Below are 55705 nucleotides of genomic sequence, written 5' to 3'. Positions count from 1 at the left end.
TACGCCGGTCTGCACGGGGACGGCGCGGAAGTCGTCCACGGCAGCAACCACCCGCTGACCTTCGCCGGCGCGCGCTCCGTGGTCGTTCCCGCCGGCGGCGTCGCCCTCAGCGACCCGCTGCCGGGCCGGGTCCCGGCCGGGGCCGACCTGGCGATCAGCGTCCACACGCCGGACGCGGCGGGCCCGGCGACCGGCCACTGGATGGCCATGCAGACCTCCTACGCCACCCAGGGCGACCACACCGCGGAGGAGGGCGCCCGGTCCTGGACGGAGACGACCGGGTCCTGGGCCTACCTCGACGCCGTCTCCGTACGCCCGCCCACCGGCGCCGCGGCGGTCGTCGCCCTCGGCGACTCCATCACCGACGGCTGGCAGTCCACCACCGACCTCGACCGCCGGTGGCCCGACTACCTCGCCCGCCGCCTGCGCACCGCCCACACCCAGGTCAAGGGCGTCGCGAACGAGGGGATCTCCGGCAACAAGGTCCTCGCCGACGGCGCCGGCCAGAGCGCCCTGAACCGGCTGCGGCGCGACGTCCTGTCCCAGCCGGGCGTGCGCACCGTCTTCCTCTTCGAGGGCGTCAACGACATCAAGGCGCACACCGGGGTCACCGCCCAGGACCTGATCGCCGGCTACCGCGAGATCGCCCGGCGGGTCCACGCGGCGGGCAAGTGCGTCGTCGCCGCGACCGTCGCTCCCTTCAAGGGCTGGTCCGAGTGGGACCCGGCGGCGGAGGCGGTACGCCAGGAGGTCAACACCTACCTGCGTGGCAGCGGGGACTTCGACGCGGTCACCGACTTCGACCACATCCTGCGCAGCCCCTACGACCACGAGCGGATGCTGCCCTTCTTCGACGGCGGCGACCACATCCACCCCAACGACAAGGGCATGCAGGCGATGGCCGACGCCGTCGACCTCTCGCGCCTCGACTGCACCGGACAGAGGTGAGGACGCCGGCTCAGCCTGATGCCTGGTGCTCGGGCGTGACGAGCCCCTGCCGGTAGGCGATCGCCACCGCCTCCGTACGGCTCGCCGCGCCCAGCTTGGCCAGGATGTTGGAGACGTGCACGCTCGCCGTCTTGCCGGTGATGAACAGCTCCTCGCCGATCTGCCGGTTGCTGCGGCCCCGGGCCAGCAGCCGCAGCACGTCCTGCTCGCGGGCCGTGAGCGGCGAACTGCGCTCCCCGTCCGCCGGGCCGGCGGCGAGCCGGCCGCGGCGTATCAGCCCGTCCAGACGCTCCAGCAGGGGCGCCGCCCCGAGCCGCTCCGCCACCGCGCGCGCCGCGGTCGCCTCGGCGGCCGCCTGCTGCCGCTGGTCGGCCGCCAACAGGGCCTCCGCGTAGCGCACTTGGCAGCGCAGCCGTTCGTACACGTCCCCGTAGTCGAACGCGGCCACCGCCTTCTCCCACGCCGCCGCGTCGAGCCCGGACACCGCCCGCGTCCACTCCGCCTCGGCGCGGGCCAGCCACGCCCGGCCCTCGGGGCCCTGCGGCGGGGCGTCCGCGTCGCGCCGGGCCACCTCGCGGGCCAGCGTGAGCATCTCGTCGGCGCTCTCCCGCCATGGGGCGGGCTCGCCGCCCGCCGACCGCAGCTCCACCGCGGCGTCGGCCACCGCCGACAGCGCCAGCGCCGCCAGCCGGACGGTCACGTCGGGGCGGGTGCCCGTCTCGTCGGTCAGCGCCCCGACCGTGGCCCGCACCCGCTCCACCGCCTCCCGCGGATCGCCTCGCAGCACCGCCGCCTCGGTCAGCACGATGCCGGCGACCAGCGTGGCCATCCAGTCGAAGGGCCCCTCCAGCAGGGACCGGGCCCGCTCGGCGGCCTCCAGATCACCGCGCGCCAGCGCCACGTACAGGGCCGGGGCCATCGCGTAACCGCCCGCTGCGGGGAGCACCGCCGCGTCGGCGGCCGCGGCCCGCAGGCACTCGTCCCAGTGGCCCAGCGTGTACAGCACCACCAGATGCAGGTACCGCATCTCCAGCGGGTACGGCGAGGACAGCAGTCCGGCCCGGCGGGCGCGCTCCAGGCCCTCGGTGACCCAGCGCAGGCACTCCTCCAGGTCGCCCGCCTCGAAGCTGCCGATGGCGAGGTTGAACAGGGCCCGCATCTCCACGGGCGCGTTGCCCGCGACGCGGGCCAGTTCCCGGGCCTCCGCCAGCTGCGCGCGCCCCGCCGCCCCGCCGCGGCCGCCGGGGCCCAGGACGGCCAGGGAGACGAGGAGGTCGGCCTGCGCGTCCTTGACCCGCAACTGCTCGGCGACGCCCAGCGCATGCCGCGCCACCCGGAGCGCGGCCTCGTTCTCGCCGATGTGGCGGGCGGCGATGACGTGCGTGGCGGCGGCCCACACCCAGGTGCGGCTCGGCGGTTCGGCGGGGATCAACGACAGCGCTTCGCTGCTGTAGGCGAAGGCGGCCGTGAGACTGTCGACGCTCATGAGGTTGCCGGCCAGGGTGTAGCGGACCCGGGCGGCGAGTTCGGCGTCCGCGTCAGCGCCGATCCCCGCGAGGGCGGCCCGGGTGAGGGAGACGGCCCGGTGCGTCTCACCGGCGTGCGCGGCCGCCGCCGAGGCCCGCAGGGTGAGCGTCACCCGGTCGACGCCCTCGCCGGAGGGGCGGGCCGCCGGGTCCACCGACGCCCACAGGTCGAGCGCGGTCTCGAGGTGCCGTAGCTCCTCGGCGGGGGCGCCCACCCGCTGGGCGTGGTCGGCGGCCTCCAGCGAGGCGGCGAGCGCCTCGGCCAGGTCGTGGCTCTCGCGGTAGTGGTGGGCTCGCTCGGCCGCGGTCTCGCCCGAGCGGCCGCGGCCCGCGAGCAGCCGGGCGAAGGCGCCGTGCAGCCGGGCCCGCTCGCCGGGCAGCAGATCCGCGTAGACGGCCTCGCGTGCCAGTGCGTGCCGGAAGGCGTAGGTGTCCCGGTCGCCGGGGACGAGGAGCTGGTGCCCGGCGGCCTCGCGCAGTGCCGACTCCAGCTCGTCCTCGGGCAGCCCGGCGGCGTCCCGCAGCAGGTCGTGTTCGACGCGGCGGCCGGCGACGGCGGCCGTGCGCAGCACCTGCTGGGCGGTGTCGGACAGTTGCTCGACGCGGATGAGCAGCACGTCGGCCAGGCCGCTCGGCACTCCGCCGGCCTCCGAGCCGGTGGCGGCGACCAGTTCCTCGGCGTAGAAGGCGTTGCCCTCGGCGCGCTCGACGATGCGGCGGACCGTGGCCTCCGGCAGCGGCCGGGGCCGCAGCGCCCGCACCAGGCGGGTGACCTCGGCGTCCGCCAGGGGCCGCACTTCGAGCCGCTCCACGGCCGGGAGCCGTACCAGTTCGGCCAGGAGGGGCCGCAGCGGATGACGGCGGTGCAGGTCGTCGGAGCGGTAGGAGGCGAGGACGGCGAGCCGGTGGGCGGGGGCGCCGCCCGCGGGGCGCTGCAGGACACCCCGGCTGAGCAGGAAGCGCAGCAGGTCGCGGGAGGACTGGTCCGCCCAGTGCAGGTCCTCCAGGACCAGCAGCACCGGTGCGCGGTCGGCGAGGTCGGCCAGCAGCTGGGCCATGCCCTCGAACAGCCGCAGCCGGCCGCCCGCGTCGCGCACCGCCTCCGGCCCCGATCCGAGCAGCCGGTCCACCACGGGATGCGCCGCGAGCACCGGCGCGAACCGCTCGTCGGCGGCGAGCATCCCGAGGACCTCGGTGAACGGCAGATAGGGCAGGCCCACGTCACCGAGGTCGACGCAGTGCCCGGTCAGCACGGTCGTGCCGGCGCCCGCGGCCCGCCGGGCGACCTCGTCCAGCAGCCGGGTCTTGCCCACTCCGGCGTCCCCGGCCACGAGCACGGCTCCCGCCTCGCCCCGCCGGGCCCGCGCGAGGACGTCGTCGAGCCGGGCGAGATCCTCGTCGCGCCCGATCAGCGGAGTGGCGAAGCCGGTTTCAGTCACACGCCCATCCTGGCACCCGCCACTGACAGCGGGCGTGCGATATGGGGAGGGCGACGAGCCGCGGGCACCCTCCGCTCGCCGCCCCGGGGTTCCGCCGAGGGTTCATCCCCTCAAGGTCCGCGCCCAGTCCTCCGGTACCCGCCCCGCGGGCCCGGGCGCCGGCTGCTCCACCGGATGGTTCGCCGGGGGCGCCAGTTCGGGTCCCGACTCGTAGAGCTGGGAGCTCTCGAAGTCCCAGAACCACTCCTCGCCCGGCTCGAAACTGCGGATCACCGGGTGTCCGGTGGCCTTGTAGTGCGCGGTGGCGTGCTTGGCGGGGGAGTCGTCGCAGCAGCCGATGTGCCCGCACTGCGCGCAGCGCCGCAGATGGAACCACCAGCCGCCCGCCTCCTCGCACTCCACGCAGCCGGTGCCGCTCGGCGGGACGCCGGGGTCGATACCGTCGCCGCTGCTCATGCGCTCTCCTCGGGTGTCTCGTCGGCCGCGGCCGTCAACGGAAGCAGGACCTGGAAGCGGGTGTCGCCGGGTTCGGACACCACCTGGAGCGTGCCGTGGTGTTTGTTCACGACGATCCGCCAGGAGATGTCCAGCCCGAGCCCGGTGCCCTCGCCCACCGGCTTGGTGGTGAAGAACGGGTCGAAGATGCGGTCGCGGATCTCCCGCGGCACACCCGGTCCGGTGTCCTTGAACTCCACCAGCAGCTGGTCTTTGTCCAGGGCCGTCCGCACGGTCAACGTGCCGTCCCCGCCGGTGTCGTTGATGGCGGAGACCGCGTTGTCGATCAGGTTGGTCCACACCTGGTTGAGCTCCGCCGGGTAGGCCGGGATCTTCGGCAGGGTCCGGTCGTAGTCCTTGACGACCTTGATCCGTTCGCCGATCTTCCCCGAGAGCATCAGCAGGGTGCTGTCGAGGAGTTCGTGGACGTCGGCGACCTGGTAGGGCGCCCGGTCCAGCTGCGAGTACTGCTTGGCGGCGTCGACGAGGTGCGAGATGCGGGCCGTGGAGTCGTTGATCTCGTCCATCAACAGCTCGGTCTCGACGGTGTAGTTGAGCCAGCCGATCGCGTTCGGCAGGATCTCCTCGTCGACGGCCGCCGCGACCTGCTCCAGCCAGTCCACGTCCAGTCCGGCCTGCACGAAGGTGGGCGCGAGCCGCCAGCCTTCCTGGATGCCGTGGTCGTCGAGCCAGTCGGCGAGGGCGTCCTCCCGGTCCGAGGCCTCCAGCGGGCTGAGCACCGGCGCCTTGGCGACGCGTTCGGCGGTGCGCTCCTGGATGTCGATCAGGTTCGCCATGTCCTCAGGCGTGTAGGCGCTCTGGGAGATCACGGCGAGCTTGTGCCGCATCTTGCCGACCCGCTCGCGCAGGGTCGCCGTGGCCCGTACCGCCGCGGCCGCGGGGTTGTTGAGCTCGTGCGTGAGACCGGCCGACAACGAGCCGAGCGCCAGCAGCCGTTCGCGCTGGCCGACGGCGCGCTGGGTGTTCTTCGAACCCCAGAACAGGCCCTCCAGCAGATGGACGGCCATCGGGAAGTTCTCCGCCATGAAGAGCGCGAACTTCTCCGCGGGCAGCACGAAGAAACGCGAGGGCTCCGTCACCCGCATGGAGTTGGCGTAGACCTGCCGCACCCGGTCGCCGAGGTAGGCCTGCATCGCGCCCGCGTAGGCGCCGCGCTGGGAGGTGCGGGTGACCTCCACGTCGTCGCCGCCGACCCGCCGCGACAGCACGACGGTGCCCTCGATCATCACGTAGAAGCAGGTGGCGGCATCGCCCTCGGTGTAGACGGGCCCCGGTTCGAACCCCTCCACCCGGCCCGCGCTGCACAGCTGCCCCAGCTGCTCGGGGGACAGCTTCTCGAACAGGAACAGCGATCCGATCTCCTGCGGGCTGCAGGGCAGTGCCCGCCCGCTCACGACTGCTCCAGGTACCGGTGGACGAGCATCACGGCCATGGCTCCCTCTCCGACGGCGGACGCGACGCGCTTCGCGGACTCGGCGCGCGCGTCGCCCGCCACGAACACGCCCGGGACGTTGGTCTCCAGGTGGTACGGCGGCCGGTCCAGTTCCCAGTCGGCCGGTGGCCGGCCGTCCGGGGTGAGGTCGGGTCCGGCCAGGATGAAGCCGTGCTCGTCGCGCAGGACCGTGCCGTCCAGCCAGCCGGTCAGCGGGGCCGCGCCGATGAACACGAACATCCACTGCGCGTCGACGAGTTCGGTCTCGCCGGTGTCGACGTCGCGCAGGGTGAGCTGTTCGAGGTGGTCGGTGCCGTGCGCGGTCTCGACGACCGTGCGGGCGCGCACCGAGATGTTCGGCGCCTCGTTGATCTGCTGGATGAGGTAGTGCGACATCGAGGCCGCCAGGTCCGGTCCGCGCACCAGCAGTGTCACCGACTTGGCGCGCTTGGACAGGTGCATCGCCGCCTGTCCGGCCGAGTTGGCGCCGCCGACGATGTACACGTCCTGTCCCTGGCAGGAGTCGGCCTCGGTCAGTGCCGAGCCGTAGAACACCCCGCATCCGGTGAGGTCGTCGCAGCCCGGCGCCGTCAGTTGCCGGTAGGAGACGCCGGTCGCGAGGATCACGCTGTGCGCGGCGACCGCGGAGCCGTCGGAGAACCGCACCGTGCGGGCGGCCCCGTTGACCTCCAGTCCGCTGACCTCGCGCGCGGTGAGGATCTCGGCGCCGAACTTCGAGGCCTGGCGTCGCGCCCGATCGGTGAGCTGCGCTCCCGACACGCCGTCGGGGAAGCCGAGATAGTTCTCGATCCGGGAGCTCTGCCCGGCCTGTCCGCCGGTGGCCGACCGCTCCACGAGAACGGTCCGCAGTCCCTCGGAGGCGCCGTACACCGCGGCACCGAGCCCGGCGGGGCCGCCGCCGATGACGACGAGGTCGTAGAAGTCGGCGGCCGGCGTCGTCGCGAGCCCCACCTGGGCCGCGAGTTCGGGGGCCTCCGGCTCCACCAGCGGTGTGCCGTCGGGCGTGATGACCAGCGGCAGCCGCTGCCCGTCCACTCCGGCGGCCGCCAGCAGCCGCCTGCCCTCCGGCTCGTCGGCGGAGTACCAGCGGTAGGGGACCTGGTTGCGGGCCAGGAACTCCCGGACGTCCGACGAGCGCGCCGACCAGCGGTGTCCCACCACCTTGGTGCTGGGCACCGGCCGGAAGTCACTGCACCGCCAGGCCTCCAGCAGGTCGTCCAGCACCGGGTAGAGCTTCTCCTCCGGCGGGTCCCACGGCTTGAGCAGGTAGTGGTCCAGGTCGACGACGTTGATCGCGTCGATCGCCGCGTTCGTGTCCGCGTAGGCGGTCAGCAGGACGCGGCGGGCGCCCGGATAGACGTCGAGGGCCTGTTCCAGGAACTCGATGCCGTTCATCTGCGGCATCCGGTAGTCGGCCAGGATGACGGCCACCAGGTCACCGCGCAGCTTCAGCTCGCGCAGCGCCTCGAGCGCGGACTCGCCGGACTCGGCGCGCACGATGCGGTACGACTCGCCGTAACGGCGCCGCAGATCACGGGCGACGGCTCGGGAGACTCCCGGGTCGTCGTCCACGGTCATGATCACGGTCCGTGCGGCGTCGGACGCCTGTGCCATACCTCTCCCACCCCGAGCGGATCGGACCGACGGTACGGCGGACGCCGTCCGAAGGAAGCGGTCGCCGCGTCGGCTTCCGCCCATCGTATGTTCGATCGTCCCGCTTCGCTCCGCCATGTGGCGGACGGCGGGACGATCAGCCGCGCCTCGGCCCCAGCACGCAGAACTCGTTGCCCTCGGGGTCGGCGAGCACCACCCACGGCTCGTCGCCCGTCTGCCCGACGTCGGCGTGCCGCGCGCCCAGCGCCAGCAGCCGGGCCACCTCGGCCTCCTGGTCCTCGGGACGGAAGTCGAGGTGGAGGCGGTTCTTGACGGTCTTCGGGTCGGTGGAGCGCCCGAACAGCAGCCCCGGCAGCCGGTCCATCGCGGGCCGGATCTCGTACTCGTCCGGCGACTCGTCGACCACGACCCAGCCCAGCGCCTCGGCCCACCAGCGGCCGAGGGCCACGGGATCGGCGGCGTCCACGATCACCTGTTCCCATTCCAAGATCACGGGCACAGTGTAGTGAAGACTGGCTCCGACCGACGTGAGCACGACACTGGGAGGCAACCGCATGACGCGTCCGATCACCGCCGGGGTCGACGGAACCGAGGAGAGCCTCGCCGCGCTGGAGTGGGCGGCCCGGGAGGCCGTCCGCCGGAACCTCGCCCTGCGGGTGGTGCAGGCCTGGCGGTTCCAGCCGTACGAGGCGATCGACGCCGGCGACCGGGAGACGCAGGCCGGATGGGTGAAGGGCGCGGTGGCCGACGCGGCCCGGGCCGTCGAGGCCCGGCACTCCGGCCTGGAGGTGATCACCGACGTGCTGGAGGGGGACACCGTCGACACGCTGGTCGGCGCCGGGTCGGAGGCCGAGATGCTGGTCCTCGGCTCACGCGGGCACGGGCCGGTCGTCGGCTTCCTCCTCGGCTCCGTGGGACAGCAGGTGATCGCCGAAACGAGACGGCCGGTGGTGCTGGTGCGCGCCGGGGACCAGCCCTCGGCCGAGGCGGCGGGGCGGGAGATCGTCGTCGGCCAGCAGGGGGACCCCGAGGACAGCGCCGACACGCTGCGGTTCGCCTTCGAGACGGCGCACGCCCGCGGGGCCTCGGTGCGCGCGGTGCGGGCCTGGACGCTGCCGCCGGTGTTCGCCTACAGCCCCGGTTCGATGCAGATCCTGGACCAGGCCGGCGGACTGGAGCCGTTCGAGAAGAAGGCCCTGTCGGCGGCTCTGCAGCCGTGGCGGGAGCGCTACCCGGACGTGGCCGTGGTGGAACACGTGGAGATGGGCAGCGCCGGGCAGGTGCTGCTGTCGGTGGCGGCGCGCGCCCAGCTGATGGTCGTCGGGCGCCGGGCGCACCGTACGGCCGTGGGCGCCCGGATCGGCTCGGTGGCGCACGGGGTGCTGCACCACGCGGAGTGCCCGGTGGCCGTCGTCCCGCACGCCTGACCTCACTCGGCGGTCGTGGGCTGCAGCGTCTCGCGGGCCTTGGGCAGGATGTTCGTGATGTAGTCCTCGACCGCCGTGTCCAGCCCGATGTCCTGCTGCGCCCGCTCGGACAGGTACCAGCGGTGCTCCAGCAGCTCGTGGTAGATCTCCGCCGCGTCCATGGAACCGCGCAGTTCGAGCGGCACGGCGCGCACGGTGGGCCGGAAGACGTCTCGCACCCAGCGGTGGGCCAGCACCTCGGGGCGGGCGGCGAGAGGGTCGCCCGGGGCGTAGTCGTCCTGGGTGGCCATCCAGCTCTCCAGGTCGTTCAGCAGCCGCCGGGCCTGGTTCTCCTCGGCGTCCAGGCCGGTCAGGCGCAGCAGCTGACGCTGGTGGTGGCCGGCGTCGACGACCTTGGGCACGAACGTGACCGTGTCGCCGTTCGAGGAGTGCTCGATCTGCATCTCGGCCACGTCGAAGCCGAGCTCGTTCAGCCGGCGGATCCGGCGCTCGATGTAGTGGTACTTGCCCGCCGGATACACGGAGGTGCGGGTCAGCTCCTCCCACAGCCCGCGGTAGCGGGCGCAGATCTCCATGCCGAACTCGATCGGGTCCACCGAGGGGTGCAGCGCGCCGGACGCCTCCAGGTCCAGCAGCTCGCCGCTGATGTTGACCCGGGCGAGGTCGAGGTCGTACTCGCGCTGCCCGGTGCTCAGCTGGGGGTGCAGGTCGCCGGTCTCGGCGTCGACGAGGTAGGCGGCGTAGGCGCCGGCGTCCCGGCGGAAGAGGGTGTTGGACAGGGAGCAGTCGCCCCAGGCGAAGCCCGCCAGGTGCAGACGGACCAGCAGCACGGCGAGGGCGTCCATGAGGCGGTGCATGGTGGCCGGGCGCATGGTCGTCTCGAACATCGAGCGGTACGGCTGGGAGCCGCGCAGGTGACGGGTGATCAGCACCGGCTCCAGCGGGTCGCCTTCGGTGTTGGTGCGGCCGGTGACCACGGCGAGCGGGTCGACCGAGGGGATGCCGAGCCGGTCCAGGTCGCGCAGCAGTTCGTACTCGCGCAGAGCGGGCCGTTCGGCGAGTTCCTTGACGGCGATCACCTCGTCCCCGGCCTGGGCGTAGCGCACCACGTGCCGGGAGATGCCGCGCGGCAGCGGCACGAGGTACCTTTCCGGCCACTCCTCCAGGGGCAGATGCCACGGCAGTTCCAGCAGGAGCGCGGGGTGCTCCGGGTTCGTCGCGCTGATCTGCAGTGCCATGGGTCGCCTGTCCTCGCCTCGCCGTGATCGTCACCTCACCTTAGAGCGCACGCTCCTTGGCCTGAAGTGCCGCTTCACGGATCGGACCGCGGTGCTCCGGACCGTGACCGGGCAACAGCAGATCGCCCTCCAGCCCGGCGATGACGTCGAGGGAGGCGACGGCCCGGGCGCGTTCGTGCTGGAACATGTCGGGCAGCAGATGGGGTCCGCTCAGACGCGAGGTGGGATGGGCGGTGGCGATCGCGTCACCGGCGATCACCACGCCGGCGTGCGGCAGGTGGAAGACCACGTGTCCGTCGGTGTGGCCGGGTGTGTGCACCGGGACCGGCCGGCCGGGCAGGTCCAGGGCGCCCGGCGCCGGGAACGCCTCGGGGGCGGCGACCGGGACGTCGGTCATGCCGCCGGAGCGCAGGGCGTGCAGCGCCCAGGGCAGCACACCGGGCCGCCAGCTGTTGCGGGCCACCTGGCCGACGGTCACCTGTTGCAGGAACTCCCGGCGGGCGTGCGGTACTTCGGCCGGGTGCAGGTAGACGGGCGTGCCGTAGGTGCAGCGCAGGTACTCGGCCGAGCCCAGGTGGTCGTTGTGGGCGTGGGTGACGAGCACCGCCGCGACCGCCTCCGGCGAGCCGCCCACCGCCGTGAGGGAGGCGAGGACCTGCTGCCGGTCGCCGAGGTAGCCGGTGTCGACCAGGATGAGTTCGTCGCCCTCGGTGAGGATGACCCAGTTGGTGTTGCTGCCGTGCACCAGATGAATGCCGTCGGCGACTTGCCGTACGTCTGCCCGCATGACCGCCCCACGTCCTCCGCTGCTGTCCGACGGGATCAGCAAAGCAGACCGGGGCGGGAGAGGAGGCGTCGGGTCCGCGCCAACCTGCGGAGGCGTCGGGTCCGCGCCAACCTGCGGAGGGCGTCGGGTCCGCGCCAACCTTCGGTACGGCTCGCTGCGGAGGAAGGGCGGCCTCCGGCACCGTCCGCCGGAGGCCGCCCCCGCGTGCGCCCGAAGCGGCCGCCTCTCCGCCTCAGCGCACGCCGTGCGGGCGGAACTGGACGCTGATCCGCGGCCCCGCGGCCCGTGTGCTCTTGGGGACGCAGTGCTCCCACGTCCGCTGGCAGGAGCCGCCCATCACGATCAGGTCGCCGTGCCCCAGCGGCCGCCGCACGGTCTCGCCCCCGCGCACCGGCCGCAGCAGCAGGTCACGCGGGGCGCCCACGGAGAGGATGGCCACCATGGTGTCCTGCCGCGCGCCCCGGCCGATCCGATCGCCGTGCCAGGCCACGCTGTCCCGCCCGTCGCGGTAGTAGCACAGGCCGGCCGTGGTGAACGGCTCGCCGAGCTCCTCGCCGTAGTGCGCGCTCAGGGCCGCGCGGGCCTCGTCCAGCACCGGGTGCGGCAGCGGGTCGTCCGCGCCGTAGAACGCCAGCAGCCGGGGAACGTCCACGACCTGGTCGTACATCTGGCGCCGCTCGGCCCGCCAGGGCACCTCGGCGGCCAGCCGTTCGAACAGCTCGTCCGAACCACTCAGCCACGCGGGCAGCACGTCGATCCAGGCGCCGGATCCGAGCCACGTCCGGCGCACCTCGTCGAGGGGACCGAGACGCAGCTGGTCGGTCTGGTCGAAGAGCGAGCCCTGGAGGTGCCTGGTCATGGATCCAGCGTACTCCAGATTCGAAAATATGTTCCCCTCGGATGTGTGCGCACGTCTTTCGATACATCTGTGTATCGGATACATTCCCGTATCGAACGGAGGCGGGCCATTGGAGACCGAGGAGACCGCGCGGCGCGTGACCAAGCGCCGGGTGCGCACTCGCGCGAACCTGCTCGACGCCGCGTTCCAGGTGTTCGCGGCCAAGGGCTTCGGGCGGGTCTCGATCGAGGAGGTCTGCGAGGCCGCCGGCTACAGCCGGGGCGCCTTCTACTCCAACTTCGACAGCCTGGACGAACTGTTCTTCGCCCTCTACCGGCAGCGCGCCGACCTGATCGCCGAGCAGGTCTCCGGCGCCCTCGCCCTGGACGGCCCCGACCTGGACGTGCCCGCCGCCGTGGACCGCGTCACCGAGGTGCTGCTCCTCGACCTCGACTGGCTCCTGGTGAAGACCGACTTCCTGGTGCACGCGGCCCGCGAGCCGAAGGTGGCCGAGACCCTGCTGGAGCACCGGGCGAGGCTGCGCGGCGCCATCGCGGACCGGCTCGCCCGCGCCCGGGGCTTCACCCCGCCCCCCGCCGTGCTCGGCGACATCGACGGCGCGGCGCACGCCGTGGTCGCCGCCTACGACGGAGTCACCACCCAGCTCCTGCTGGACAAGGACGTCGACCACGCCCGTGTCTGGCTCAAGCAACTGCTCACCGCCCTGCTGACCGACGGCAGCGGCAGCTCCCCACGAGCCCACTGAGAAAGGGAACGGTCGCCATGGATGCGGACGTCATCGTCGTCGGAGCGGGCCTCGCGGGCCTGGTCGCCGCGCACGAACTCACCAGCAAGGGGCGCCGCGTCGCCCTGGTCGACCAGGAGAACGCCGCCAACCTCGGCGGCCAGGCGTTCTGGTCCTTCGGCGGCCTCTTCCTCGTCGACTCCCCGGAGCAGCGCCGGCTGGGCATCAAGGACTCCTTCGACCTCGCCTGGAGCGACTGGCAGGGCAGCGCACGGTTCGACCGGGTGGCCGACGAGGACTCCTGGGCGGTGCGCTGGGCGCGCGCCTACGTCGAGTGGGCGGCGGGGGAGAAGCGGTCCTGGCTGGACGGGCACGGCATCAAGCTGCTGCCGACGGTCGGCTGGGCCGAGCGCGGCGACCTGCGCGCCGACGGGCACGGCAACTCCGTGCCCCGCTTCCACGTCAGCTGGGGCACCGGCACCGGTGTGGTCGAGCCCTTCGTGGACTCCGCCCGGCAGGCCGCCCGCGACGGGCTGCTCACCTTCCATCACCGCCACCAGGTCGACGAGCTCGTCGTCGAGGACGGCGCCGCCCGCGGAGTGCGCGGCACGGTGCTCGCCGAGGACCGCTCCGCCCGCGGCGTCGCCTCCAACCGCGACCGGATCGGCGACTTCGAACTCACCGCCCAGGCCGTCGTCGTCACCACCGGCGGCATCGGCGCCAACCACGACATCGTGCGCCGCTACTGGCCCGAGCGCCTGGGCACCCCGCCCACCGAGATGGTCACCGGCGTGCCCGCCTACGTCGACGGCCGCATGCTCGACATCAGCGCCGAGGCGGGCGTCCGCCTGGTCAACCGCGACCGCATGTGGCACTACACCGAGGGCCTGCGCAACTGGGACCCGATCTGGCCCGGTCACGGCATCCGCATCCTGCCCGGGCCGTCCTCGATGTGGTTCGACGCGCTCGGCCGCCGCCTGCCCGACCCGTGCCTGCCGGGCTACGACACCCTCAGCACCCTCAAGCACCTGCGCACCACCGAGGACCTCGCCGGCCACGACCACTCCTGGTTCGTGCTCACCCAGAAGATCATCGAGAAGGAGTTCGCGCTCTCCGGCTCCGAGCAGAACCCCGACATCACCGCCAAGGACCGGGCGGCCGTCCTGAGGAACCGCCTCGGCAAGGGCGTCCCGGGCCCGGTCGACGCCTTCCTGCGCAAGGGCGCCGACTTCGTGACCGCCCCGAACCTGGAGCAGCTGGTGGCGAAGATGAACGACCTGACGGACAAGCCGCTCCTCGACGCGGCCGAGCTGCGCCGCCAGATCGAGGCCCGCGACCTGCAACTGGCCAACTCCTACAGCAAGGACGCCCAGATCCAGGGCATCCGCAACGCCCGCCGCTACATCGGCGACCGCCTCGGCCGCGTCGCCACCCCGCACCGCATCCTCGACCCCGCCGCCGGGCCCCTGATCGGCGTCAAGCTGCACATCCTGACCCGCAAGACCCTCGGCGGCATCCAGACCGACCTCGACTCCCGCGCGATCGGCACCGACGGCACCCCCATCGACGGCCTGTACGCGGCCGGTGAGGTCGCCGGCTTCGGCGGCGGCGGGGTGCACGGCTACAACGCCCTGGAGGGCACCTTCCTCGGCGGCTGCCTCTTCTCCGGCCGGGCGGCCGGCCGGGCGGCGGCCGCGCAGTCGGCCTGACCGGCGAAGACGTCGTGGGCGGTCGGCGCTGGTGGCCGGCCGCCCACTCCCGTGTGAACAAGGCTTGGCGGCAAGGGGATTGACCCGCGCTCGCTCCTCTTGGTTGAGTGGCTCAGCCACTGAGCCACTGCACCGTGAGGAGACAGCCGTGGAGGCCTTGCCCCGCGAGACGATCGTGGACGTGCTCGAGGAGCGGCTGCGCGAGGACATCCTCGCCGGCCGGCATCCCGCGGGCAGCTATCTGCCACCGGAACGCCGGTTGGCCGACGGCTACGGCGTCACCCGCACCACCCTCAAGCACGCCTTCGGACGGCTCGTCCAGGCCGGGCTCCTGGAGACCCGGCACGGCGTCGGCACCAAGGTCCTCGACTACGCCCGGCAGGGCGGCGCGGACCTGCTGCCGATGCTCGTCCGGCACGACCCGAAGTGGCTCCACGAGATCTTCGAGGTTCGGCGCTCGATCGGCGCCCTGATCGCCGAGCGGGCCGCGACGCGGGCGACCCGCTCCCAACACGCCGAACTGGGGCGGCTGTTGGAAGCCGTACGGGAGGCGGGCGACGCCGGCGCCGTGCAGCTGGCCGACATCGAGGTGCACCGTGCCCTCGCCCGGGCGACCGGCAACCGCGTGTACGCGCTGCTGACCAACACCCTCTTCAAGGCGTATCTCCCCGTCCGGGCAGCGCTGCGCGGGCCCTTCACCGACGCCGAGGCCGCCCACCGGCGGCTCGTCCCGGTGGTGGACGCGGTGGTGTCCGGCGACGGCCGCCGGGCGCACGCCGCCGCCGACACCTATCTGCGGGACACCGAGCGGATCATGCTGGAGGGACTGGCGTGAGGGGCACCCGGTTCACGGAGACCATGCTCGGCACGGTCCGGCTCGACCCCGGCGGCCTCGTCCGCCGTATCCGCCTCGACCTGCGCGCCCGGGCCGAGGAGGTCCTGCGCCCGCACCGCACGGTCCGGGCCCGGGTCGACGGCCGCGTCCGCGTCGCCGGACTGGCCGACGACCCGGACGCCAGCGGCGAGTTGGAGATCTCCCCGATCGCCGGACGCCGCATCGCCTACCGGCTGTCGTTCACCGCGCAGGGCCGCCGCCTCACCCTGGACGGCTGGAAGTCGGTGACCGCGCGGCACCCGGTGCGGTCGATGACGGTCCTGCCCTTCTCGCTGTACGAGGACGGCGCACCGGTCGGACAGGGCACGCTCCGCTTCCCCCTCGCGACGGGCCTCGCGCCCTTCCTGCTCAGCTTCCGCTTTCCCCGGCACGAGGACGGCGACCGGTTCCTCGCCCCCCGCTGGGACGGCAGCCCGGGCCGCACCGAGGTCTGGTACACGACGCTGACCGACCCGGCCACCGGCACCGGTCTCTGGCTGCACCACGAACTGGTCGCGCCCACCGACGGATCCGCGCCGACGGCCCACGGCTGGGCGGCCGTCTTCCCGCCGGAGGGCAAGGTCACCCACGCCCGCTTCGGCCCCGTCCCCTGGAGCGGCCCCACGCACGGATTCACGGCCGGCGACGTCACGGCGGGCCCCGGCCGGCTCAGCGGCAGCGCCGGAGACCTCAGCTGGAACCTCACCGAACAGCCCGCGGCGGAGCCTCTGTTCACCTTCCCCCGCTGGTCCTGGCGGCGCCCCCTGCTCCCCGCCACCCACATGCTCCCGGCCGCCCGGGCCACCTACGACGGAACGTTCGCCACCCCGGACCGCACGCTCACCCTGCACGGCGCCCCCGGAGCCTCCGCCCGCATCAACGGCCACGGCAACGCCCGCCGTTGGGCCTGGCTGCACGCGGACCTGGGCGACGGCGGTGTGCTGGAAGTGGTCGCCGCCGTGTCGACCAGGCCCCTGCTGCGGCGGCTGCCCCCGCTGGTCTTCCTGCGCCTGCGACACCGGGGCCGCACCTGGCCGCGCCGGGCGGAGCGCTCCGCGGTGGGCCTGCTCGGAGTCGGACGCTTCCGCGCCGACATCGGTCTGCCCCGCTGGACGGTGAGCGGCCGCACGCTGCTGCGCCGCATCCGCGTCGACGTCACCCAGCCCGCCGAGCGCACTCTCGCGCTCGACTACCGTGACCCGGACGGAGCCCCGGCGGTGTGCCGCAACAGCGAGAGCGCCGACGCGACGATCCTGCTGGAACGCTTGTGGGGCCGCTGGCGCACCGAGGCCTCGTGGACACTGTCCGGGACCGCGCACGCCGAAGTGGGGGACCGGTGACGGCGCCCGGGCTGGTCGCCGCGCTGCTCGGCGACACCGGCGAGGAGGAGTGGCCGGCCCGTGTGCCCGGGAGGCTGGAGGCGTTCCTGTCCGCACTGCCCGCTCCCGTGCGCGGCGCGGTGCGCACGGGAGCCGGTGCTGTGGACGCCTACGCCGTGCTGCACAGCGGGCGCCGGCTGAACGCCCTGACACCGGACGAGCGGCAGGCGGTCCTCGACTCGCTCGCCGCCCGCCCCCGGCTCCTGCCGGTCCTCGACCTCCTGAAGGTCCCCGTCCTGCTCGCCGCGGCCACCGAACGCACCCCGGCTCCCCGGCCGTCCGCCGCCCCCGCCGACCCGCCCCTGGACTGCGTCCCGGCCGGGGAGTGGCCGACCCGCGCCCGGGCCGATGCCGTCGTGGTGGGATCGGGCGCGGGTGGAGCGGTCGCCGCCCGCGCCCTCGCGCGCGCCGGACTCGACGTCGTCGTCCTGGAGGAGGGCGAGCACCACACCACGGCGTCCTTCAGAACCCGCGCACCCCTGGAGCGCTTCACCGACCTGTACCGCGACGGCGGCGCGACCGCCGCCCTGGGCGACCCGCCCCTCCTGCTGCCCGTCGGACGGGCCGTCGGCGGCACCACCGTCGTCAACTCCGGTACCTGCTACCGCACTCCGGACCACGTCGTCGACCGCTGGAGCGGCCGCTACGGCTTCCACCTCGCCGACGGCCTGCCGGCCCGGCTCGACGAGGTCGAACGCACGCTGCGTGTGGCCACCCAGCCCCTCGACGTCCTCGGCGCCAACGGTCTGCTGGCACTCGCGGGAGCCGAACGGCTCGGCTGGCGGGCCGCACCGCTGCGCCGCAACGCCCCCGGCTGCAAGGGCTCCTGCCAGTGCGTGGTGGGGTGTCCCACCGGGGCGAAACAGAGCGTCCAGCTCTCCGTACTCCCCGACGCGTGCGCCGCGGGAGCCCGCATCGTCACCGGCGCGCGCGTGCTGCGGGTCCTCCTCGACCGCGACGGCCCGGGTGGGCCACGGGCGGCGGGTGTCCTGGCGCGCCGGGCCGACGGCAGCGAACTGGAGATCCTCAGCCCCCTGGTCGTCACGGCCGCCGGCGCCCTGCAGACCCCGGCGCTGCTGCGCCGCTCGGGCCTGGGCCGCCACCCCCGCCTGGGCCGCAACCTCAGCGTGCACCCCGCCACCAGTGTCGCGGGCCGCTTCGCCGAACCGGTCACTTCCTGGTCGGGCGTCCTGCAGAGCGTGGGCGTGGAGGAGCTGCACTCGCGAGGCATCCTGATCGAGGCGACCGCGAGCCCGCCCGGCATGAGCAGCTTCGTGCTGCCAGGCCTGGGCCGCCCCCTGCGCCGCGAACTGGAGGCCGCCGACCGGCTCGCGGTCCTCGGCGCCATGATCGCCGACCGGCCGTCGGGCCGGGTGCACGGCCGCGACCGGACGCTCGTCCGCTACCGCCTCGACCCCCGGGACGGCGCCCGGCTGATCGAGGCCGTGGGCGCCATGGGCCGGATCCTCTTCGCGGCCGGAGCCCAGGAGGTCCTCACCGGAATCCCGCGGGTGCCCCGTGTCCGCACGCCCACCGAACTGGACTCCGTGCTCGCCACCCTCACCCCGCGCGATCTGCACCTGTCGGCCTTCCACCCGACCGGCACGGTCGCCGCGGGCGGCGATCCGCAACGGGCCCCCGCCGACCCCGAAGGGCGGCTGAGGGGCGTGCACGGCGTCCTCGTGGTGGACGCCTCCGTGCTGCCGGGCTGCCCGGAGGTGAACCCGCAGCTGAGCATCATGGCGGCCGCGCTGGCCGTCACGGAGAACTACCTGGAACGGGAGCTGAGCACACGGACCAGCACGGCGGCGTGACTGTGCTCGGGGTCCTTGGCGGACGTCAGCAGCGTCACGGGCCCCTGCTCCGACAACTCCCGCACACGGTCGAGGAGTTCGGCCGCCTCAGGAGCCTCCAGCTCCGCCTCGTACCGGCTGCTGAACTCCTCGTAGGAGCCCTCTCCCGCGTGGTACCAGCGGCGCAGTTCGGTCGACGGGGTCAGGGCCTTGGGCCACTCGTCGACGTGCGCCGCGTCCTTGGACAGGCCACGCGGCCACAACCGGTCGACCAGGACACGCACGCCGTCGTCGGGCTCGGGCGGTTCGTAGACGCGGCGCAGGCGAACGCTCACTTCGGCCTCTTTCTCCGGCGGCGGGTGACGTCGAGCGTAGTCGGGGAGCGTCGGGTGACCCTGGGTGACTTGGCCGAAAGGAGGAGGAAAGCGGGTGGCCCGGCACCCTAGCCTGGGGCGGTTCTGTCACTCGCCACCCCCCAAGGAGCGCATGTGAGCCCATCCCGCCGACAGGCCGCCAGACGTACCACCATGGCCTTGACGGTCCCCGTCGCCGTCGCGGCCCTGCTCGCCGGAGCCGGAACGGCGGTCGCCGACACCGCCGGCACCTCCGGCGTCGGCGACCCGTACTTCCCGCTGGCCGGCAACGGCGGCTACCACGTCGAGCACTACGACCTGACGCTCCGTTACGACACCGCAAGCCGCCACCTGGTCGGCACCGCGGTCCTCACCGCCCGCGCCACCCAGCGCCTGTCGCGCTTCGACCTCGACTTCAAGGGACTGAAGGTCACCGGCCTGACGGTCGGCCGCGCCGCCGCCCGCTTCCGTCGCGACGGCCAGGAACTCGTCGTCACCCCACGCCGAACCCTCCGTCCGGGCCAGGAGTTCCGGGTGAAGGTCACCTACAGCGGCGTCCCCAAGAAGGTGACCGACCCCGACGGTTCGGCCGACGGCTGGATCGCCACCGACGACGGCGCCTTCGTCGCCGGGGAGCCGCAGGGCGCGATGACCTGGTTCCCGGCGAACAACCACCCCAAGGACAAGTCGGCTTACGACATCACGATCACCGTTCCCAAGGGCCGCACCGCCGTCTCCAACGGCCGGCTGCTGAGCCGGCGCACCGCGCACGGGCGCACCACCTTCCACTGGCGCCAGACCGAACCCATGGCCGCCTACCTGGCCACCGCGACGGTCGGCACGTTCAAGGTCGAGCAGTACACCACCCGCGACGGCCTCCACGTGTACAACGCGGTCGATCCGCGCGAGGCGGCCGCCGCCGCACCCGTGCTGAAGCAACTCCCGTCCGTCCTCGAGTGGGAGAGCAAGGTCTTCGGGCCCTACCCGTTCCGCGACGCGGGCTCGATCGTCGACAGGGCGCACGTCGGCTACGCCCTGGAGACCCAGTCACGGCCCCTGTACGACCAGGCACCCGACCTGGGCACCCTCGTCCACGAGAACGCCCACCAGTGGTTCGGCGACTCCGTCTCCCTGACCTCCTGGAAGGACATCTGGCTCAACGAGGGCTTCGCCACGTACGCCGAGTGGCTCTACAGCGAGCAGCACGGAGCCCCCACCGCCCAGAAGATCTTCGACACCCTCTACGCGCGCCCCGCGAGCGACGGCCTGTGGGCCTTCCCGCCCGGCGCCCCCGGCAGCGGCAAGAACATCTTCGGCACCCCCGTCTACGCCCGCGGCGCCATGGCCCTGCACGAACTGCGCCGGGCCGTGGGCGATCCGGTGTTCTTCCGCATCCTGCGCCACTGGGCCGCCCGGCACCGGGGCGGGCACGGCACGACGGAGCAGTTCGTGAACCTGGCCCGACAGGAGTCCGGCAAGGACCTGAACAGCCTGTTCCAGACCTGGCTCTATGCGCCGGGCAAGCCGAACAGGGCGTAGTTCCTGACCAGTTCCTTACATGTCTGCGTCAGGATGCGTTCATGATCACGCGCAGACACCATGGCGTCCTGCTCGCCGCGTCCCTTCTGCTGACGGGATGCGGCGGCGGGGCCGTGGCCTCGCCGGGCCACCCATCCGGCGCGGCCGCGCCCGGGACGACCTCCCCGGCCGTACCGGTCCCCGAGCCCTCCTCGGCGACGACCGCCGAGTCCGCCCCGAGCGGCCTGCCCGGACTGGGACCCAAGACGCTGGCCGCGATACCCGCCTCGACCCGGCAGGCCGTCGTCGTCACCGGCAGAGGGAGGAACTCCCCGCTCTCCACGGTCGTCCTGTACGGCCGCACCGCCACCGGCTGGCGGGCCGAGGCGACATGGCCCGCGCACAACGCCCTGCGCGGCTGGAGCGACCACCACATGGCCGGCGACCTGCGCTCACCCATCGGCGTCTACGGCCTCACCGACGCGGGCGGCCTGCGCGCCGACCCGGGCACCCGGCTGCCGTACCACCACTCCTGGGGCTTCACCTCACCCGGCACCGGCTTCGAGGGGGAGTCCCTCGCGGGCTCCTTCGACTATGTCGTCGCCATCAACTACAACCGCCAGCCCGGCACTTCGCCCCTCGACTGGACCCGTCCGCTCGGGGCGAAGCGAGGCGGCGGCGTCTGGATCCACGTGGACCACGGCGGCCCCACCCACGGCTGCGTCAGCATCGCCGAGCGGCACATGAAGGAGCTGCTGCGCGCCCTCGACCCCGGCCGCCACCCCGTCGTCGTCATGGGCGACGCGGACGCCCTCGCCCGCTGAGCGCCTAGGATTCCGCCGCGTGTGCGCACATGTGCTGGTCGCCGAGGACGATGAGATGCAGGCCGAACTCATCCGCCGCTCCCTGCTGGCCGAGGGACACACGGCCACCGTCGTGCACGACGGTGCGGCGGCGCTGGACGCCGCCCGGCGGCTGAGACCCGACCTCGTCGTCCTCGACCTGATGCTGCCCGTGGTCGACGGCTTCGGCGTGTGCCGGGTGCTGCGCGGATCGGACCCCGACGGCGACGGCATCCCGGTGCTGATGCTGACCGCGCGCTCCGAGGAGGACGACGTCCTGCTCGGCCTGGAACTGGGTGCGGACGACTACATGACCAAGCCCTACAGTCCGCGCGAGCTGATGGCCCGGATCCGCACGGTGCTGCGGCGCAGCGGGCGCTCGGCGAGCGTGCGCGAGGATCCCGTGATCCGCGCGGCCGGGCTCGCCGTCGACCCGGAGCGGCACGAGGTGCGCTGCGACGGCGAGCCGGTGGAGTGCACCCCGGCCGAGTTCCAGATCCTGCTGGCCATGGCCGGCGAGCCGGAACGGGTCTTCACCCGGCGGCAGTTGCTGCAGGCCACCCGCGGCTTCGACCGGTCCTCCACCGAACGCGCCGTCGACGTGCACATCATGAACCTGCGCAAGAAGATCGAGGCCGACCCGCGCCGGCCGGTCCGGCTGCTGACGGTGTTCGGGGTGGGCTACAAGCTCAGCGGCGGTCGGCCGTGAAGCGCCGCATACCGCTGCGCAAACGCCTGCTGGTGCGGCTGCTGTCAGCCTCCGCCCTCATCGCGGTCTGCTCGGTGGCGGCCACGACCTGGCTGGCGGTGGAAACCACCACACGCGCCCTGCGCGAGGAACAGGGCCAGGACCTCGCCGACGACATGAAGATCCTGGCCGAGCTCAGCGGGTACGCGGCCACCCATCCGCAGTGGAAAGGCGTGCAGCCCCTCGTCGACCGCCTCGCCACCCGCACGGGGCGGCGCATCGCCCTGACCACCACCGACCGCGCCCCCATCGCCGACTCAGCGCGCAAGGGCACCGCACTGCCGCTCGGCGCCGCCGCCACCGTCGACCCCCTGCACACCGACACCTACACCCAGACCGGCGCACAGCTCAGGGGCGTCGACCCGCGGGCCGTGGGACCGTACCGGCTCACGGCCCGCGAACGCGCCGAACTGGACGCGACGACCCGCAAACTCCGCCTCTGCTTCACCCGGTACGGCATCGACACCAAGCTCGTGCACATCCCCAGCGGCCGGGCGGTGCTGCTCGACCAGGACGGCAAGGACGCCTCCCAGACCCTGCCCGACGAGTGCGGCTACGCTCTGAACACACCCGTGCGGACCGAGCGCAAGGCCCTGGACGCGCTGAGCGACGCCTCCCTCGCCTGTCTGCGCGCACACGGCTGGGGAAAGGGCTCACGGCTGTACCTGTTCATCAACGCGACCGGCAGGGACCCGCTGAGCCGCTACGTCATCGGCAAGTACGCCAAGGCGGGCGACACGACGGACCTGAAGACCGCACAGGGCCTGTACCGACGACGCCCTGCGCGCCCAACTCGACCCCTACGTCGCCCCCGTGGCCGACCTGTACCTGGGCGGCGACGAGACGGCCCCGCCCCGCTTCGACATGTCCCCGGCCAACAAGGCCAAGATCGTCGGTGTCGTCGGTCTGGTCCTCGCCGTCACCGTCGCGGTCACGGCCGTCGTCGCCACCCGGCTGGTGCGCCCGCTGCGAGCGCTCACGGCGGCCGCCCAGCAGCCCCCGGAGCTGCATGTGCGGGTCCCGGTGACGACCCGGGACGAGACCGGCATCCTGGCGGAGGCCTTCAACGACCTCACCGAGCGCCGGGAACGCCTGGAGGAACAGCGCAAGGCCATGGTCAGCGACATCGCGCACGAACTGCGCAGCCCGCTCACCAACATCCGCGGCTGGCTGGAGGTCACCCGGGACGGCGTCGTCGACCCCGATCCCGCCCTGCTCGGCTCCCTGCACGAGGAGTCGCTGGTGCTCCAGCGCATCATCGACGATCTGCAGGACCTCGCCGCCGCCGACGCGGGCACCCTGCGCCTGCACCGGGAGCCGGTGCGCGCCGCGGAACTCCTCGACCAGGTCGTCGCCGCCCACCGCGTCGCGGCCGTCACCGCGGACGTCGAGGTGCGCACCGACGTGGACGGCGATCCGTGGCTGGACGCCGACCCGGTGCGCATGCGGCAGGTGCTCGGCAACCTGGTGTCCAACGCCCTGCGGCACACCCCGGCGGGCGGCACGGTCAGGGTGGCCGCCCGCCGCGACGGCGACGACGCCGTCTTCACCGTCACGGACACCGGCAGCGGTATCGCCGCCGAGGATCTGCCGCATGTGTTCGAGCGGTTCTGGCGCGCGGAGAAGTCGCGGAGCAGACGCACCGGAGGCAGCGGCCTCGGTCTGCCGATTGTCCGCCACCTGATCGCCGCGCACGGCGGAACGGCCACGGCGCAGAGCGAACCCGGCAGGGGAGCGACGTTCACCCTCCGCCTGCCGGGTACCGGTATGGCCGGACGCTGATCGCGCCCCTGGTCAGCCGTTGCGCGCGGCCGTCCGCCGACGCCTGCGCTGCAGGGCGCGCCGTTCGTTCTCGCCGGTGCCGCCCCACACACCCAGGATCTCACCGTGCTCCAGCGCCCACTCCAGGCACTGCTCCTGCACCGGGCAGCGGGCGCACACCGCCTTGGCCTGTGTGGTCTGCATCAACGCGGGGCCGGAGGTGCCGATCGGGAAGAACAGCTCGGGGTCCTCGTTACGGCACGCGGCCTGGTCTCGCCAGTAGTCCATGAAAAAGTCACCTGCGATCGAAAGTCATCGTGCCCTCGCGAATGGCTTACTCGCTTTCGGGTCACCTGTCGATGCGCATGTGAAACGAAGGAAGTTGCAGAGAAACGGTGTTCATTGCTCCCGGATGCCCCACGGCGAGCCGTAGGCCGTGAGCAGATCCAGGAACGGGCGGGCCGGGAACGCCTCCGGACCGAGGACGCCGGAGCCCGACCAGGCGCCGCCGGCGAGGAGTTCGAGGGCGACGACCGGGTTCACGGCCGTCTGCCAGACGACGGCCTGGCTGCCGTACTCCTTCATGGACCACTGGTTGTCGACCACGTGGTAGATGTACACCTCGCGCGGCGCCCCGTCCTTGGTGCCCCGGACCCAGGTGCCCGCGCAGGTCTTGCCGTGCATCCGCTCGCCGAGCGTCGCCGGGTCCGGCAGGCACGCGGCGACGACGTCCCGGGGCGAGACCGCCACCGGTCCGGCCGGGCTCGGCACGGTCACTGGCGCGGTGCTGTCCAGGCCCAGCAGGTGCAGCGTCCTGAGCGTGTCGATGAACTCCTTGCCCAGGCCGTACTTGAAGGTCACGCGGCCGGCGTCGACCCAGCGCGGGACCAGCAGCACCTCCTCGTGCTCCACGTTCACGCACTCGACGGGGCCGATGCCCTCGGGGAAGTCGAAGACCTCCGGCTCGCTGAACGGCTCCGTGGTGAACCAGCCGCGCCCGGCCTCGTAGACGACCGGCGGGTTGAGGCACTCCTCGATCGTGGTCCAGATGCTGAACGACGGGGCGAAGCCGTAGCCGTCGACCGTGAGGTTCGCGCCGTCGCGGACCCCGATCTCCTCGATCTCGTCGAAGAGTTCGTCGGCGGCGTAGCGCGCGAAGACGTCGGACAGTCCGGGCTCCACGCCCATGCCCACCAGGGCCAGCGCGCCCGCCTTCTCCCACTCCCCGGCCAGCGCGAACTGGTCGTCGCCGAGCTTGACCCCGCACTCGGCGTACGGCTGCTCGGGGTGCGGGTGGGACAGCGACATCGCCATGTCGACATACGTGGCGTCGGCGGCGCGGGCCGCCCGGAACAGCGGCATCACGAACCGCGGGTCGGTGGCGTTGAGCAGCACGTCACAGCCGTGCCGGCGCAGCAGCCCGGTCACCGCCGCCTCGTCGCTCGCGTCGACCTGGGCCGCGGCGAACCGGTCGTCGCCGACCGCGGCCACGGCCGCCTCGGCGCGCGCCGGGTCGAAGTCGGCCACGACCATCGCGTCGAAGAAGCGGCGGCGGGCCGCGATCCGGGTGATGGCGGTGCCGACGCCGCCGGCGCCCACGAGCAGTACACGCATGACAAGCACTCCCTGTCGATCGGGGTCGAAGAAGGAGGGGCCCCGCCGCAGATACAACGCCCGGCCCTCACGTAAGGTCAATGGCGTTGGCATAAGACCGGGGAGTGAAGGGGAGCGGCGATGCCGAAGGCCGTGGTGCCCGAGGAGAAGCGGCGCAGGCGGCGGCCCACGAAGAGCGGCACCGTTCTGTCGGAGCGGCTGATCGTGGAGACGGCGCTGCGGATGCTGCGCGAGCACGGCAGCGCGGGCCTGACGGCCCGCCGCCTGGGGCTGGCCCTGGATGCCGACCCGAGCACGCTCTACCGGTACTTCCGCGGCATGGACGACCTCACGCTCGCCATCGGCGACGCCCTCATCGGGCAGGCCCTCGACGGGTGGCGGCCGACGGGGCGGTGGCGGCCGGACCTGCGCGCCGTCGGCCTGCGCATCCACGCCGTCTACGTCGCCCACCCGCAGGCGGCCGTGCTGACCACCAGCCGGGTCACCGGCCGGGCCAACGAACTGGCCGCCGACGAGACCGTGCTGGACATCCTGCGCACCGCGGGCTTCCCGCTCGCCGACACCGTGCGCGTCTACCACGCCTTCATCGACCAGACCCTGGCCTTCGCCGCCCTCGACGCCGCCTCCCTGACTTTGCCGAGCGCCGCGCTGCGCGCCGACGAGAACATGTGGCGCTCCACCTATGCCCGCCTGCCCGCCACGACCCATCCCCGGATCGCCGAGGCCGCCCCGCTGCTGAGCGCGCGGATGGTCGACAGCGCCTATCCGACGGCCCTTGAGATGCTGCTGGACAGTGCCGCCGCGCGGCTGGAGGCGCTGCGGGCGGAGGTCACGCGCGCAGTGCCTGCGCCGCCGCACGAGTGACCGCCTCGGCCACCGTGGCCAGCGCGGGGGAGTCGAGTTTCCACTGCTGCCAGTACAGGGGCACGTCGAGCCAGCGTCCCGGCGCGAAGTCCACGAGGCGTCCGGCGCGCAGCAGCGGTTCGGCCTGCACCTCGGGCACCAGGCCCCAGCCCAGGCCCGCCGCCACCGACTCGGCGAACCCCTCCGAGGTGGGCACGAAGTGCCGGACCCGGCTCGCCCTCCCCGTGCCCCGCCGCAGCCGGCGGACGAAGGCGTCCTGCAGGTCGTCGCTGCGGTCGAAGGCCACCGTGGGCGCGACGGCGAGCACGTCCCGCAGCGGGCCGTCGAGGTGTTCGCGGGCGAAGTCCGGCCGGGCCACGGGCAGATAGCGCATCCGGCCGAGGGCGCGCACCGAACATCCGGTGACCGCCTCGGGGGAGGAGGTGACCGCCGCCATCACCAGCCCCTCGCGCAGCAGGGACGCGGTGCGCGTCTCGTCCTCGCGGCGCAGCTCGAAGCAGAGCGGCGGCTCGTGCCGTACCCGGGTGAGCGCCGGCAGCAGCCAGGTGGCCAGGGAGTCGGCGTTCACGGCGATCGACACCCGGGTCGGCTCGCCCGCCTCGTTCATGCCCAGCTCGGCCCGGGCGTCACGCTCCAGCCGGGCCAGCTGCCGGGCGAACCGCACCACGACCTCGCCCGACTCCGTCGGCCGCACCGGTTTGGTGCGCATCAGCAGCACGCGTCCGGTGCGCTGCTCCAGTGCCTTGACTCGCTGGCTGACCGCCGACGGCGTCACGTGCAGCGCCGAGGCGGCCGCGTCGAAGGTGCCCTCGTCCACCACCGCCAGCAGCGTGCGCACCTGGTCGAGGGGAAGCTCGGTCAGCTCCGTCTTCATGGCTGCTAATGATACGTAAGAATCCTTAGCTGTACGCCAGTAGATCGTTTCCCTAACGTCGACGTCATGACCAGCGCACTCAACGCCGCGGCCGCGGGATTCGGTACCGGCCTCTCGCTCATCGTGGCCATCGGCGCCCAGAACGCCTTCGTCCTCAGACAGGGCATCCGCCGTGACGCCGTCCTCGCCGTGGTGGGCATCTGCGCGCTGTCCGACGCCGTCCTCATCGCCCTGGGCGTGGGGGGCGTCGGCGCCGTCGTGGTGGCGTATCCGCAGGCGCTGACCGCGGTCGGCTGGATCGGCGGCGCCTTCCTGCTCTGCTACGGCGCGCTCGCCGCCCGCCGGGTGATCAGGCCGCAGGGCGCCTTGCGGACCGAGGGGGAGGCGACGGGGTCGCGCAGGCGTGCGGTGCTCACCTGCCTGGCGCTGACCTGGCTCAACCCGCACGTCTACCTCGACACCGTGTTCCTGCTCGGCTCGATCGCCGCCGACCGCGGCGCGCTGCGCTGGACCTTCGGGCTCGGCGCCGCGCTCGCCAGTGTCTGCTGGTTCGCGGCGCTCGGCTTCGGCGGCCGACTGCTCTCACGGGTGCTGGCCAAACCCTCGGCCTGGCGGGTCCTGGACGCACTCGTCGCCGCGACGATGATCGGCATCGGAGGCATGCTCGTCGTCAGGGCCTGACCGTCCGCGCGCTCGCGACCGTGTGTCCCGAACTCCCGTCCGGTGCTGCGATAGTGAACCCTGCACCCGATAGATGTAGCGAGCAACCAGGAAGCCCGTGGACACCAGCGAGAGCAGCACCGAACCGCAGACTCCGGACCCGGTCGCGGTCGACCCGCCCCGGCGCGGCTGGCGCCGCTGGGCCATGGACACCCGCCCGCTGCGCATCCCCGCCTACCGCAGGCTGTGGTCCTCCACGATCGTCACCGCGGTCGGCAGCCAGCTCACCGCGGTCGCCGTGCCCAAGCAGATCTACGACATCACCCACTCCTCGGCGTGGGTCGGCGCCGCGAGCCTCGCCGGTCTGCTCCCGCTGATCGTGTTCGCGCTGTGGGGCGGCGCCGTCGCCGACAGCATGGACCGCCGCAAGCTGCTGCTGATCACCAACACCGGTATCGCCGTCACCTCGCTGCTGTTCTGGCTCCAGGCCGTCACCGGGCTGGAATCGGTGGTCGTGCTGATGGCGCTGCTGGCGATGCAGCAGGCCTTCTGGGGACTCAACGCCCCCGCCCGCAACGCCTCCATCGCCCGGCTCGTGCCCGAGGGGCAGTTGCCCGCCGCCAACGCGCTCGGCTCGACCGTCATGCAGACCGGCCAGGTCGTCGGCCCGCTGCTCGCCGGCGTCCTGATCCCCGTCATCGGCCTGCCGGAGCTGTACCTCATCGACGCGCTCGCGCTGTGCGTCACCGTGTGGGCGGTCTACCGGCTGCCGTCGCTGCCGCCGCTCGCGGGCGCCACGACCCGGCGCGCCGGCGTGCGCGCGATCGCGGAGGGCTTCCGCTACCTCTCCCTGCACAAGGTGCTGCTGCTGTCCTTTCTCGCCGACATCATCGCGATGGTCTTCGGCATGCCTCGCGCCCTCTTCCCCCAGCTGGCCGCCGAGACCTACGGCTCCTACGGCGAGGGATTCGCCCTCGGCCTGCTGTTCGCGTCGATCCCCATCGGCGCCGTGCTCGGCGGGCTGTTCTCCGGCACCTTCTCCCGCGTCCGCCGGCACGGCGTGATGGTCATCGGCGCTGTCGTCGCCTGGGGCCTGGCGATCACCGGCTTCGGGCTGAGCGGCAACCTGTGGATCGCGGCCGTCTGTCTCGCCGTGGCCGGCGTCGCGGACATGGTCTCGATGGTCTTCCGCGGCGCGATCCTGCTGTCCGCCGCCACCGACGAGATGCGCGGCCGCATGCAGGGGGTGTTCACGGTGGTCGTGGCCGGCGGCCCGCGGCTGGCCGACGTCCTGCACGGCACCGCGGGTTCGGCCTTCGGCCCGCGCGCGGCCGTGGCCGGCGGAGGCCTGCTGGTCGTCGCGGTGATGCTGGCCCTGGCCGCCGCGGTGCCGGCGCTGCGCCGCTACCGCGTGTGAGGCGCTACAGGGCGCGGCGCCGCTGCGAGGTGTACTGCTCCATGAGCTTGCCGCGTGTCATCTCCAGCCGGTGCGCCAGGATCTCGGCCACGCTGCGCACCAGCACGATCCCCAGCTGCGGATCCTCCTCGCACAGCCGCAGCACCTCGGCCGCGTCGAACTCGTAGGCGCGCACGGGGCTGAACGCCTCGGCGCCGAAGTCCCACTCGTGCGGCGGGAACAGCCACGACCAGCCGAGCAGGTCGCCGGAGCCCAGACTGGCCACGGTCACCCGGTGCAGGGAGTTGACCCGCTGGTCGAGCGAGACCGCGCCCGAGCGGATGACCCAGAACCGGTCGGCCCGGCCCCCGGCCTCGAAGATCCGTGTGTCCTCGGGGAAGGACACCTCCTTGGCGAGTGCCATCAGGCGCCCGCGTTGGGGCGGGGGAAGGGCGGTCAGCAGTTTGATGGCTTTGGTCATGGGGCGGGGCTCCTCGCCGGCCGGGGTCCGGTGTCTGCCTCTGCCCATTTCAGCCGCTCGGGGCGGCGAGAGCACCTCGGCGGACGGCGGCTTTTCGCGCCGATCCGCCCGAGGGCATGAAAAAGCCCTGGCTGGACGGGGGAGGCCAGCCAGGGCCGTCAGCGGTGATGGCGGAGGACGGTACGGTCCACTCCGGCACCACGTATGCATGAACGGTAAACCATTGAGGAGGGGTTCGCGTAGCGGAAACCGGGTCGAGTGACCGGTTTCACTCGCCGGGATCCGCGGCGGCCGCCACGACCCGGATCGTCTTCAGCTCGGGGTCGCTCGCGTCGGGCAGGTTCATCCCCGCCTTCAGGCCGGTCGTCAGATAGCGCACGACGGGCTCGGTGAGCCGTTCGCCCGGCAGGATCGCCGGGATGCCCGGGGGATACGGCGTGATCATCTCCGCCGTCACCCGCCCCGCGGCGGCCGAGACGGGCACGTCCTCCGTCGGGCCGAAGAACGCGTCCCGGGGCAGCACGGCCTGCGCCAGCCGGAGCTCGGCCGGTTCCGGCACCTCCACGCGCGGGGCGCGTGGCAGGTCGGGCGCGGCCTGCGCGAGGTCCTTGAGCGCGGCGAGCAGCTGTGCCGTGGTGTCCCGGTCGTCGGCATGGGTGATCTGGGCGCCGATGCGGCGGTGGTCGTTCAGGTGCATGTCCACCTGCCGGTGCTCACGCAGCCAGTCGGCCGCCTGGAAGCCGGTGATCCCCAGCCCTGTCAGGTCGATGACGCAGGGCAGCGGGTCGAAGTCGTCGGAGAGGCCCTGCCCGCAGAAGTCGTCACGGTCGTTGACGTGCATGCCGTCGATCTCCTCGACGGCGGCGCGGACCTCGGCCGCGAGTTCCAGCGCCCCGCCCATGAGCGCCCGGCCGTGCAGGACCATCTGCCGCCGCCAGCCGTCCATCCCGGCGTACAGCAGGACCGACGGACTGGTGGTGCCGAGCAGGTCCGAACGCATTTTCAGGACCTGTGGCGGAACCAGATCGCCCTGCAGATGGAAGACGGACCCCTGCTCCAGGCCGCTGCCCATCTTGTGGATGCTGGTCACACAGATGTCGGCGCCCGCGTCCATGGCCCAGGACGGCAGGGCCGGATGGAAGGGCAGGTGTGCTCCCCAGGCCTCGTCCACGACCACGGGCACGGAGCGACGGTGGCAGATCTCGGCGATCGCCTCCAGATCGGCGCAGGCGCCGTACGGCGTCGGGCTGGTGACCAGGGCGCCCTTGGCGTCGGGGTGGATCTCGAAGGCCTTCTCGTAGCTCGCGGCGGACGGCGGATGCGCGATGCGCCGCTCGGCGTCCCACCGGGGCTCCACCCAGACCGGCTCGACACCGGACAGGATCAGCCCCGACACAACCGACTTGTGGGCGTCCCGCCCGATCAGCAGCTTCTCGTGCGGACCGGCGACGGCCAGCATCGCCGCCTTGACCGACAGCGAGCTGCCGCAGGTGGTGAAGAACGTGTGGTCCGCGTGCACGGCGTCGGCCAGCAGGTGCTCGGCACGCTCCAGCACCTGTCCGCGGGTGAGGCGGTCGTCCAGCCCGCCCGAGGCCAGCAGGTCCCCGAGGAACACCGCGTCACCGAGTGCCTCGCGCACCGAGCGGTCCGCTCCCCGCGCCTGTTTGTGGCCGGGGGGCGAGAACGCGAGCTGTCCTTGCCGGTGGTAGTCGACCAGGGCTTCCAGTACGGGTGCTCGGTGGTGATCAACTGTCATGCGCACCCGGGTTCCCTCGGCCGCAGGTGCCAATCGACGGGCCGCCGGAGGAGCCCCGTCAGCTCGGCTCGTCGTGCTTACCCGGAGTGAGGATCTCGTCCAGCACCCGCACCACGGTCTCGTACGCCAGCGCCCGCACCACGGCGTCGCGGGCGGGGTCCGCGTCGGCGGCCCCGAGGTCCTCCCGCCGGTCCCGCCACGCCCGCTCCTCCTGCTCCGCGCAGGCCCGGGCGCGCTGGAGGCGACGCAGCAGTTCGTCTGAGTCCACGACATCGGTCATGGGATCCCCTGTACCCCGCTCGCGTCGCGCCATGGCCCGCATCGCGCCCCGCCCGGGAGGTTTGGCGGGCCGTATGCAGGTGAGCCGAAGTAAAGACCCGCTTCGGCAGCGTGAGAAAGCCCGGCGCGATGGCGCGCGAACCCGCTGCGACCCACGCGGACCGGCCGGGCGCTGTCGCGCCGTTCACAGATCCAGCAGTCCGTCCTCTCAGCCCACAGGGAGCCAGGCGATGTGCGACAGGCACACGACCGAACCAGCCCACGAACCGTCGGGTGCTCAGGGCTCCGGGCCGACGCGGCTGTGCAGGCCGGCCGAGGCGCGCCGGGCCGTCGAGCGGGCGGTGGCCGAGCGCTGCCGCGCCACGCACACGCAGTGCGACCCGCAGGCCCTCGGCGACGCCGTCCTCGTCGCCTCGGAACTCACGACCAACGCGATCCTGCACGGCGGCGGGGTCACGGACTTCCACGTCGACGTCGCCGGACCCTGTCTGTGCGTGTCGGTCAGCGACCGCAGCGACGAGATACCGGTCGCCAGGCCGCCCGTCGACCCGCGCGGGCGCTTCCAGGCCGGCGGCCGCGGCTGGCCCATCGTGTGCCGGCTGGCCCGCGACGTGCGGGTGTCCGAGCTGCCGGCCGGCGGGAAGTGCATCACCGCGGTGGTCGCTCTGACCTGAGCCGATCCGTGCCTGCCACATTTTTTCGAGCAGCGGAGTTTGTTCCTCCGATGGCAGGGCAGACGGAGGTTCGTGCTTCGGACCGGAGGCGCCCAGCGGGAGCGGTATGACCGCCCCGGGCCCTCGGCCGGTCCGGGTGTCGACCCTCCCGCGGTAAGTCCCTGGAACCCCTCGTTCAGGAGCGAAACCGCATGCTCATCGACACGTCGACCAGCCGTCCCGGCACGCAGATTCCCCAGAGCGCCGCCGCGCGGCGCCACGACGACGCCCCCGACACTGCGGAGCTCTTCGCCCGGCTGACCGTCCTGGAGGACGGCCCCGAGCGGGAGGCCGTACGCGACGAACTGGTCACCGCCTGGCTCCCCATGGCCCACCGCATCGCCGGCCGCTTCCGCGACCGCGGCGAGTCGGTGGAGGACCTGCGCCAGGTCGCGGCCCTCGGGCTCGTCAAGGCCATCGACCGGTTCGACCCGGAGCGCGGAGCCTTCGAGAGCTACGCCGTGCCCACCATCACCGGCGAGGTCAAGCGGCACTTCCGGGACCGGATGTGGGCGCTGCGCGTGCCCCGCCGCGTCCAGGAACTGCGCAACAAGGTCCGCGTGGCCCGCCGCGAGCTCACCCAGACGCCGGGCAGCCCCGAACCCACCGTCGCGGCCCTCGCCGCCCACACCGGGCTCACCGAGGACGAGATCAACTGCGGCCTGGAAGCCCTGGAGAGCTTCAGCACCCTTTCCCTGGACGCCGAGCTCGCCGGCGACGACGGCTACAGCCTGGCGGACACCCTGGGCGCCCCCGACGCGTCGTACGACGTCGTGGTCGACCGTGAGTCCGCCAAGGAGAGCCTGCGTCGCCTGCCCGAGCGCGAGCGCGCCATCCTCTACATGCGCTTCTTCGAGGACATGACACAAAGCCGGATCGCCGACCAGCTCGGCATCTCCCAGATGCACGTCTCACGCCTGATCAGCCGCAGCTGCGCCCGGGTCCGCGCCGAAGCCATGGGCCAGGGCGGCCGCAAGGGCGGCGGACGCGGGCCGAGCGCCGCCTGATCCCACGGAACCGAGAAGGAGCGAGAGCCATGCTGATCCCTCATCCCGCCCTTTTGCGCAAACTCGTGGAGGAGTACGAGGCACTCCTGGCCGAGGAGGCCGAGACCGGCAATGGCTGGTCGAGTCCACGGGCGCAGGACCTGGCCTACACGCTGTGCGTGACGACCGGTACGCGTGACGTCAGACGGGCTTTGGAGACCGCCCACCGTCTCCTCGCCGCCGAGTCCCTGACACCTCCGCCACCGGCCGACCGCCGCACCCATGGCCGAGTGACACCGTCCACCGCCTGACCGGGCGGAGAGGACAGCGGGCCGCAGCCGCGCCCGTGTGCGTTTCGCACGCACACGGGCGCGGCTGCGGCCGCACGAGGACAGACGAAGGGGCGCGATGCTCCCGGGCCGGTCACCGGTCCGGGGGCCCGGGCGCACGGCCCTGGACCCGGAAGCACCGGGTCCGCGCCCCGGACGACAGGCTCCCGAGCGGCACCGGGCGTGGTCCCGCCGCGGCGGGGCATCCGGACGACGGGAGGTGCACATGAACGCGAGTGCCATGGCGCGCTCCGGCCGCATGGAGGCCGAGCGGGCGGCGCGGGGTTCGATGACGGAGGGTGCCGCACGGGCGGGGCTCACCGCACGAGGAGTGATCTATCTGCTGGTCGGGGTGATCGCCTTGCAGATCGCCTTCGGCGACACACACCGGCAGGCCGACCGCGGGGGAGCGGTCGGCGAACTGGCCCAGCAGCCGTTCGGCAAGTTCCTGCTGTGGACGCTGGGCCTCGGGCTCGTCGGAATGGCCCTGTGGCGGCTGTCCGAGGCGGTCTTCGGATCGGCGGGAGCCGACGGACGCAAGGCGCACAAGCGGCTGCTCGCCCTGGGCCGCTGCGTCTTCTACTCGTTCGTCGCCTACTCCGTGCTGTCCTTCGCGGCCGGCCCGCACGGCAGCGGCAGCGGTTCCAGCGACTCGCGGTCCCGCGACATCACCGCGCGGGTCCTGCACTGGCCCGGCGGCCAGTGGATCGTCGGCGTGGCCGGGGCCGGCGTCGTGGTGGCCGGCATATGGGTAGGAGTGCGAGCCATACGGCGCGACTACCGGCGCAAGCTCAAGCAGGCCCGAATGCCCCGCTGGGCGACCAGGCTGGTCGACATCACCGGCGTCGCCGGCGGCACCGCCCGCGGGCTCGTCTTCGCCGTCGCCGGAGGCTTCGCCGTGCGCGCGGCCGTCGACTACCGCCCGGACCGGGCCAAGGGGCTCGACGACACCCTGCGCTCCTTCGCCCACACCCCGCTCGGGCCGTGGCTGCTGGTCTGCGTCGCGGCGGGGTTCGTCCTCTTCGGAGTGTTCTCGTTCGCACTCGCCCGCTGGCAGCGGGTCTGACGCGGGCGAGACGGGGCACACGCACGAAATGAACGAATCCGAGTTCTCACCCGAGCACCGGCCCGTCGACATGTACCTCGGACTCCTGCGCAACCGGATGGACACGGACGACTATCTGCAACTGCTCGACCTGGTCGAACCCGTCCTGCGGGCCATCGACCAGGAGCAGCTGCCCGCGCTGGACTTCGCGCTCGACGGCGACCAGGCCGACGGCCTGCCCCAGGAGGTCCGCGACGAGGCCGCCCTGGTCATCGCCGCGGCGGTCACCGGCAGGCTGGACAACGAGGTCGTGGAGATCCAGCTGGAGGACACCGGCCCCGTCCGGGTGGTCACCGACGCGGACACCGCCGCGGACCCGGTACGGCTCGGCGAGATAGCCGACTTCATCCGGGAACGGCACCGTCAGAACGAGGAACTGCGCGGCATCGCCGAGGTCAGCGGTCTGCCCACCGACTTCTGAGCGGCGCTCACCGCCTGGGCGCCGCCACGGGCACCTTCAGCGGCCGGGCCAGGCCCACCACGGCCTCGTCCAGCCGCTGAAGATGCCTGAGCACCCGGTCGGTGATCCGCCCGTACCGCGAGACGCCCGGCAGTTCGGACTCCACCAGGGAGGCGATGCTCGCGCCCGTCTCCACCTGCGCCGGGGACCGCTCGTCCGCGGCACGCGCGGCGATCGCCGCGATGTTGTCCAGGATGCGCTGCCCTGCCCGGCGCAGCCGCGGGTCCGCCGCGATGGAGGGATGCGTGGGCAGCAGTTCGGCCATCGCGGCCAGGGAACGCGCGTGGTACGCGCAGGTCTCCAGCAGGGCGACGACGTAACGGGCGGTGTTGCGCCGGGTCCGCAGCGGCGTGACCGGATGCGTCAGCGGCTGGGTGGCCGCCCGCAGTTCGGACAGCGCCTGGTCCAGATCACGCGCCCGGTCCAGCAGTTCGTGCGGCGGCCCGCCGCTGAGCTGGTCGATCGCCGCCTCGGTGACCTCGGCGAGCCGGTCCAGCACCGTTCCGAGCAAGTCGTTCGTACGGCGGTCGGTGTTCACCGGCAGCACGAACGCGGCGGCGATGATCCCGCAGGCCGCCCCGAGCGCCGTCTCCTCCACCCGCAGCACCAGCACCGACAGGCTGTAGGTGTGCAGCAGCGTGTACAGCACGCCGAGGGCCGCCGTGACGAAGAACGACATCAGCGTGTACGACAGCGGTGCCGTGTAGAACATCGCGAACACGCACAGCAGCACCAGCCCGAACGCCGTCCAGGTGTGATGGCCGACGAGACCCGCGAGGAGCAGTCCGGCCACGACGCCGAGCACCGTGCCCAGCAGCCGCCGGTAGCCCTTGACCAGGATCTCGCCCGTCGAGGCGGTGTTGATGAACACGATCCAGCAGGTCAGCACCGCCCAGTACCAGCGCTGCGCGGACAGGAACTCGCCGCCCACGATCGCCAGGGACGAGCCCACCGCGACCTGCACGGCGGCCCGCGTGGTGGGCCGTTGCCACCCCGTGGCGGGGGCCTCGGCGGCCTCCTCACCGGCGTCGATCGCCGCGTCCTCGGCGTCCAGCTCCTCACGGGAGCGGGCCGTCGACGGCGAGTCGTCCGACTCGTCCCGCGCCCCGCCGAGCGCGATCCGCAGCCCCAGCACCGCCCGCGCCGCCTCGCCGACGCCGCGGAAGACGTCCTGCACGGCGGGCGAGGCCTTCGGCAGGTTCTCCTCGTCCCGGTAGCCCAGCAGCCGGTTGCGCACCTGCGCCAGGCCGGCTCCCGTGTCGGCCGAGACGGGACGCAGCACCAGCATGCGCAGCGCCTGAAGGTCCCGGCGCAGTGTGGCGGTCGCCTCCTCCCGGACCGGCAGATGGCCGCCCTCCGGCACGGGCGCACCGGGCAGATGCAGAGTGAGGGTGTCCGCCCGCTCGGCACTGCGCGCGGTCAGCAGCAGCAGGCCCAGGCGCTCGGCGGCGATCTCGGCGTCCGCGACGCGCCGCTGCACCAGCCGGGCCACGGCCTCGTCCTCGGTGCCGTCCTCCAGCCGGCCCTGGATCATCATGGCCGTCTCGTGCAGCCGCGCGGTCCCGTCACGGACGTGGGCGAGGGCCCCGTCGATCTCCTCGGGACCGGCGTCGAGGAGCTCCAGCTGTGCGGTGACCAGCTGTGCCAGCCGGGCCCGGAAGGCCTCGCGCAGCCGTGCCAGGATGCCCGCGGGTGTCTCGGGCACGAGTGCGAACCGCACCAGGGCGCTGCTCGCGAACGCCACCGCGACCACCCCGTACAGCTGCGGCAGGGCGGAGACGGTGGCGCCGACGAACAGGGACATGAAGTAGACCTGGAAGCCGATCAGCCCGAGCGCGGTGCCGCGGTCGCCGAACCGGCGGGCGTAGACGGCGCAGAAGATCAGCGCGACGAAGACGACGTCGCCGCCCACCCGGGAGTTCAGGACCGCCGCCAGCGTCAGTGAGGCCAGGGCCACGGGAAGGCCCAGCGCCAGGGTCACGGCCTGCCGCGACCGCTGCTTCTCCCGGATGGCGAAGGTGGAGACCATCGCCGCGATGGCGCCGGCCACGAGATGGCGTACGTCGGTCCCCAGCAGGCCGAGCACGGCGAGCGTGAGGGCGATGGCCCCCACCGTCCGCAGGCCGGCGGCAAGGCGCAGCAGACCCGGGTCGTTGGCAGCGACGAGATCGCGCAGACGCGCCCGGACCGACCCCACCGCTGCCCTCACGCCGCCGTACTCACTCCCGCTTCACATCAAGATCCGTATCCAGCATGACACGGCTCGCCGGGAAGGCCGGCACCCGCCCTCAGATCCGGTCGTCACGCGTCCCCTCGACCTGGGCCCGCACCTGCTCCGGGCTCAGATAGGCGTCGGTGTACTCGAAGTCCTTGAGCTTGGCGGGCCTTCGGGCCTGGAAGCCGGTGCGGACGAAGTCGTCGCCCGCGACGGCGTTGAGCGTCCAGTTCGTCGCCACGCGGACCTTCGCCACATTGGTGCGCAGCGCCGCCCAGTGGTAACCGCGGGCCGCGAACTGGGCGGGCAGACCGTGCAGTTCGATGCCGAGCGGCTTGGCGACGGCGTCCGTGCCGCCGAGATCGACCACGAGACCGAGGTCCTTGTGGTGGTACGGCTGCATCTGCCCGCCCCGCAGGGTCGCGATGATGTTGTCGGCGACCTGCGGGCCCTGCCGCATGGCGTGCTGGGCGGTGGGCGGGCAGATCGCGTCGTCGCCCTGGGCGAGGTCGGGCACCGCGGCGGAGTCGCCGAGCGCGAAGACCCCGTCCTGGCCCGGCAGGGTCATCTCCGCGGAGACCACGAGGCGCCCGCGCATCGTTTCGGCGCCGAGCGTGGCGATGAGCGGGCTCGCGACGACACCCGCGGTCCAGATCAACGTCCGCGTCGGCACCACCCGGCCGTCGGTGAAGGTGACCTCCTCGGGACCGGCCTTCGCGATGGAGACACCCAGGGACACATCGATGCCGCGCCGGGCCAGGATCTTCTGGGCGCTGCGGCCCAGCTTGTCGCCCAGCTCGGGCATCAGCTTCGGCGCGATGTCGATCAGATGCCACTTGATCAGGGACGGGTCGATGCGCGGATAGCGCTTGACGGCCGCGTGGGTCAGCTTCTGCAGACAGGCCGCGGTCTCGGTGCCGGCGTACCCGCCGCCGACGACCACGAACTGCAGCCGGGCGGCGCGCTCGGCCGGGTCCTGGCTGGCGTCGGCCAGGTCCAGCTGCGAGATGACGTGGTCGCGGATGTAGGCCGCCTCGGCGAGGGTCTTCATGCCGAAGGCGTTGTCCGTAAGCCCCGGGATGTCGAAGGTGCGGGTGATGCTTCCGGGCGCCAGCACGATGTAGTCGTACGGCTCGTTGACGATCTGGTCGGTGATGGTGCGGATGACGCACACCTTCGCCTTCAGGTCGACGCCGATCGCCCCGCCCGGGATGATCCGGGTGCGGTACCGCTTGCTGCGGCGCAGGGAGACGGCGATCGACTGGGGCGTCAGCACCCCGGAGGCGACCTGGGGGAGCAGAGGCAGATAGAGCTGGTAGGCGAAGGGCGTCACCAAGGTGACGTCGGCCTCGTCGGGCGCGAGCTTGCGTTCCAGACGGCGGACGCACTCCACACCGGCGAAACCTGCGCCGACCACCAGGATCCTGGGTCGTGTCACGGTTCTTCATCCCTCTCTGCGGCTCCGGGCGGTCACTTCCAACGCCCTTCGCCTGCCCTGGATCTCTGCTTGCACCACATCGATCCCACCGTGCCCTGAGCCGTACCGCCAGCCGGGCGCGGCAGGCAGACGAACGCGTCGGGACAACCCTGCCCCTCCGGAGGCCGAAACGCACCGGGTGAAAGGTGAAGGAAATGGCCGGACCGCGCCTAGACGAAGCCCTCAGTGGTGTGGCACAGCAGCAGGCACACGTCGTCGTCGCGTTCGGAGTCGACGAGCAGGGGATCGAGGATGCGGTCGGCGGAGCCGTCCAGATCCCGTTCGAGTTCGCCGGGCCGGAAACCGCCGAGCGACGTCGCCAGGCGCGCTATGCCCGGATCGATCCCCGCCGCACGGCGCTCGACCAGCCCGTCCGTGTAGAGGGCCAGCGTCGACCCGGGTGGAAGGTCCACGGTGTGGTCGTCGATCCGCTGGTGCAGCGGGATGCCCAGCATGGCGCCGGGTTTGGCGTCCAGGGTGTGCACCTGCCCGTCGGGGGTGCGCAGCAGCGGCGGCGGGTGTCCTGCGGCGGCCCAGGTGAGGGTGGGCCGCCCGGGCTGGAAACGGGCGATGACGGCGGTGGCGTACAGGTCGGGCTGGAGATGGTGTAGGAAGGTGTGCAGCCGGGTCAGCAGGGTGCCGGGGCTGCCGCCGTCCACCGCGTACGCCCGCAGCGCGGTGCGCAGTTGGCTCATCATCACGGCCGCGTGCAGTCCGTGCCCGGTGACGTCCCCTATGACGGCGATCAGGGAGCCGTCGGGCTGGGGGAAGGCGTCGTACCAGTCGCCGCCGATGTTCAGCCCGTGGGTGGCGGGCAGATAGCGGGCGGCCAGGTTCAGGCCGGGTGTGGCGGGCAGGTCCGTGAGCAGGGCCCGCTGGAGCGTCTCGGCGATGTCGCGGTTGCGCTCGAAGCGCCGGGCGTTGTCGATCGCGATGCTGGCGCGCCGGGCGAACTCGATGAGCATGACCGCGTCGTCCGGCTCCCAGCGGTCGCCGGGCGGTGTCAGGGTCAGCACGCCCAGCGGCGCCCGCCGGGTCGGCAACGGCAGGCACAGCAGGGGCCGTTCGGGGTCGAGGGCCGAGGGCGGCTGGTCGTCGACGCCCGGCAGGTGCCCCGGCTCGCGGGCGGCGTACTGGGGCCGCCCGGTGCGGGCCGCGAGGACCGCGACGGCGGGGCGGGGCCCCGGAGGGTGCCGGTCGTCGTCGCCGTCGAAGAGCCAGACCTCGACGCTGCGGGCGTACTCCGGCACGAGCAGCTGCGGAAGGCGGCGCACGACCTCGTCGTGGTTGAGGGAGGAGGCCAGCGCGGCGCTGGCGTCGGCCAGGAAGGTCAGTCGCCGGCGGGCGCTCTCGGCCTCCTGGCGGGCCCTGCGCTCGGCGGCGAAGGCCTTCTGCTGGGCCTGCCCGGCGGCGTCGAGCTCCGCGTGCAGAGCCAGCACACCCTGGTTGGTCTGGTGCAGTTCCTCCCGGTGGAAGGCGACCAGTTGCTCCTGCTCGGTGAGCTTGTCGAGCAACAGTGCCGTGTCCTCGTCGGCGCCCATCAGGGATTCGGCCAGATCCGCCGGGGACCCGGCCGCGGCCACGTCGTCGGCGACCGGCTGCGCGGCGCAGGGGACGGCCGTCCGCCACGGCGGATGCTCGGCGGGATCCGAGGAGGTGAGCGTGACGTGCAGCCGCGCCTGCTCGGCGCGGGCGGCGCCGACGTGCAGGGTGAGCCGCCAGGAGCCGCCTTTGGCCAGGCACTGCCGCAGCCGCGCGCTGAGCGCCGTCGTCAGACGGGTGCGTTCGAGCGGCGTCAGGCCGTACGCCGAGGCCAGGCGAGCGGTGGCGATACGGGCCCGGGCCGCGTCGGTGACGGTGTCGATCCGCCAGGTGCGCTTCATCGGCCCTCCCGCGGTGCCGGTGACAGGACGGCCACGGTGGTGTCGTCACGGGGCGGCCGGGCGGCGCTTCCGCTGTCGCGGAGGATGACCGCGGCCATGACGGCCGGGTCGGCCGACAGCAAGTCCGGCGCGGACGGCGGCGTGCGCCGGCCGGGGAGACCGTCGCTGTGCAGGAGCAGCACCCGGTCCCCGCCCCAGCGCCGTAGCTGGTCGGTGAGGGTCCGGGGCCGGTGGACGCCGACGATGCCGGGGCGGGACAGCAGGCAGTGCCAGGCGCCGTCCTCCCACAGCCACGCGCTCGCGTTCCCGAGCCCGGCGAAGCGGAGTGTCCCGGCGGCGGTGTCGACCTGGGCGACGGCCACGGCCGCGCCCCGGGTGCCGCGCAGGGCGGTGTCCAGCCGGCCCAGCGACTCCGCCGGAGGCAGGTGGGCCGACTGCCGCAGCGCCTCGACCGCCGCGGTGGAGGCGTGGGCGGCCTGGGGGCCGTGCCCGAGGCCGTCGGCGAGCATCAGCGTCACTCGGTCACCGGATCCGACCGATGTCCAGGCGTCGCCGGAGTACGCGGCCCCGGCGTAGGGGAGGTTCACCCCACCGGCCCGCATCCCGCACGCCGTAGGCGCGGCGGCGGCTGCGCCGGTACCGACGCGGGCCAGCGCCACCGTGCCCCGGCCGGGCGTGCTGTGCACGGCGAAGGCATCGGCGAGGCGCCGGCAGGTGCCCAGCCCCGCGCCCAGCGAACGGGCCGTCGTGAAGCCGTCGTCGAGGGCGGCCGGAACGTCGGCGATGCCGGGGCCGTGGTCCAGTGCCGAGATCTGGACGAACCGGGTCCGGTCGCCGCCCTCCACCGGTGCCGGGGGAGGGACGACGTCGATGAGCAGGCGTCCTCCGTCGGCGTGCTTGAGCAGGTTGGTGGCCAGCTCGGTGGCCACCAGTGCGGCGGCCGCCGTCCGGCCTTCGTCGAGTCCGGCCGCGACCGCGGCCTCCTCCACGGCGAGCCGGGCGTCGCGCAGCCGGGTGGAGTCGTGGACCGGAACGTCCCACACGCGTGGCATCACAGCCCTCCGTAGGGACGGGGCGGAGGAGTGACCCAGCAGACGACCGTGACCTTCGTGCCCGAGCCGGGTGTGCTGTCGACGGCGAACTCGTGCACCAGGCGCCGCGCGCCGCCCAGCCCCATGCCCAGTCCGCCGCCGGAGGTGTAGCCGTCGGTCAGCGCCCGGTCCAGGTCGGTGATGCCGGGCCCTTCGTCGGAGAAGACCAGCCGGAGGCCGTGCGCCTGTCCGCGCGTGACCGCCGCCGATTCCATGCGGCCGCCCCCGCCGTGCACGAGCGTGTTGCGGGCCAGTTCGCTGGCGGCGGTGACCAGCTTGGTCTGCGCCACCAGACCGAAGCCGAGCTGAGCGGCGGCCTGTCGTACATGCTGGCGCACCCAGGCCAGATCCATCTCCGACTGGATCGGCAGGCTCGCCTCGACGGCCGTGGAAGAGGGCATCAACCGTGCTCCTGGGACAACCTGCCGCGGCCGGCCGCCGGGTCGTGGTGCGTCAGCAGTTCCATGGCGGCCTCCGTGGTGAGGGCCGTGCGCAGCCCCGGCAGGGTCAGGCCCAGCTCCACCAGGGTGATCGCGACCGCCGGCCGCATGCCCGCCACCACCGTCCGGGCGGCCAGCAGCGAGGCGTTGGCCGCGATCTCGGCCAGCACCCGGCCGAGGAAGGAGTCGACGATCTCCACGCCGGAGATGTCGATCACCACTCCGGTCACGCCGCTGTTGGCGACGGCCTCGCAGATGTCCTGCTGGAGCTGCTGCGCGTCGCTGTCGTGCAGGTCGCCCTGGAGGGTGACCAGGAGGATCTCGCCCAGGCGGAGCACCGGCACATGGCTCGTGACGCCGTGCTGGAGTCGGTCGGTCATCGCGCCCCCGCACTGCCGGACGCCGGTGCGACGATGCCCACGCCCAGCTCGTGCAGCGCGTACGCCAGCGCGTCGGCGAGGCTGGCCCGGGTGACCACCGTGCCGAGATCCAGACCGAGATGGACGATGGTCTGGGCGATCGCCGGGCGGATGCCCGACACCACGCACTCCGCACCCATCAGACGGGCCGCCGCCACCGTCTTCATCAGGTGCTGGGCCACCAGCGAGTCCACCGTCGGCACACCGGTGATGTCGAGGATGGCGAACCGCGCGTGCTGGTCGACGATGGCCTCCAGCAGGGTCTCCATCACCACCTGGCTGCGCGCGCTGTCGAGCGTCCCGATCAGGGGGACGGCCACGACGCCGTCCCACAGCCTGATCACCGGGGTCGCCACCTCCAGGAGCTGGAGCTGCTGCCGCTCGATGAGCGCCTGCCCCTCGGACAGCGCCGTGTCCAGGACGACGAGGCGCAGCGTCCCCATCAGAACGGTCAGCGCGGTCGCGTACTCCCGGACCTCGTCGGCCGGCAGGTCCGCGCACTCCTCGACGAGCAGACCCGCCACGGGTGGACGCAAGGCCTCCACCTCGCCCGACACCTGCGCCATGGAGGCCCCGGCACGCGAACGCGCGGCGGCCATGCGCGCCAGTTGCTCGCGTACGTCGATGAAGCCGGTGGCGTCCGCGTCGTGCACGCGCTCCGACTCGGCCACCCGGGCCAGGGCTTCGGCGACCGCCCTGGCAGCCTCCACGGCCTCGTCCCGCGAGACCGTGAACACGCTGCGGAACAGGGGTTCGTCGGCCCAGCGCTGGGCGATGCGCTCGCTGTGGCGGTACAGGAACCCCGCGACCTGCCGAGCCGACGTTCCCTGACTTACCGCCGCTTGGTGTTCCGGCACCTGCTCTCTCCTCTTCCGAGTCGTCCGCGTTGCGTGGACCGGGGCGGCCGCTCGGGCGGCCGGGGCGACGCAAACCATTGCCGGGCGACAACTGTAACGAGCGTGTCTCGTCGCAGAAGCCCGGGTCTCACCTGCCCATCGGCTGCTTTCCGAACCAGTCCAGACAGACCACGAGTGCGTCGTCGTCCGGTTCCGGTCGGCCGCGATGGCCGCCGAGCTCCCGCAGGATCGCGGCCGGCACATCGGCCGCCGGCAGCAGCCGCGTGGCCGTGAGGGCCCGGGCCAGGGCGCGTTCCCCGTACTGCTCGCCACCGGGCGCCGTGACCGCGTGGACCCCGTCGCTGACGAACAGCAGGCGGTCGCCCGGCCGCAGCCGCACCTCCTGTGCCGTGTAGTCGGTCTCCTCGAACATGCCGAGCGGGAGCTGGGGTTCGAGCCGGACGGGCGTCACCGCGCCGTCCCGCAGGCGCAGCATCCGCGGCGATCCCGCGTCGACCACCTGGAGGCGGCCCGACGACAGCTCGAGATCCACCAGCAGGACGGACAGGTGCGCCTGGCCCCGGTACTGGGCGTACACCGCCTGGTCGGCCAGGGCCGCCTGGTCGGCGATGGGGATGCCGGCCCGTCGCGCGTTGCGCAGGGCGTTGATCCCGAGGCCGGTCAGCAGCGAGGCGTCGATGCCCTCGCCCATGCCGTCGGTGACGTACAGCAGCAGCCGGTCCGCCGACACCGACCAGTCGAAGTTGTCGCCGAAGGTCGCGTAGGCGGGCTCCAATTGGGCGCCGAGGGCATACTCCGGTCCGGCCGAGGACCGGGCCGGGAGCAGCTGCCACTGCATCTCCGCGGCGAGCGTGAGCCGGCCCGTGCGCCGGGCCAACTCGTAGAAGTCGGTGTCGCGTTCGGCCGCCGGCACCTCGTGCCCCAGCATCCGGGCCAGCTCGGTCAGCTCCGTCAGGTCGTCCTCGGGGCGCGCGCCGGGCGGCAGTGTCACGCGGAGCACGCCCAGCCGGTCGCCGCGCGCGGTCACGGGCAGGTGCAGCCACGTCCGGCCGTCGTCGTCGCGCATCACGAAGGGCTGCTGCGCCCCGAACGCCCGTCCCGCCGCGCTGCCGTGCACGGGCACCGCCTGCGCGGGGTCCGCGGGCGCGGAGACGGGCTGCAGCACTGTCAGCCCGTAGTCCACCATCAGGAACTCGGCGTTCTCGGCGCCGTAGTGACCGCACAGCACGTCACGGACGGTCGCCGCCAGTCGGTATGGAGCCGCGGTGCGCAGGGCGCGCCCGGCGGCCACGAGTCTGTTCACGTCGTCGGTCGTGCCGTTCCGTGCGAGGGCGCGCCGCCGCGTGCGGACGGCCGCGACGAAGCCACCCGGTCCGTCCGGACCGCGTCCGGTCCCGTGCGCCGCGCACCCGGGCGGGCTGACAGTGACGGGCAAGCCTGAGAAGGTGTGCGGGTGACGATCTCGCACCCGCGCCCGGAGCCCCAGGAGGTGGCGCGTGTGACCTCCGAGGCGGCCGAACTGCTGGAGGTCCTGTGGGGCCGGGCCTCGACAGCACCGGTCTCCGCCTCCCAGCTGCGTGTCCTGTTCATCCTCGAGCACAACGAAGGCATCAATCTGCGGACGCTCGCGGACGCGCTGGGCTCGACGCCGCCGTCGACGAGCCGGCTGTGCGACCGGCTGCAGGCCGTGGGGTTCGTCGAGCGCAGGGCGGCGACCGCCAGCCGGCGGGAGCTGGAGCTGTACCTCAGCCGCCGCGGCCGTGCCTTTCTGGCCGGTCTGCGCGGGCGCCGCGAAAGCGCGCTGCAGTCCGTCCTCGAACAGATGCCGACCGCCCAGCGGTCCGCCCTGCTGAAGGGGCTGGAGGCCTTCTGCACCGCCGCGGCGACGCAGATCCACGACGACGGCGAGTCCGCCGCCGTCACCGCCTGACCCCGTCTCATCCCGATCTCTCCCGCCCACGTGCGAGCTCACTCTGTTGCCTGCGTCAACAGTTGTCAAACAGCAACGACTCTCAGGACTGCGGCTGGTCGACCAGGGCAAGGGCCTCCTCCGTGCTCTCCGACACCGGCACCGTGAGGCTGACTCCGGTGAGGTCGAGAATCCGCCGCACGGCGGGGGTCGGCGAGATGATGTGCACACTGCCGGGCAGCACACGGGCCTCCTGGTAGACGCGCAGGATGATGTTCATCCCGGAGGAGTCCATGAACGGCACCTCCGCGAGATCGAGCAGGAAGTGCCGGCGGCCGTGATGCAGCTGGTTGGCGAGATGGTGCTGGAACTCGGTCGCGGTGTCGGCGTCCAAGTAGCCCTGCACCGTGATCAGGGCCACATCCTCACGGGGCAGGCTGACCTCGACGGACAGGGGATTCTGGGCAACGGACACGTCTACCTCCAACAACAGCGCTTAACGGCGAGCGGTGTGCACCGCGGAACCGCGGTTACCCCTGAATGCCCACGTCATGCCTCGCAACCTCACGAAGATGCTCATGAGCGGTTCGACGCGCGGCTCCGTGCGTGACACGGTGGAGGTGCCCAGAAGCCGTATGCGACGGCTACCACCCCCGTGGAGAGGGGGCCCGAAACAATGGGCACTCGTATCGCACTGAGCCCCGGCGGTCGCGCCGCGACCCTGACCGTGGACTCCGACATCGACGACCGCGCGCGGCCCGGCATCGAGAGCGCCGCGGCCCGGTTGCCGCTCACTGTCCGGCATCTCACACTCGACCTCGCCCGCGTCGACTTCGTGGACTCCTCGCTGCTCCACGTCCTGCGGACCGTCGACCTGTCCGTCACCGGACGCGGCGGGCTGCTGCGGGTCCGCGGCCTGCGGCCCCAGCCGTCCAGGCTGCTCGCCCTGGCCGCCGACATGTGGCCCGAGGCCCGCTGGGAGGCCTACGCGGCCGCCGCCGGGTCGAACTGACTCCGCGCCCGGACACCGCCGGCCGGTCCCGCGTCCCCTTCCGGGTGGTTTGCCCATGGCCCCTTGCCGTTACGGTGTCACTCGGGGGAGAGTTGTCGGAAGGAAACAGTCCTCGTCCCGGAAGGCGGTGGGCGCGCCACCGCGTGCCTTGTTTGTGGACACATCCCAGCACGCTCTCGCAGGCCCGCGCGAAGCCCCTTCGGCCGAGACCTGGGGCGCCGCGCCCTATCCCGTACTCGTCGCCGACCCCCAGGGCGGTGTCGTCGGCCTGAATCCGGCCGCCGCCGAACTGCTGCCGGCGGCCGCGGTCGGCACACGCCTCGCGGACGTCGCGCCGGCCTGGATCGCCGGCGCCCACGAGCGGCTCACCCCCGGCCGGCCCGCCCCGGACGACGCGGCCGGCTCGGCCGCGCACGGCTGTCTCGGCGACCGCGTGTTCCAGGGCCGTCCCACCCGCACGGACGACGGCAACGTGGCGTGGTGGCTGGTCGACGACACCGACCGGCGCAAGGCCGAGGTCAGCCTCGACGAGGAGCGCCGGCGCACCGCCTTCCTGGCCGCCGCCTCCAGCGCGCTGCTGGCCTCACTGAACCTTGAACGGTGCATGGAGGTCACCGCCTCCCTCGCCGCCGAGCACCTCGCGGACGCGGCCGTCGTGGTCGCCCCGGCCAGGGGCGGCCGGATCCCCGTCACCCACTGCGGCACCGACGGCCGGATCGTCCACCGCCTGGTGGATGCCGAACCGACCGGCGTCCCAGGGCTCGGCGAAGCCCTCCGCGGCTTCCCCCCGGTGCCCTCGCGCTGGATCGACCCGGCCGGCATCCCCGCCTGGCTGGTGCCCGAGGACCTGCCCGGCGTCGGCTCGGCCGTGGTCACCCCGCTGCCGGGACACGGAGTGCCGGCCGGCGCGCTGATACTGCTGCGCACGGGAGACCGGCGGGCCTTCTCGGAGAGCGAGGAGATCTTCGCCCGGCTGTTCGCGGCCCGGGCCGGAGCGGCGATGTCGGCGGCCCGCATGTACGCGGAGCAGGCGGCCATCACCTCCACCCTGATGCGCGACCTGCTGCCGCCCACGCTGAGGGCGGTGCACGGCGTCGAGTACGCGGGGGCCTACCGGCCGTCCGCGGAGAGCGACCGCGTGGGCGGCGACTTCTACGACGTCCACCCCGGTACGGACGCCGACCGGGAGACCATGGTCGCGCTCGGCGACGTGTGCGGAAAGGGCCTGGAAGCCGCCGTACTGACCGGGAAGATCCGCAACACGCTGCAGGCCCTGCTGCCGCTCGCCGGCGACCACCAGCGGCTGCTGGAACTGCTCAACGGCGCCCTGATCAACTCCCACCACACCCGGTTCGCCACCCTGCTGCTGGCCTCGGTGCGGCGTGTCGAGCGGACGGTGCACCTGCGGGTCACCAGCGGCGGCCACCCGCCGCCGCTGGTCGTGCGCGCAGACGGCCGGGTGGAGCGTGTGGAGACGCGCGGCTCACTGGTCGGGGTCTTCTGGAACATCACCTCGACCACCGCCCACGTCGAACTCGCCCCGGGCGAGACGTGCCTGATGTTCACCGACGGCGTCACCGAGGCCCGCGGCGGCCCGCTCGGCGATGAGATGTTCGGCCACGACCGGGTCGAGGACGCGCTCGCCCACTGCGCCGGCATGCCCGCCGAGGCCGTCGTGGACCATGTGCGGATGCTGGCCGAGCAGTGGGTCGGCCGCGGCCGGCACGACGACATGGCCCTGGTGGCCGTGACCGCCCCGCGCCACGCCCATCTGAGCGCGGTGGACGGCCACACCCGGGGAAGGTACACGGCATGACCGTTCACCACGCCACGCGTCCCGACCTCGACACCGTCCGCGACAGACTCTGGACGGCGGTGCGGGCCGGTGACGAGTACCGGGCCTGCGCCACCGTCCTCGACGCCGTCGGCTCCGGCCTCGATGCCGAAACGGTGCTGCTGGACGTGATAGGCGCCGTCCAGCTGCGCGTCGGTACGGAATGGGCGGCGAACCGGCTCACCGTGGCCGAGGAGCACGCCGCCACGGCCATCCATGAACGGGTGGTGGCCGCCCTCGCCCACCACCCCGAGCACCGCGGTACCGCACCGACCCGGGCGCGGGTCACCGTGGCCTGCGTGGACGGGGAGTGGCACGCGCTGCCGGCCAGGCTGCTGGCCGAAGTCCTGCGCCGGCGCGGCTGGCAGGTCGACTTCCTCGGCGCGCAGGTGCCCACCCCCCACCTCATCGCCCATCTGCACCAGACGGGTTCCCGCGTCGTCGCCCTGTCCGCCACGCTCTCCCCGCACCTGCCCACGGCCCACGCGGCGATCACCGCCTGCCAGGCGGTCGGGGTGCCGGTCGTCGCGGGCGGCGCGGCCTTCGGGCCCGACGGGCGCCATGCCCGCGCCCTGGGCGCCGACGCCTGGGCGGCGCACGCCCGCGAGGCCGCCGAAGTCCTCGACCGGGGGCTCACCCGGCCGGACCTGCTGGCCGTCCGGCAGACCGTGGACGACCTGCCCCACCTGACCGACCAGGAGTACACCATGGTGGTCGGCACCCGGCGGGAGCTGCTCAAGGAGACCCTCGTAGGGCTGGAGGACCGCTTCCCGCCGATGCGCGCCTACAGCGAACGGCAGCGGCAGCGCACGGCCGAGGACATCGGCCACATCCTCGACCACCTCGCGGCGGCCCTGTACGTGGCCGACGAGGACCTCTTCCGCGACTTCATCGCCTGGACCGCCGACGTGCTGACGGCCCGTGACGTGCCCGCCCGGTCACTGGACCCGGCGCTCGAACTCCTCGCGCAACGGCTCCAGGACTTCCCTCGCGCGACGCGCACTCTCGAGTCGGCACGGGAAACACTCGCCACACATTCGCCGGAACCGAGGAAGCCAGGAGACGGACAGCACGTATGACGAACCCTCACCCACCGCTGTTCGGCCTCCAGGTCGACCATGATCCGGACGGCGCGGTGGTGCGCGTCGAAGGCGACCTCGACTACGAGACCCATCGTGAACTCGTGGACGCGGTCACGCCGTTGCTCACCACCGGCGACTCGGCTCGGCACGGGAGCGCCGACCTGGTGCGCCTGAACTTCGCCGGCCTGCACTGCCTCGACTCCTCCGGCCTGTCCGCCCTTCTGCTGCTCAGGCGCCGTGCCGACGAGGCGGGCGTCCGGCTCGTCCTCGAGGAGCGCCCCGTCGCCCTGGAGCGCGTCCTTGTGATGACCGGCACGCTCGGCCATCTCACCGCCCCCGAGCAGGCCTCCGGCGGCCAGGGACGGCCGGGGACGGGCTGAGCGGGGCGGCCGCGGAAAAGTCGTACCGAATGTGATCGGGAGAGCCGGGTAACTGCTGCTGAGAAGCAAGCGGCGGCGACTCGTCACCGATTCTGGAAGGAGCAGCGTGACCATGGATCCGGCATGCCCGGAGAGCGTCGGCCCCTACGAGGGGCCCGCGCCGACAGACTCCCTCACCTCCTGAGCCGGAGGTGAACCGTATGTCCGACGATCAGAGACCTGCCGTCGTCCAGCACCGCGTACGAGAGGGAGAACAGGACGTCACCGTGGTGAGCGTGCACGGGGATGTCGACATCGACAGCGCTCCGCGGCTCGCGGAGGCGCTGAGCGACGCGAACCGGGCCGCGTCCGCGCGCACCGTCGTCGACCTCTCGGCCACCGAGTTCGCCGATTCCGCCATCCTGCACGTGCTGCTGGAGGCACAGCAGGCCCACCTGGCGGGCGGCAGGCCGCTGGTGGTGGCGGGACCGTTGAACGAAAGCATCGAAAGGCTGTTTGAAGTGACAGGCACCGCGAGGTTCTTCGTCCTCGCTCCGGACGTCCGGTCGGCTGTGGAGATGCCCTGGGCAGTGACGGAGCGGTGAGCCGGCCCGACCAGACGGCCGAGGAGAACGGCGGCATGCCCCGCGGGACACTGGCCGCACCGCACGTGACGACCGCGGCCGAGGCGCGTGAGTACGCCCGGTCCGTGGTGCGGCACGGGTGGGACACGGCATCGCGGACGGCGCGCGAAGAGGATGTCGTCGACCTGCTCCTCGTCGTGTCCGAGCTGGTCACCAACGCCATCCGGCACGGTGACGGGCTGGCGGCCTTCGAGGTCGCCCTCACCCCCGGCGGCGTCCGGCTCGCGGTGCACGACAACAGCGACGACATCCCGGACGTCGCCTACGGTTCCGGGGCGCTGCCGGTGGGCCATCACGGGCACGGCTACGGCTGGCCGCTCATCATCCGCCTGGCGCGTGAGATCGGCATCGACCGGCGCGGCGGTGGAGGCAAGACGATCAGCGTCCTGGTGCCCCTGCGCGCCACGCCGTGACCGCCCTCACCAGGGCAGGAAGACGTGAATGTCCTTCCCCGCGTCGTTGGTGACGACGCTGACCTGGCTGCACAGCGCGTGCACCAGATGCCAGCCGACCCCGCCGCTTCCGTCCCGGTGGAACGGACGCGGGGCCGGAGGGGTGCTGCTCGTGTCGTGAACGACGAGATGCACCCCGTCGAAGGTCGGGCGCAACCGGATCTCGATGGGGCCGGGAGCGTACTGGACCGCGTTCGCCGTGAGTTCCGTGACGACCAGCAGTATGTCGTCCCAGTGCTCCGGCGCGGTCGGTGGTGTGACCTGGGCGAGATCGTCGAGGAACTGCTCCGCGTCGAGACGGGCGTCCGTCACATTGTGGAGCTCGCCCGGGTAGCGTGCGACCCGCTCCGGCATGTTGCCGGAGACCGGACTTCCGTGCCAACGGTGATCGGTTGCCATCTCGCCTTCCCGCTCGGCGGTCACGTCACAGCCCCGCCCCTGTGTCCCTGTCGTTTCCTGGTTCCCGAGTGCGCGAGGGCTACGCGTACCGAAACCGGCGGGTCGTGACGAACACCGTACGTCACAGCCGCTCATCGGAACACGTCGTCGGACTCGTCCCAGCTCGACAGCTCGTCCGGCACGGTCTGCCGCGCCGTTCGCGAGCGGGCCTGGTACATGGCGTCGATCTCGAACGCGTAATGCCGCACGATGGCATCCCGGCGCAGCTTCATGGACGGGGTCATCAGTCCGTTGGCCATGTCGAACTGGTCCGGCAGCACCCGGAAGACCCGGATCGACTCCGAGCGCGAGACGGCGCTGTTGGCGGCGGCCACGGCCCGGCCGATCTCCTCCCGCAGCGCGTTCTCCTCACGGGCCTGGTGGCTCGGCATGTCGCTCTGCAGCGACAGAGAGCCGCGCCAGTACGCCAGGAACTTCGGGTCCAGGGTGATCAGCGCCCCCACGCAGGGCCGGTTGTCGCCGACGACGACGGCCTGGTGGATCAGCGGATGCATCCTCAGCCGCTGCTCCAGAGCGGCCGGCGCGACGTTCTTGCCACTGCTGGTGACGATGATGTCCTTCTTGCGGCCGGTGATCGTCAGGTAACCCTCCGAGTCGAGCCGCCCGAGGTCGCCGGTGGCCAGCCAGCCGCCGCGCAGCACGGACCGGGTTGCCGCCTCGGCGTTGATGTAGCCCTGGAACACCGACGGCCCGCGCACCAGGATCTCGCCGTCGTCGGCGACGATGATGTCGGTGCCCGGCACGGCCTGGCCGACGGTCCCCGACATCTCCCGGCCCAGCGGCTGCGCGGTGACGCCGCCGGCCGCCTCCGTGAGGCCGTACCCGTCGTTGACGTAGATGCCGATGCCCTCGTAGAAGAGGGAGAGCTCGCGGCTGAGGGAGGAACCGCCGGAGGTGGCCCGCTGCACCCGGCCGCCGAGGGCGGCGCGCAGCTTGCGGTACACCGTCCGCTCGAACAGGGCGTGCTGCAGCCGCAGGTCGAACCCGGGACCGGAACCGCCGCCCAGCCGCTGCCGCTCCAGCGCCGCGGCGAAGTCCCGGGCCGTGTCCGCGGCTCGCTCGAACAGCGCCCCGCGCCCCGCCTCCTGGGCGGCGCGCAGGAAGTTCTTGTAGATCTTCTCCAGCAGGGAGGGGACGGCGCACAGATACGAGGGCCGGAAGGTGCGCAGGGACGCGGCCAGGGCCTCCTCGCTCATGTCCGGCTCGTGCGCCATCAGCATCCCGCCGCGCACGCACAGGGTCTGCACCAGCAGGCCGTAGACGTGGGAGAAGGGCAGGAAGGCCAGCACCGACGCCTGCCGCTCGCCCGGGGGGACCACGGTGTGGCCCCAGCCGGTCAGCAGCGTGTCGCAGGCGCTCGCCAGGTTCCGGTGGCTCAGGGCGCAGCCCAGGGCCCGGCCCGTGGTGCCGGAGGTGTAGCTGATGGCCGCCGTGGAGTCCGGCAGCACGATGCGCCGCAGCGACTCGACGGTGGCCAGCGGGATGAGCCGCCCCCGCGCGACGAGGTCGTCCATGGCTCCGGCGTCCAGCTGCCAGACGTGACGCAGCCGCGGCAGCGCACCGCACACCGAGCCGACGGTCATCACCGCCTGCTCGTCCTCGACCACGACGGCCACGCAGCCGGCGTCCCTGAGGACCCATTCCACCTGCTCGCGCGAGGACGTCGGATACAACGGCACGACCTCGGCGCCCACCGTCCACAGGGCGTGACTGAGCACCGTCCACTCGTAACGGGTCCGTGCCATGATCGCGACGCGGTGGCCCGGTGAGATCCCGGACGCCACCAGCCCCTTGGCCAGATCCACGACCTCGTCGCGCACCTCCACGGCGCTCACCTCCTCCCACGTGGGGGAGGCGGGGTCGGCCCGGCGGGCGAGAAGCGGAAGGGTGGGGTCGAGGGCCGCCGTGTCGAAGATGCTGTCGGCCAGCCCGCCGGTCAGGGGGGAAACGGTGAGGGGAGCGAGGGCGACGTCGCGCATGCGCTGCTCCTGAGCTGTACGGAGGGTGACCATGCCGACGGGTTCCGTTGTCGGCGGTGCTCGAATCTAGCTCAGGTGCGTGCGGATGGTGACCGGAACGTGCGAAGTTGCGGACCCGTGATGATCTGGTGGCGATCTGGGGACTCGGCGGGCATGAGCTTCGTCAATCCCGATCCGGAACCCGAACGCACCACAGGCCTGGAGCCGGGCGGGGGAGTGCCGCCCGGTGAGACCCCGCCCGCGGAGAGCAGCATGCCCGAGGCGGGGCCCCGCGAGACGCACAACCCGACCAAGGGCTGGGCGAAGGGACCCCTGACGCTGATCATCGGTCTCGTCGTGCTGGTCGCCGCGTTCTTCCTCGTGTACGCGCTGGTCCTGATCTTCTGAGCACGCCGCGCGGTCTCACTCCTGGGTGAGGCGCGCGCAGGTGGTCACGACCTCGCGCAGACTCCCGGTCCGCTCCAGCAGCTCGCGCTGGATCCGCGCGCCGGTCCCGCCGTCCAGGAGCGTGTCGCACGCCGCGCGCGCCCGCTCCAGGTCACCGTTCTCCCCGAGCGCCTCCTCGACGTGCTGCAACAGCCCCGCCACCACGGTCTCGGCGGGCAGCCGGCGCATCGTCGAGGGATGCAGCAGTTCCTCCCCCAGGCCGGAGCGCGCGGCCCGCCAGGCCGCCAGCCGCATCAGGCTCACACTGTGGTCCATCGGTGCTCGACCGGCCCGCCACTCCCGTGCGGCCGTCTCCACCAGTCCTCGCGCCAGCATGGCGATCAGTACGGCCGTCTCCGCCCGCAGGCAGACGTCCGCCACCCGGATCTCCACCGTCGGATAGCGCTGGGAGAGCCGGGCGTCGAAGTAGACCATGCCCTCGTCGAGGATCACCCCGCTCGAGACCATGTCCGCCACTCGCCGGTGGTAGCGCTCGGCGGAGCCGAACACCTCCGTCGGCCCGGCCGACGGCCAGCGCGACCACACCCGGCTGCGGTAGCTGGCGTAGCACGAGTCCTGGCCCTGCCAGAACGGCGAGTTGGAGCTCAGCGCCGCCAGCACCGACAGCCAGGGCCGGATCCGGTCCAGGACCGCGACGCCCTCCTCGTCGGACTCGACCGCCACATGGACGTGACAGCCCAGCACCAGCTGCTCCTGTACCGCGATGCCGTACTGCTCCGCCATCCACTGGTAGCGGCCGCTCCGCCCGACGGACGGGCTGACGGGCAGAGGCGAGGAGGCCAGCGCCGCCACCGTGCACCCGATCTCCCCGGCGTGCCGGGCCGCCTCCCGGCGGCACCGGACGATCTCGTCGCCGAGGTCCTTCATGTCGGCCTGCGGATGCGTGGCGAACTCCAGCATCTGGCCGTACAGCTCCTTCTCGAACACGCCCTCGTCCGTGCCGCTGTGCTCGGCACGGGCGAGGACGGCGCCGGACAGCGCCTTGGGCTCACCCGTCTCCGGGTCCACCAGGAGGAGTTCCTCCTCCACTCCGACAGTGCGCACCTGAGCCGCCTCCGGGACTTCGCGGGGTCTACGACGTCCCCGGGTACCCCCTGACGGTCACGCCAAGGGGGCCAGCCAGACCGTCGCCAGCGGCGGCAGGGTCAGGGTGATCCTTCCGTTCTCCGGCTTGAGGTCGTCGGCGTTCGTGACATCACCGCCGCCGTAGCACGCGGCGTCGGTGTTGAGGACCTCCCGCCACACGGGCACCTCGTCGGGGACGCCGAGTGTGTAGTCGTGCCGGACCACCGGCGAGAAGTTGGACACGGCCAGCAGAGGGCTGCCGTCGGCGTCGAACCGCAGGAACGCGAAGACGTTGTCCTCGGCCGCGTCCCCCAGCACCCACCGGAAACCCGCCGGATCGGTGTCCCGCTGCCACAGCGCCGGCGTGCGCCGGTAGAGACGGTTGAGGTCGCGGACCAGGTCCCGCACCCCGCGGTGGTCGCCCTCGGCGCAGTAGTCGGCGTCGAGCAGCCACCACTCGGGCCCGTGCGCCTCCGACCACTCCGCTCCCTGCGCGAACTCCTGCCCCATGAAGAGGAGTTGCTTGCCCGGGTGGGCCCACATGAAGCCCAGGTAGGCGCGGTGGTTGGCGCGTCGCTGCCACCAGTCGCCGGGCATCTTCGACACCAGGGCCTGCTTGCCGTGCACGACCTCGTCGTGCGAGATGGGCAGCACGTAGTTCTCGCTGTAGGCGTACACCATCGAGAACGTCATCTCGTTGTGGTGGTATTTGCGATGCACCGGCTCTTTGCTCATGTACTGCAGCGAGTCGTGCATCCAGCCCATGTTCCACTTCAGGCCGAACCCCAGACCGCCGCTGTCGGTCGGCCGTGTCACGCCGTCCCAGGCGGTCGACTCCTCCGCGATGGTCACGACCCCGGGGTTGCGCCGGTACACGGTGGCGTTCATCTCCCGCAGGAAGTCCGCCGCCGCCAGATCCTCCCGCCCGCCGAAGACGTTCGGCTCCCATTGGCCGGAGTCCCGCGAGTAGTCGAGGTAGAGCATGGAGGCCACGGCGTCCACGCGCAGACCGTCGACGTGGAACTCCTCGCACCAGTACGTCGCGTTCGCGACCAG

At 72.8% G+C, this 55705-nt stretch carries 54 protein-coding genes and 1 pseudogene (2 of these 55 cut by a window edge); 27 read left to right on the top strand and 28 right to left on the bottom strand.

Annotated features, from left to right (window positions below; translation table 11 throughout):
- Positions 1-948, top strand: the 3' portion of a protein-coding gene (locus LN251_RS31415; RefSeq protein WP_458247538.1) for an SGNH/GDSL hydrolase family protein. 288 nt of this gene lie to the left of the window's left edge; only the last 948 of its 1236 coding nucleotides appear in the window; the start codon falls outside the window, past its left edge; it ends in the stop codon at positions 946-948.
- A gap of 10 nt (positions 949-958) precedes the next feature.
- Here the strand turns inward: LN251_RS31415 and LN251_RS31410 are convergent, their stop codons facing one another.
- The 5 genes from LN251_RS31410 to LN251_RS31390 all read right to left on the bottom strand — a co-directional run bounded on the left by LN251_RS31410 (position 959) and on the right by LN251_RS31390 (position 7989).
- Entirely contained in the window at positions 959-3913 is a 2955-nt protein-coding gene (locus LN251_RS31410) for a helix-turn-helix transcriptional regulator (RefSeq protein ID WP_458247537.1), read from the bottom strand.
- A gap of 102 nt (positions 3914-4015) precedes the next feature.
- Entirely contained in the window at positions 4016-4369 is a 354-nt protein-coding gene (locus LN251_RS31405; protein ID WP_362989952.1) for a UBP-type zinc finger domain-containing protein, read from the bottom strand.
- Positions 4366-5823 (bottom strand): ATP-binding protein, encoded by a 1458-nt coding sequence (locus tag LN251_RS31400; protein WP_458247536.1) that lies wholly within the window; start codon positions 5821-5823, stop codon positions 4366-4368. The genes LN251_RS31405 and LN251_RS31400 overlap by 4 nt, the downstream gene beginning before the upstream one ends.
- Positions 5820-7496 carry an NAD(P)/FAD-dependent oxidoreductase gene (locus LN251_RS31395; RefSeq protein WP_058927311.1) on the bottom strand — a complete coding sequence of 559 codons (1677 nt, stop codon included), beginning with the start codon at positions 7494-7496 and terminating at the stop codon, positions 5820-5822. The genes LN251_RS31400 and LN251_RS31395 overlap by 4 nt, the downstream gene beginning before the upstream one ends.
- A 136-nt stretch (positions 7497-7632) precedes the next feature.
- Positions 7633-7989: a VOC family protein gene (locus LN251_RS31390; RefSeq protein ID WP_458247535.1), complete on the bottom strand. Its 357-nt coding sequence runs from the start codon at positions 7987-7989 to the stop codon at positions 7633-7635.
- A gap of 61 nt (positions 7990-8050) precedes the next feature.
- On the opposite strand from LN251_RS31390, the gene LN251_RS31385 reads away from it, so the two are divergent.
- Entirely contained in the window at positions 8051-8923 is an 873-nt protein-coding gene (locus LN251_RS31385) for a universal stress protein (protein ID WP_458247534.1), read from the top strand.
- A gap of 2 nt (positions 8924-8925) precedes the next feature.
- Here LN251_RS31385 and LN251_RS31380 read toward each other — a convergent pair whose 3' ends face one another.
- The 3 genes from LN251_RS31380 to LN251_RS31370 form a co-directional block, all read right to left on the bottom strand.
- On the bottom strand, positions 8926-10161 hold the full coding sequence (locus LN251_RS31380; protein WP_458247533.1) for a DUF4032 domain-containing protein: 1236 nt from the start codon (positions 10159-10161) through the stop codon (positions 8926-8928).
- Between the two features lie 40 nt (positions 10162-10201).
- Positions 10202-10948 (bottom strand): MBL fold metallo-hydrolase, encoded by a 747-nt coding sequence (locus tag LN251_RS31375; RefSeq protein WP_458247532.1) that lies wholly within the window; start codon positions 10946-10948, stop codon positions 10202-10204.
- Positions 10949-11180: 232 nt separating this feature from the next.
- The gene (locus LN251_RS31370; protein WP_458247531.1) at positions 11181-11807 is read right to left on the bottom strand and encodes an alpha-ketoglutarate-dependent dioxygenase AlkB; all 627 of its coding nucleotides are present in this window, start codon (positions 11805-11807) and stop codon (positions 11181-11183) included.
- Positions 11808-11916: 109 nt separating this feature from the next.
- Here LN251_RS31370 and LN251_RS31365 point away from each other — a divergent pair, with 109 nt between their 5' ends.
- From LN251_RS31365 to LN251_RS31345, 5 genes are all read left to right on the top strand, one after another.
- Positions 11917-12552, top strand: coding sequence for a TetR/AcrR family transcriptional regulator (locus LN251_RS31365; RefSeq protein ID WP_458247530.1), 636 nt, complete (start codon positions 11917-11919; stop codon positions 12550-12552).
- Positions 12553-12569: 17 nt separating this feature from the next.
- Positions 12570-14240 (top strand): FAD-binding dehydrogenase, encoded by a 1671-nt coding sequence (locus LN251_RS31360; protein WP_458247529.1) that lies wholly within the window; start codon positions 12570-12572, stop codon positions 14238-14240.
- A gap of 148 nt (positions 14241-14388) precedes the next feature.
- Positions 14389-15075, top strand: a complete 687-nt coding sequence (locus tag LN251_RS31355) for a FadR/GntR family transcriptional regulator (RefSeq protein WP_458247528.1) — start codon at positions 14389-14391, stop codon at positions 15073-15075.
- Positions 15072-16454 carry a hypothetical protein gene (locus LN251_RS31350; protein WP_458247527.1) on the top strand — a complete coding sequence of 461 codons (1383 nt, stop codon included), beginning with the start codon at positions 15072-15074 and terminating at the stop codon, positions 16452-16454. The genes LN251_RS31355 and LN251_RS31350 overlap by 4 nt, the downstream gene beginning before the upstream one ends.
- A complete protein-coding gene (locus LN251_RS31345) occupies positions 16451-18307 on the top strand; it encodes a GMC family oxidoreductase N-terminal domain-containing protein (protein WP_458247526.1) in 1857 nt (618 codons plus the stop codon). The genes LN251_RS31350 and LN251_RS31345 overlap by 4 nt, the downstream gene beginning before the upstream one ends.
- Here the strand turns inward: LN251_RS31345 and LN251_RS31340 are convergent.
- On the bottom strand, positions 18262-18621 hold the full coding sequence (locus LN251_RS31340; RefSeq protein WP_458247525.1) for a DUF488 domain-containing protein: 360 nt from the start codon (positions 18619-18621) through the stop codon (positions 18262-18264). The genes LN251_RS31345 and LN251_RS31340 overlap by 46 nt on opposite strands.
- A 192-nt stretch (positions 18622-18813) precedes the next feature.
- Between LN251_RS31340 and LN251_RS31335 the strand changes: the two genes are divergently transcribed.
- From LN251_RS31335 to LN251_RS31320, 4 genes and pseudogenes are all read left to right on the top strand, one after another.
- The gene (locus LN251_RS31335) at positions 18814-20178 is read left to right on the top strand and encodes a M1 family metallopeptidase (protein WP_458248202.1); all 1365 of its coding nucleotides are present in this window, start codon (positions 18814-18816) and stop codon (positions 20176-20178) included.
- 41 nt (positions 20179-20219) lie between these two features.
- Positions 20220-20981, top strand: a complete 762-nt coding sequence (locus tag LN251_RS31330; RefSeq protein ID WP_458247524.1) for a L,D-transpeptidase family protein — start codon at positions 20220-20222, stop codon at positions 20979-20981.
- Between the two features lie 19 nt (positions 20982-21000).
- Positions 21001-21708 (top strand): response regulator transcription factor, encoded by a 708-nt coding sequence (locus LN251_RS31325; RefSeq protein ID WP_403954251.1) that lies wholly within the window; start codon positions 21001-21003, stop codon positions 21706-21708.
- Positions 21705-23529, top strand: a pseudogene (locus tag LN251_RS31320) (HAMP domain-containing sensor histidine kinase). The gene LN251_RS31325 and the pseudogene LN251_RS31320 overlap by 4 nt, the downstream one beginning before the upstream one ends.
- A 12-nt stretch (positions 23530-23541) precedes the next feature.
- Here LN251_RS31320 and LN251_RS31315 read toward each other — a convergent pair.
- A complete protein-coding gene (locus tag LN251_RS31315) occupies positions 23542-23796 on the bottom strand; it encodes a WhiB family transcriptional regulator (protein ID WP_458247523.1) in 255 nt (84 codons plus the stop codon).
- A 111-nt stretch (positions 23797-23907) separates the two neighbouring features.
- A complete protein-coding gene (locus tag LN251_RS31310) occupies positions 23908-25122 on the bottom strand; it encodes a saccharopine dehydrogenase C-terminal domain-containing protein (RefSeq protein ID WP_458247522.1) in 1215 nt (404 codons plus the stop codon).
- 120 nt (positions 25123-25242) lie between these two features.
- Here LN251_RS31310 and LN251_RS31305 point away from each other — a divergent pair, with 120 nt between their 5' ends.
- A complete protein-coding gene (locus LN251_RS31305; RefSeq protein ID WP_458247521.1) occupies positions 25243-25986 on the top strand; it encodes a TetR/AcrR family transcriptional regulator in 744 nt (247 codons plus the stop codon).
- On the opposite strand, the gene LN251_RS31300 is transcribed toward LN251_RS31305, so the two are convergent.
- Complete coding sequence (locus LN251_RS31300) at positions 25952-26860, bottom strand: LysR family transcriptional regulator ArgP (protein ID WP_458247520.1); 909 nt, start codon at positions 26858-26860, stop codon at positions 25952-25954. The genes LN251_RS31305 and LN251_RS31300 overlap by 35 nt on opposite strands.
- Before the next feature lie 66 nt (positions 26861-26926).
- Here LN251_RS31300 and LN251_RS31295 point away from each other — a divergent pair, with 66 nt between their 5' ends.
- Both LN251_RS31295 and LN251_RS31290 read left to right on the top strand, forming a co-directional pair.
- Positions 26927-27541, top strand: coding sequence for a LysE/ArgO family amino acid transporter (locus LN251_RS31295; RefSeq protein ID WP_458247519.1), 615 nt, complete (start codon positions 26927-26929; stop codon positions 27539-27541).
- Positions 27542-27638: 97 nt separating this feature from the next.
- Complete coding sequence (locus tag LN251_RS31290) at positions 27639-28937, top strand: MFS transporter (protein ID WP_458247518.1); 1299 nt, start codon at positions 27639-27641, stop codon at positions 28935-28937.
- Positions 28938-28941: 4 nt separating this feature from the next.
- Here LN251_RS31290 and LN251_RS31285 read toward each other — a convergent pair whose 3' ends face one another.
- From LN251_RS31285 to LN251_RS31275, 3 genes are all read right to left on the bottom strand, one after another.
- Positions 28942-29397, bottom strand: a complete 456-nt coding sequence (locus LN251_RS31285) for a cyclic nucleotide-binding domain-containing protein (protein ID WP_058927331.1) — start codon at positions 29395-29397, stop codon at positions 28942-28944.
- Between the two features lie 268 nt (positions 29398-29665).
- Positions 29666-31153 carry an aminotransferase class I/II-fold pyridoxal phosphate-dependent enzyme gene (locus tag LN251_RS31280; protein ID WP_458247517.1) on the bottom strand — a complete coding sequence of 496 codons (1488 nt, stop codon included), beginning with the start codon at positions 31151-31153 and terminating at the stop codon, positions 29666-29668.
- 58 nt (positions 31154-31211) lie between these two features.
- Positions 31212-31433: a hypothetical protein gene (locus LN251_RS31275; RefSeq protein WP_458247516.1), complete on the bottom strand. Its 222-nt coding sequence runs from the start codon at positions 31431-31433 to the stop codon at positions 31212-31214.
- A gap of 229 nt (positions 31434-31662) precedes the next feature.
- On the opposite strand from LN251_RS31275, the gene LN251_RS31270 reads away from it, so the two are divergent.
- From LN251_RS31270 to LN251_RS31250, 5 genes are all read left to right on the top strand, one after another.
- Entirely contained in the window at positions 31663-32106 is a 444-nt protein-coding gene (locus LN251_RS31270) for an ATP-binding protein (RefSeq protein WP_458247515.1), read from the top strand.
- Positions 32107-32297: 191 nt separating this feature from the next.
- The gene (locus LN251_RS31265; RefSeq protein ID WP_458247514.1) at positions 32298-33152 is read left to right on the top strand and encodes a SigB/SigF/SigG family RNA polymerase sigma factor; all 855 of its coding nucleotides are present in this window, start codon (positions 32298-32300) and stop codon (positions 33150-33152) included.
- Positions 33153-33181: 29 nt separating this feature from the next.
- Positions 33182-33442, top strand: a complete 261-nt coding sequence (locus LN251_RS31260) for a DUF5133 domain-containing protein (RefSeq protein WP_458247513.1) — start codon at positions 33182-33184, stop codon at positions 33440-33442.
- 244 nt (positions 33443-33686) lie between these two features.
- On the top strand, positions 33687-34526 hold the full coding sequence (locus LN251_RS31255; RefSeq protein ID WP_458247512.1) for a DUF1206 domain-containing protein: 840 nt from the start codon (positions 33687-33689) through the stop codon (positions 34524-34526).
- Positions 34527-34554: 28 nt separating this feature from the next.
- Positions 34555-34986 carry a hypothetical protein gene (locus tag LN251_RS31250; protein ID WP_058927338.1) on the top strand — a complete coding sequence of 144 codons (432 nt, stop codon included), beginning with the start codon at positions 34555-34557 and terminating at the stop codon, positions 34984-34986.
- Positions 34987-34993: 7 nt separating this feature from the next.
- Here LN251_RS31250 and LN251_RS31245 read toward each other — a convergent pair whose 3' ends face one another.
- From LN251_RS31245 to LN251_RS31210, 8 genes are all read right to left on the bottom strand, one after another.
- Entirely contained in the window at positions 34994-37234 is a 2241-nt protein-coding gene (locus LN251_RS31245; protein ID WP_458247511.1) for an FUSC family protein, read from the bottom strand.
- Between the two features lie 79 nt (positions 37235-37313).
- Complete coding sequence (locus LN251_RS31240; RefSeq protein WP_458247510.1) at positions 37314-38678, bottom strand: NAD(P)/FAD-dependent oxidoreductase; 1365 nt, start codon at positions 38676-38678, stop codon at positions 37314-37316.
- Between the two features lie 209 nt (positions 38679-38887).
- Entirely contained in the window at positions 38888-40600 is a 1713-nt protein-coding gene (locus tag LN251_RS31235) for a PP2C family protein-serine/threonine phosphatase (RefSeq protein ID WP_458247509.1), read from the bottom strand.
- Positions 40597-41652, bottom strand: coding sequence for a SpoIIE family protein phosphatase (locus LN251_RS31230; RefSeq protein ID WP_458247508.1), 1056 nt, complete (start codon positions 41650-41652; stop codon positions 40597-40599). The genes LN251_RS31235 and LN251_RS31230 overlap by 4 nt, the downstream gene beginning before the upstream one ends.
- Positions 41652-42092: an anti-sigma regulatory factor gene (locus LN251_RS31225; protein WP_458247507.1), complete on the bottom strand. Its 441-nt coding sequence runs from the start codon at positions 42090-42092 to the stop codon at positions 41652-41654. The genes LN251_RS31230 and LN251_RS31225 overlap by 1 nt, the downstream gene beginning before the upstream one ends.
- Positions 42092-42511, bottom strand: coding sequence for an STAS domain-containing protein (locus LN251_RS31220; protein ID WP_458247506.1), 420 nt, complete (start codon positions 42509-42511; stop codon positions 42092-42094). Before LN251_RS31220 ends, LN251_RS31225 begins: the two co-directional genes overlap by 1 nt.
- Positions 42508-43407, bottom strand: coding sequence for an STAS domain-containing protein (locus LN251_RS31215; protein ID WP_458247505.1), 900 nt, complete (start codon positions 43405-43407; stop codon positions 42508-42510). Before LN251_RS31215 ends, LN251_RS31220 begins: the two co-directional genes overlap by 4 nt.
- A gap of 127 nt (positions 43408-43534) precedes the next feature.
- Positions 43535-44710 (bottom strand): PP2C family protein-serine/threonine phosphatase, encoded by a 1176-nt coding sequence (locus LN251_RS31210; protein WP_458247504.1) that lies wholly within the window; start codon positions 44708-44710, stop codon positions 43535-43537.
- A 144-nt stretch (positions 44711-44854) separates the two neighbouring features.
- Here LN251_RS31210 and LN251_RS31205 point away from each other — a divergent pair, with 144 nt between their 5' ends.
- Positions 44855-45337, top strand: a complete 483-nt coding sequence (locus tag LN251_RS31205) for a MarR family winged helix-turn-helix transcriptional regulator (protein WP_458247503.1) — start codon at positions 44855-44857, stop codon at positions 45335-45337.
- A gap of 82 nt (positions 45338-45419) precedes the next feature.
- Here LN251_RS31205 and LN251_RS31200 read toward each other — a convergent pair whose 3' ends face one another.
- Positions 45420-45791, bottom strand: coding sequence for an STAS domain-containing protein (locus tag LN251_RS31200; protein ID WP_058927346.1), 372 nt, complete (start codon positions 45789-45791; stop codon positions 45420-45422).
- 201 nt (positions 45792-45992) lie between these two features.
- Between LN251_RS31200 and LN251_RS31195 the strand changes: the two genes are divergently transcribed.
- The 6 genes from LN251_RS31195 to LN251_RS31170 all read left to right on the top strand — a co-directional run bounded on the left by LN251_RS31195 (position 45993) and on the right by LN251_RS31170 (position 50660).
- The gene (locus LN251_RS31195) at positions 45993-46328 is read left to right on the top strand and encodes an STAS domain-containing protein (RefSeq protein WP_458247502.1); all 336 of its coding nucleotides are present in this window, start codon (positions 45993-45995) and stop codon (positions 46326-46328) included.
- Between the two features lie 55 nt (positions 46329-46383).
- Complete coding sequence (locus LN251_RS31190) at positions 46384-48144, top strand: PP2C family protein-serine/threonine phosphatase (RefSeq protein ID WP_458247501.1); 1761 nt, start codon at positions 46384-46386, stop codon at positions 48142-48144.
- Positions 48141-49241, top strand: a complete 1101-nt coding sequence (locus LN251_RS31185) for a cobalamin B12-binding domain-containing protein (protein WP_458247500.1) — start codon at positions 48141-48143, stop codon at positions 49239-49241. The genes LN251_RS31190 and LN251_RS31185 overlap by 4 nt, the downstream gene beginning before the upstream one ends.
- A complete protein-coding gene (locus LN251_RS31180) occupies positions 49238-49624 on the top strand; it encodes an STAS domain-containing protein (RefSeq protein WP_458247499.1) in 387 nt (128 codons plus the stop codon). Before LN251_RS31185 ends, LN251_RS31180 begins: the two co-directional genes overlap by 4 nt.
- A gap of 200 nt (positions 49625-49824) precedes the next feature.
- Positions 49825-50208: an STAS domain-containing protein gene (locus LN251_RS31175; RefSeq protein ID WP_458247498.1), complete on the top strand. Its 384-nt coding sequence runs from the start codon at positions 49825-49827 to the stop codon at positions 50206-50208.
- Positions 50205-50660 (top strand): ATP-binding protein, encoded by a 456-nt coding sequence (locus tag LN251_RS31170; protein WP_458247497.1) that lies wholly within the window; start codon positions 50205-50207, stop codon positions 50658-50660. The genes LN251_RS31175 and LN251_RS31170 overlap by 4 nt, the downstream gene beginning before the upstream one ends.
- Positions 50661-50666: 6 nt before the next feature.
- Here LN251_RS31170 and LN251_RS31165 read toward each other — a convergent pair whose 3' ends face one another.
- Both LN251_RS31165 and LN251_RS31160 read right to left on the bottom strand, forming a co-directional pair.
- Positions 50667-51098: an ATP-binding protein gene (locus LN251_RS31165; protein ID WP_142148757.1), complete on the bottom strand. Its 432-nt coding sequence runs from the start codon at positions 51096-51098 to the stop codon at positions 50667-50669.
- 131 nt (positions 51099-51229) lie between these two features.
- Positions 51230-53137, bottom strand: a complete 1908-nt coding sequence (locus tag LN251_RS31160) for an AMP-dependent synthetase/ligase (RefSeq protein WP_458247496.1) — start codon at positions 53135-53137, stop codon at positions 51230-51232.
- 153 nt (positions 53138-53290) lie between these two features.
- Here LN251_RS31160 and LN251_RS31155 point away from each other — a divergent pair, with 153 nt between their 5' ends.
- Positions 53291-53524: a DUF6480 family protein gene (locus tag LN251_RS31155; protein ID WP_458247495.1), complete on the top strand. Its 234-nt coding sequence runs from the start codon at positions 53291-53293 to the stop codon at positions 53522-53524.
- Positions 53525-53539: 15 nt separating this feature from the next.
- On the opposite strand, the gene LN251_RS31150 is transcribed toward LN251_RS31155, so the two are convergent.
- Both LN251_RS31150 and glgB read right to left on the bottom strand, forming a co-directional pair.
- On the bottom strand, positions 53540-54628 hold the full coding sequence (locus tag LN251_RS31150; protein WP_458247494.1) for a glutamate--cysteine ligase 2: 1089 nt from the start codon (positions 54626-54628) through the stop codon (positions 53540-53542).
- Between the two features lie 57 nt (positions 54629-54685).
- A protein-coding gene (gene glgB, locus LN251_RS31145; RefSeq protein ID WP_458247493.1) for a 1,4-alpha-glucan branching enzyme crosses the window boundary here: on the bottom strand, positions 54686-55705 show its 3' portion. The gene runs 1188 nt beyond the window's last position; the window shows 1020 of its 2208 coding nt (coding positions 1189-2208); the start codon falls outside the window, past its right edge — the gene reads right to left on this strand; its stop codon occupies positions 54686-54688.

This window comes from Streptomyces sp. MAI_2237 (genome assembly GCF_054189285.1).
Note: the sequence above shows the minus strand (reverse complement) of the source record. Positions and strands in the feature narration are given on the sequence as shown.

Bases quoted from the DNA above. Each gene is read 5' to 3' on its own strand.
- LN251_RS31405 (WP_362989952.1), bottom strand. From the start codon at position 4,369: ATGAGCAGCGGCGACGGTATCGACCCCGGCGTCCCGCCGAGCGGCACC.
- LN251_RS31395 (WP_058927311.1), bottom strand. From the start codon at position 7,496: ATGGCACAGGCGTCCGACGCCGCACGGACCGTGATCATGACCGTGGAC.
- LN251_RS31385 (WP_458247534.1), top strand. From the start codon at position 8,051: ATGACGCGTCCGATCACCGCCGGGGTCGACGGAACCGAGGAGAGCCTC.
- LN251_RS31380 (WP_458247533.1), bottom strand. From the start codon at position 10,161: ATGGCACTGCAGATCAGCGCGACGAACCCGGAGCACCCCGCGCTCCTG.
- LN251_RS31375 (WP_458247532.1), bottom strand. From the start codon at position 10,948: ATGCGGGCAGACGTACGGCAAGTCGCCGACGGCATTCATCTGGTGCAC.
- LN251_RS31370 (WP_458247531.1), bottom strand. From the start codon at position 11,807: ATGACCAGGCACCTCCAGGGCTCGCTCTTCGACCAGACCGACCAGCTG.
- LN251_RS31360 (WP_458247529.1), top strand. From the start codon at position 12,570: ATGGATGCGGACGTCATCGTCGTCGGAGCGGGCCTCGCGGGCCTGGTC.
- LN251_RS31335 (WP_458248202.1), top strand. From the start codon at position 18,814: ATGGCCTTGACGGTCCCCGTCGCCGTCGCGGCCCTGCTCGCCGGAGCC.
- LN251_RS31330 (WP_458247524.1), top strand. From the start codon at position 20,220: ATGATCACGCGCAGACACCATGGCGTCCTGCTCGCCGCGTCCCTTCTG.
- LN251_RS31315 (WP_458247523.1), bottom strand. From the start codon at position 23,796: ATGGACTACTGGCGAGACCAGGCCGCGTGCCGTAACGAGGACCCCGAG.
- LN251_RS31310 (WP_458247522.1), bottom strand. From the start codon at position 25,122: ATGCGTGTACTGCTCGTGGGCGCCGGCGGCGTCGGCACCGCCATCACC.
- LN251_RS31305 (WP_458247521.1), top strand. From the start codon at position 25,243: ATGCCGAAGGCCGTGGTGCCCGAGGAGAAGCGGCGCAGGCGGCGGCCC.
- LN251_RS31300 (WP_458247520.1), bottom strand. From the start codon at position 26,860: ATGAAGACGGAGCTGACCGAGCTTCCCCTCGACCAGGTGCGCACGCTG.
- LN251_RS31295 (WP_458247519.1), top strand. From the start codon at position 26,927: ATGACCAGCGCACTCAACGCCGCGGCCGCGGGATTCGGTACCGGCCTC.
- LN251_RS31285 (WP_058927331.1), bottom strand. From the start codon at position 29,397: ATGACCAAAGCCATCAAACTGCTGACCGCCCTTCCCCCGCCCCAACGC.
- LN251_RS31280 (WP_458247517.1), bottom strand. From the start codon at position 31,153: ATGACAGTTGATCACCACCGAGCACCCGTACTGGAAGCCCTGGTCGAC.
- LN251_RS31275 (WP_458247516.1), bottom strand. From the start codon at position 31,433: ATGACCGATGTCGTGGACTCAGACGAACTGCTGCGTCGCCTCCAGCGC.
- LN251_RS31270 (WP_458247515.1), top strand. From the start codon at position 31,663: ATGTGCGACAGGCACACGACCGAACCAGCCCACGAACCGTCGGGTGCT.
- LN251_RS31265 (WP_458247514.1), top strand. From the start codon at position 32,298: ATGCTCATCGACACGTCGACCAGCCGTCCCGGCACGCAGATTCCCCAG.
- LN251_RS31260 (WP_458247513.1), top strand. From the start codon at position 33,182: ATGCTGATCCCTCATCCCGCCCTTTTGCGCAAACTCGTGGAGGAGTAC.
- LN251_RS31255 (WP_458247512.1), top strand. From the start codon at position 33,687: ATGAACGCGAGTGCCATGGCGCGCTCCGGCCGCATGGAGGCCGAGCGG.
- LN251_RS31250 (WP_058927338.1), top strand. From the start codon at position 34,555: ATGAACGAATCCGAGTTCTCACCCGAGCACCGGCCCGTCGACATGTAC.
- LN251_RS31235 (WP_458247509.1), bottom strand. From the start codon at position 40,600: ATGAAGCGCACCTGGCGGATCGACACCGTCACCGACGCGGCCCGGGCC.
- LN251_RS31230 (WP_458247508.1), bottom strand. From the start codon at position 41,652: ATGCCACGCGTGTGGGACGTTCCGGTCCACGACTCCACCCGGCTGCGC.
- LN251_RS31225 (WP_458247507.1), bottom strand. From the start codon at position 42,092: ATGCCCTCTTCCACGGCCGTCGAGGCGAGCCTGCCGATCCAGTCGGAG.
- LN251_RS31220 (WP_458247506.1), bottom strand. From the start codon at position 42,511: ATGACCGACCGACTCCAGCACGGCGTCACGAGCCATGTGCCGGTGCTC.
- LN251_RS31195 (WP_458247502.1), top strand. From the start codon at position 45,993: ATGGGCACTCGTATCGCACTGAGCCCCGGCGGTCGCGCCGCGACCCTG.
- LN251_RS31190 (WP_458247501.1), top strand. From the start codon at position 46,384: ATGGCCCCTTGCCGTTACGGTGTCACTCGGGGGAGAGTTGTCGGAAGG.
- LN251_RS31185 (WP_458247500.1), top strand. From the start codon at position 48,141: ATGACCGTTCACCACGCCACGCGTCCCGACCTCGACACCGTCCGCGAC.
- LN251_RS31180 (WP_458247499.1), top strand. From the start codon at position 49,238: ATGACGAACCCTCACCCACCGCTGTTCGGCCTCCAGGTCGACCATGAT.
- LN251_RS31175 (WP_458247498.1), top strand. From the start codon at position 49,825: ATGTCCGACGATCAGAGACCTGCCGTCGTCCAGCACCGCGTACGAGAG.
- LN251_RS31165 (WP_142148757.1), bottom strand. From the start codon at position 51,098: ATGGCAACCGATCACCGTTGGCACGGAAGTCCGGTCTCCGGCAACATG.
- LN251_RS31160 (WP_458247496.1), bottom strand. From the start codon at position 53,137: ATGCGCGACGTCGCCCTCGCTCCCCTCACCGTTTCCCCCCTGACCGGC.
- LN251_RS31155 (WP_458247495.1), top strand. From the start codon at position 53,291: ATGAGCTTCGTCAATCCCGATCCGGAACCCGAACGCACCACAGGCCTG.